The organism is Bacillus sp. ISL-77, from assembly GCF_018613105.1.
Genome location: NZ_JAGGQY010000023.1, coordinates 1 through 57,671, shown reverse-complemented (window position 1 = coordinate 57,671; position 57,671 = coordinate 1). Strand labels below are relative to the sequence as shown.

Sequence of the window (57,671 nt, the reverse complement as noted above, 5' to 3'; positions counted from 1 at the left end):
TTTCCGTTTTTGCCCATATTCGCCACAAGCAGGTGATTCAGGGCCGACAATACTTGGGAGGCACGGTCGTTTTGGTTCGATTGAATAAGCCACCCGAGCGTGTTAAGCGTATTATAAAGAAAGTGGGGGTGAACCCGGTGAGTGACAGCCCTTAATTCCGCATGAAACTTCTGATTCTGCTCTTCTTGTACCTGATGTATCAATTGTTCGATCTGGTCTAGCATTCTGTTAAATTGGTTGCTCAGTATTCCGATTTCATCAGATGAGCAGACATCAGTTCTTACTGTCATATCTCCCTGCTGAATACGCTGCATGTCACGGGATAGCTGATTTACAGGCTTGACAACCCGTCTTGCGATGAGTAGTCCTATGCAGATGGCAAGTACCGAGAACACGGCGGATGAGATTAAAATCCGGGTTTTGAGCCGATCCAGCTGCCCGGTGATTTCTTGAAGCGGAACAGTACCGACAATCAGCCAGCCATTGCTCAGCAGTTGCTTGACCCCGTAATACCGTACTCCATTCAGGCTATACTCAAATTCTGTCCGGTCGTTACCCACAATGTTTTCGTATAATTCAGGAGCCGCTACTTGCTTGTTAATTAATCGTAGATTACTGTCGATCATGATACTGCCTTTTTTATCCGCAACAAAAAACTTTCCTGTTTTTCCAATCTTCAGCTTGTCGATCGTGCCAAGAATGGAACGGCCGTCCAAATGAACCTGAACCAGTCCGATATTATCGAGCGTGTCAAAATTTTTCAGAACTCGGCCGACGGGCACAATTAGGTCCGTATTGACGCCGCCTCCGCTGAAACGGTCATATTGAAGCCCCTGCCAAACAAGTTCTCCGTCTCTACGCTTGGCCTCCTTTACCCATTCCAGATCAGAGAGCCGGACACTCTTCAATTTTTTTTCTGAGAATGTGCCGCTGCCCCAACCCCTGCCATCCTCTTTTAACACATAAACAATTTTGACAAAGGAATTGGAATAGACAAGATTGTTCAGTAAGCTATTGATGAATTGATAATTCCAGCTCTCTTCGTATGAGGGACTATTGTTCAAGTGCATCGTTGCTCGCTGAATGTTTGGATCGCTGGCAATTAAATCGGAAGTATTTATCCCGGCATTTAATATGGAAGATAGTGAATCCGCCGTTTGCTTGCTGATTTGTACAATAGACTCCCGGGTGTTTTTCTTTAAAATAGAATTGGATTCCAGATAGTAAGATAAGCTTGTAAAACAGGCCGGGATCAGGACAACAAGAACAAGAGCAAGTATGATTTTGGATGAAAAACTATTTGCTAAAATTCGGGTCATGGTGTTATCACCTTATTAAATTTTTATTTCCTATTGTAAAGGTAAGGAGTTTACTAGGCAAATGAAGGATATGGAAAGTCGAATAGTGTAGTATGTTTGTAAAACTGCAAAAGAAAGTACACTCTAAAATGGCAGAAAAAAGAAAGATCATATTACCTAATATAAGGAAATTTATCGTGAAGAAGTGTCATTTTTTTGGGGATATATAAAATAAAAAAGGTTGACTGTTTGATCGAAAGGAATTGTTAATCGAGTCAATCATACCTTGGAACTGTTTTATTTTTATTAAAAATGGTATTTTACAGTTTATTTATTGCTTTAAAGCAGTGTCCTGCATCTGTTTTAAAATTTTCCGACATACCCTTGTTAAATCTAGTTATTATTCATCATTGTACCTGTCGACTTTTGTTGTTAGATTTTTTAGTAGACCCGGGTCAAACGTTTGTTTGAAATAAACAATTTAGGAGTTGGACGATGATGATTAAAAAGAAATGGATGACGATACCCTTATGTTGCAGTCTGTTATCGGGATCAATCTTGACAAGCACGATAACGGCATCCGCTCAGATGAAAGATCAGACGGAAACATCGAAAGTATTTGTTTCGAATACCGAATTGGATAAACATGTCATCTTTCAAAGTTTCAGCCTTTATCAGCCGTATGAAAGCAATATGTATACGAATTTGATGAAAAAAAGCGCCTTATTAAAACAATGGGGACTAACTGATGTGTGGATGCCGCCCGCATACAGAGCTTTTGCCCAATCCTACTATGGAGAAGGTTACGCCATAAATGATAGATATGATTTGGGGGAATTCCCTCAAGGGAAAAATGGGGAAAAGGCAACTAAATATGGGACAAGCGATCAACTAAAACTGTTGATAACCAATCTTCATGATAATGGACTTAAAGTTCAGGAAGATCTTGTGCCTAACCAGATGATGGGTCTTCCAACGCCTGAAATATCGAGTATCACTTCAGTGGATGTTTATGGCAATGAAAATGATCCAAATGTAAAAGACAAACTTGCTGTCGCTTATACCAAAGGCGGTGGAGAGGGACAGAAAAAATACGGATTAATTAAGCAATGGACTCAAGAGTATTACAATGGAACCGGTCCACAGCAGCAAGGAATGTACCGCGTAATGGTCGATGAAAACATGAAACCATACAGATATTATGGTCCCAATGACCCTAAAAATTATCTTCCTAGTTGGTTGGCAAATACTGATGCCCAAAATTACGGGAAAATCAATACCGTTGACAATTATTTAACAGTTGATTCCTATTTTGCAGTGAAAGGGGCTAGTACGGAGTTGGATGCCGTATGGCGACCACTTTTACTGTATTATGTGGATCCTCAAAATGGAGCGACAACACAAACCTATCTTGATTATCTGAGAGCGAATGGCTTCAGTGGGGGGAATGATGATGACGTACGGAATAAAATAATTGCGGCCGATACAAAGACCGTCTCAAACCTGACGGATAAATATCTTGCTTCCCAGCCAGGGTATTCTGCTGCAACTGATCCTAAAGGCATTATGCGGTTTAACCATGGCACTGATGGAAATGTAAACAAAGATGTATTACAGTATGAATTCTTGCTTGGTAATGATATTGATAATTCGAACCCAACTGTGCAACAGGAACAATTGAATTGGCAAAGATTTCTGATCGATCAATATGGATTTGATGGATTCCGTATTGATGCGGCTTCACATTTCAATACAAAGATTCTTACAGACTCAAGGGATTTAATGACCACGCGTTATGGCAATAACTTAAATGATCATTTAAGTTATATTGAATCCTACACCGACGACCAATTAAGCTTTGAAAACAACAACAACAATGGGCAATTGGTCTATGATCACAAACTATTCGGTGCCTTGCGAAATAGTTTAGGAAGAGCATCAGGCAACAATCCTTTAAGTGACCTAGTCAACGCTTCATATGTTGACCGGACAAATCCGAATGCAGATAGGGTTCCAAACTGGTCATTTGCGAATAATCATGACCAAGAACACAATGTACTGCATGACATTCCGTTGACAGCTGAAGAAGCCAATGGAACTAAACCTGACACACCTGAATATGAGGCTATCCAGTATCAAAAATACGCTGATGACTTGATGAAGGCGGACAAACAGTATGCCCCTCATAATATTCCGAGCCAATATGCGTATATTTTAACAAATAAAGACACAGTTCCTACTGTTTATTATGGGGATATGTTTGTATCAAATAAACCTTACATGTCAACGAAGTCGATCTATCATGACACAATCGTTAATCTGCTTCAGGCAAGAAATCAATTTGCTTCAGGTGACCAGAAAATTAACTATTACACATCGAATACATCTCAAACGCCAGGATACGATTTAATCGCCAGTGTTCGGTACGGAACAAATAGAAATACAGGTGTAGCAACTGTCATTGGTAACAACCCAAATACAAAAACCACAATCAATGTTGATTTGGGGAAAAATCATGCAAACCAAACATTTGAAGATGCTACAGGATTTAACACTGAGCTATTAAAAACTGATAAAAATGGAGCATTAGCGGTCCCAGTTAATGGAGTTAAAAATTCACAAGTTCATGGTTATTTAGGGGTATGGGTACCTTCCAAAAAAGACGGAGGTCGTCAAATTGTTGTCAATAATGGTACCAACGGGGTTGCAGCCAACTACAATAAATATGAAAAATTAAATATCCCAAAATTAACTGGCCACAATTGGCAACAAGAAAATGAATCGAAAAGAATAAACCAAGAGAACGCAAGTCTAGAAGCCGATCGGTTACGAAATCAAGTTAAATAACCTTTGGACCCGTTACAATTAAGTTGTTAATATAGAGCAACTAGATGTCAGGAACTAAACATTATAAAAAGGTCTGCCCATTCAAAGCTATTTTTTATTTCAATCATTGTATTTGTTATAACATCTATTATTTGAAATGCCGCCCATAGGGTTTCGGGTCCTTAGAGTTTAATAAGGTATGCTGTTTCTACCGTTTTTGACCTTCGTAAGGAAAACGAGCAAATTATTATCTCATATGACCGAGAGAAATTCCTACACCTGAGGACAAGCTGCGAAATGATGTAGAAAAAAGTCATTTAGTGTCAACCTTCTTTTTTACAATGTAACATTAACGATATCCATAGGACTTGCCAAGGATATCAAATATATAAAAAGAAAATTAATTCGCTATTAAATATTGGGGATTAGAGGAGTGAAGGAAATTGTGGATAAACTCAGCACAGAAGAATTGCTAGAAATATATAAAAAAGCTATTAGGTTTAATGTAAGTAAAGACTTTATTATGTTATTATCCGAGGAATTAAATAAGCGGTTTATATTTGAATCTTTCCAAAAGGTTATACAAAAAGCTAGAAAATATAATTATATCCAGGCAAAATAGCATAAATAAAGATAATAAAGCCGCTAACAAGTTTACATTTGCAACATGTGTCATACTTGGTTGTAAGAGTGTAGAACAAGTTGAAGTTAATGCCAGAGCAGCCAATCTGGTTTTGTAAAAAGGAGATCATCCTAGTGCGGAATTAAATAATAAAAAGATTTGTTAAGTTACCAAGGACATGTTTGTGAAAGCAAGCATGTCCTTTTTTGTTACTGGCATGATGCGTCAAACAATTTTTTCAAAAATATTCACCTTTGGATGTTATCATTGAAAGAGCATGTGGATTAGATGTCCATAAGGACAATATCACTGCTTGTATTATGACTTCACAAGGAAAGGAGATTCAAACATTTTCTACTAAAACGGTTTTCTAAGGCTGTATTGAATTCTTTATTGAATGAGAACAAGTTATTTTGAAGAAATATAGTCCAAATATGGTTTGAACCGTGACTGGTGAGGTTACTTATCAAATTAAGGCATTTGAAGAGTTTGAGGGATTATCTGAAAGAAAAGAAATTTAATATATAAAGTTGTACGAAGAGTGTGTTTCAGAACAGGTAAGTTGGAAAGCATTAAAAACAGACTGCAACTGCTTAACTCCAGGATAAAATACCTGGAGTTTTGATGTTCTTCCTCATCTTCCCTTAGGGGGATCATCAGCAATATGCAAAAAAACCACGTTAAGGTTTAAATTAATTCAGAAAAGTCATTTCAAAATGTGCTTTAAAGGAATGACATATGTCAAAAAGAGAAAACTCGCCCTTTTGACATACAGATTAGAACTTCTTTCTAATGTGTTATAAAGTATGCTTTTTGACAGTAGCCATCCTTTTATTACTGTTTTAAAAACGTTAGTCATGGTATTCCATTAAAGAGCCATTATATTGAATAATAGGTAGCATAAAACCGATCGGACTGAACCAACCAAGCAGATTATCATCCTCATCAATTGGTTGAACGGCAATCATGCAGTTACCCCCTGGAGAAACAAAAAGCAGATGGTAATGAGAATCTATAAAAGATTCCCGCTATACCGTCTGCTTTTTCATTGTTTTAGTTCTTCACTTGGATTATTGCGAATCCATAAGGCGAAAGTTCAACTTTTGACGTTTCTCTAAGAGGTTTATTATTCCATAAATCAATGGGGCTTTTACCAGTAAAATCATATGGAATCGTCACATCCAGCGTAGAGTTATTAATCGCAATAATAATCGTTTCATCACCGGACTGCTTGGAATAAATGATATGGTTTGTGCTATTATTCGTTTCTAAAACCGTAAATTTGCCTTCATTTCCAAATGCAGCATGCTCTTTTCGAAGTGAAATTAATTTTTGGACAGTGTAAAAGAGTTCGAGGTTTTGTTCCTCTTCATCCCAAATCATGCATTTCCGACAGCCTGGGTCATTTTCTCCCATTAATCCGATTTCGTCCCCGTAATAAATACAAGGTGTGCCGATAAATGATAGCTGGAATAGGAAAAGCAACTTCAGCTTGTCGATATTTTCGTCACAAACCGTTAAAACTCTTGGGGTATCATGACTCCCTAATAAATTAAATGCCACTTCGTTTACATTCTTCGGATAAGAGGTTAAAACTTTTGTCAGCTGCTGGGCAAATTCCTCTGCATTAATCTTATCCTTTGCAAAAAAGTCTAAAGACGTATTTGTAAAAGGATAGTTCATCACTGCATCAAATTGATCGCCTTGAAGCCAAGGCATAGAATCATGCCAAATTTCGCCCAGAATGTAGGCATCTGATTTGATCGCTTTTACCGTTTTTCTAAACGCTCTCCAAAACTCGTGATCAACTTCATTGGCAACATCGAGGCGCCATCCATCAATATCAAATTCTTCAATCCAGTATTTTGCGACATGAAGAAGATATTCTTGCACTTCAGGATGCTCAGTATTTAACTTTGGCATCATATGTGTAAATGCAAAGGTATCATAGTTTGGTTCAGGAAAGGCCTGCACTGGAAATTCTCTTAAATGAAACCAATCTTTATAGTTGGATTTCTCTTGTTTTTCTAGCACATCCTGAAAAGCATTAAAATAAAAACCACTGTGATTGAATACGGCATCAAGCATGACACGAATCCCATTCTCGTGGCATACTTCCACAAGCTGTTTAAAAGTTGCTTTGTCTCCAAAATGCGGATCAATTTCCATATAATCAATCGTGTCATATTTATGATTCGTTACTGCTTTAAAAATGGGCGTGAAGTAAATGCCTGTAACCCCAAGTTTTACTAAATGATTAATATTTTCAATAATTCCTTCAAAGTCGCCGCCGAAGAATGTATCTGGTTCAGGATTTTGGCTTCCCCACGGAAGTGTGCCTTCAGGGTTTAACTTAGGATTGCCATTCGCAAACCGTTCTGGGAAGATTTGATACCATACCGTATTCTTAACCCATTCCGGCGCTTTGAATACATCAATCCGATTTAAAAACGGAAAACAAAAATAAAAGCTGGAATCACGGGGATCTTTTTCTACAAAACCTCTCTCGCCATATACAGCGGCTTCAGTATCCGAATAGAGTTCAAATCCGTAGCGTAATCGCCGGAATTCAGGTTTCACTTCCGTAAACCAGTAATCAAATAACTCATCTGAGCCTTCAAGTGTCATTGGTTTAGTAAGGTTTGTCCACCCATCTTTGGTCCATTGATAGGGATCCCCATATATTAGAAACACTTTTGTTAAGTCACCTTTTTTAGCACGAAGGCGAATGTGTAATGTTTTGTTATCATAGGCATAGGCAAAATTGTTTTTTGGTCGGTGATAAATAGCTTCTTTTAACATCAGAATTCCTCATTTCTGGATAATTTGATAAATAATTCTTATTAGTAATTTCGAAAAGGGACTTTCAAGAAAAAAATAAGTGAATGGCAGAGGTTATATGAAATAGTAAAAAAAATCACAAAATATATTGACAATTTAGAATCAGGATGATTTAATAGATTACAAGTTAGGTTAAACGTTTACGTTTATTATTATATATTTTTTTAATAGTTAAGTAAACGTTTTCGTATTAAATTGTTTATTTTTTTTAATAGTTAAGTAAACGTTTACTGAAAACAATTTTTTGAAATATTTTTCGTTAATTGCTGTTTAAAATGGAATATATACCAGAGAAAAGAAAGGAAAAAAGTAAAACCTTTATTCTTACAATTAGCTTTTTTATAGCAAAGAGAGAGTGAATGAAGTTAAAAAAATTTACAAAATCAGCAAGTGCGACTTTTTTAGCAACAAGCATACTTGTGACAGGATGTTCAAATGAAACAACTAGTATAAATCCCGAAAAAACCAAACTATTAAGCTCTGAACCTCATGGTGTCTATTATGAAATTTTAGTTCGTTCCTTTGCCGGATTCGGATGGAGATGGAATAGGAGATCTTAAAGGGGCTGCCAAGAAGCTGGACTATTTAAAAGATTTAGGAATTGAAGGAATTTGGCTTATGCCGATAAATCTATCACCAAGCTATCACTGTTATGATGTTACAAACTATCAGGAGATTAATCCAGAGTATGGCACATTGGAAGAAATGAGAGCGCTTGTAAAAGAAGCGCATTAAAGAGGAATCAATGTCATTATCGATCTTGTTGTCAATCACACAGGTAAAGAACATCCATGGTTCCAAAAAGCATTATCAGGTGATCCAAAATATAAAGATTACTATGTCTAGTTAATAAAGACACAGATACAACGGCAATGGGTGAATGTGGCCAGCAAGTTTGGCATCAAGCAGGAAGCAATAAATATTACGAAGGTGTCTTTTGGGAAGGAATGCCTGATTTGAATTATAAAAATCCTTAGGTAAGGAAAGAAATAATTGACATAAGTAGAAGGATTTCTTTCATTTAAACGAGTGACCGATAGCGAACAAATGCTGGTTATCCACAATTTAATAGGTAAAGCAAAAGAGTTCACTTTATCAGAAAAGGAAAGTGACTTTACCAATCATACTATATGACAAAGCAAGAATCAGAAGTAGACAATGAGGGAGAAAAGGAACAAATTAAAATGCCTTCCTATTTTCCATTATTTTAAAAAAGAATTCGAAGTATAGTTACACTTTAGCCAATTGTGCAAACGATTGCACTAACTTAAATTTTCAACTGTTTATTTTGGTAGAAACTTTACCAAATAAGCATTGAGATAAATATTAATAAATCAAAAGGTGGGAATTATTTTGAAAAAGCTATTAAATCTATCTTTAATCGCACTGTTACTATTTGCATTAGCAGCATGCAGTAAGCCAGGGGCCCAAACGGGAGGAGAAGCTTCTAAAGAAACCGCTAAAAGCAGTTCAGCAAAAGAAACAGCAAAAGAAGAAATTACCCCGGAAGAAGGAGCAAAGCTGGTTTTATGGGATAACAAGGATGAAGAAGGTGAATGGGCAAAATATGTCGCAAAAGAATTCACAAAAAAATATGGAATCCCGGTTAAATATGCAAATGTAAATCATACTGATGCTCCTGGAAAGCTTGAAACAGATGGTCCTGCCGGATTAGGAGCAGACGTATTTAATGCGGCCAACGATCATTTAGGAGAGATGAGCAAGGCTGGATTAGTTTACGATAACTATTATGCAGATGAATATAAGAAACGCTTTATGGATAGTGCCATTACAGCCGTATCTGCAAAAGATGAAGAGGGCAAGCTTAAAACATTTGGTTTCCCGTTAAACATTGAAGGAGTTGCCCTTTTCTATAACAAAACTTTATTGGATGAAATGGGCTTTAAACCAGCCGAAACAATGGAAGAATTAATCAAGCAATCGAAAGAGTTTCAGAAAAAACACCAAGGTTCATATGGTTTCATGATTGAACCAGGTAATTTCTACTTAATCCATGGATTTGTTGGAGGATATGGCGGTTATATTTTCGGGGACAAAAATACAGATCCAAATGAAATTGGTTTAAACAATGAAGGTTCGCTAAAAGCAGCGAAATTAATGCAACGTATCCGTGATGAATTATTGCCGCTGAAAAAAGAAGACCTTACCAGTGATGTCATCAATTCTTACTTTACTGAAGGAAAACTTTTATATAATATCACTGGCCCTTGGATGGTGAAAGGCTATTCAGATGCTAAAGTCAATTTTGGAATTACAACTCTACCGAAACTTGACAATGGGGAAGTTCCAACCACTTTTTCAGGAACAAAGGCCTACTATGTTAATGCTTATAGTAAATATCCACAAGCAGCGACATTGTTGGCAAAATTCGCGACAAGTGATGAAATGCTGTTAAAACGTTATGAATTAACAGGACAGCTGCCACCTTCTAAAGCATTATTAGAAAATGAAACCATTAAGCAAGACAAATTAAATCATGCTTTCTTAGAACAAGCACAATATTCCATTTCAATGCCTAATATCCCTGAAATGCAAAATGTATGGGGTGCAGAAGAAGTGGCATATACAGCGATTTGGAATAAGGCTGCTGAACCTCAAACAGCACTGGATAAAGGGGTTCAACAAATTAAAGATGCCATCAAGTCCCAGACTAAATAATTACATTTAAAAATGAGGCTGACTCATTGGTAAGTCTCCCGAAAGCAAAATAAATAGTATGCTTTTCCTGAGAGAAATCTATCTATTTTGTTGGTTTAAGGGGTTAATGCCTGGAGAGTCCAGCCTCTCATTTCAAAAGGAGGGTGAAAAATGAATACGACAGCTCGAAAATATGTAGATGATCAACTGCCTATCTCGCAAAAGTATGAATCAAAGAATAGAAAAAAATCTTCTAAATCACCGCAACCAGCTAAAAAATCATTCCTGACAAAGCCTAGAATGGCTGCTATACTTTCCGGATTATTTATGGGACTTGGACAGCTGTATAATCGACAAATCGTAAAAGGATTGAGTTTTTTAGCACTGGAATTGTATCTGCTTATATTTTGGACGGTCCCTTTCCAATGGGCTATGTGGGGGATTACAACATTAGGGGAAACACCTCAGCATCGGGTCGGGTTTAAAATTGTTCAGGGTGACCATTCCATTTTCTTATTAATTAACGGAATCATATTTTTAATTTCATCCCTACTTTTCCTATGGTTCTATTATTTAAATATTCGGGATGCCTATAAGGTTGCCGTTAGAAATGAAAAGGGAATTAAACCTAATAACGCAAAAGAGATGTTTAAAAACATATGGGAAAATGGCTTTCCTTATATTTTGTTAACACCCTCTGTTCTATTTACAGCTTTTCTAACCATTCTTCCATTATTATTTGGTATTTTAATTGCATTTACAAATTATTCAGCACCCAATCACCTGCCGCCAAAGCACTTAGTGGATTGGGTAGGATTTGATACCTTTATTCAGCTGTTTCAAATGAAAACATGGAGTGCCACTTTTTATGGTGTGTTTTCATGGACCGTTGTTTGGGCCATTATTTCAACTGCTACCACTTTTTTCTTAGGACTTTTTTTCGCTGTATTACTTAACCAGCAAGGAATTAAATTGAAAAAGTTTTGGCGAAGCATTTTTATCCTGCCATGGGCGATTCCACAGTTTGTTTCGATTTTAATCATGAGAAACATTTTTAATGGTGAATTTGGTCCTTTAAATCGTTATTTAATGGACTTGGGTGTGATTCAGCATGCAATCCCTTGGTTATCCGATCCATTATGGGCGAAAATGACACTTATTGTTGTCAATATGTGGTTTGGCTTTCCCTTCTGGATGGTATTAATGAGCGGAGTATTAACAAGTATAGATAAAGAAATATACGAAGCAGCAGATGTGGATGGTGCATCACCAATACAAAAATTTTGGAAAATTACCATGCCGTTGATGATGTTTGCGACTGCACCACTTGCGATCATGTCTTTTGCAGGAAATTTTAACAACTTTAACATTATTTATTTAATGACAGAAGGCGGACCTGTCAATGTGGATTATAGCTATGCCGGATCGACAGACATTTTGATAAGCTGGATTTATAAACTGACACTGGACAATAATCAATTTGCAATGGCTTCTGTCGTCTCCATATTGATTTTCGTTGTGATTGCTACATTCTCCATTTGGAACTTTAGAAGAACAAAAGCCTTTAAAGAGGAGGATATGATGTCATGATGGGATTAAGCTTAAAAAAGAAAATTAGCCATACCGTTATTTATACTATTTTAATCATAACAACGGTATTTATTTTATACCCTGTCATTTGGATTCTAACTGGTTCTATGAACCCAGGAAACTCTTTATTCTCTACTCGTTTAATTCCTGATTCTATATCATTTGTACATTATCAATATCTATTTAAAGAAACGGATTATCTATTATGGTATAAAAATACGTTGAAAATTGCATTCGCGAATACGATATTGTCTACGCTTCTAGTTGTAACAGCAGCTTATGCTTTTTCCAGATTTCGTTTTCCCGGAAGAAAACAAGGTTTAATGACCATGCTTGTTTTGCAAATGTTTCCTAGCTTTATGGGCATGATTGCTATCTATATCCTATTATTGCAAATGAATTTACTCGACAACCATTGGGGACTCGTTCTCGTTTATGCCGGAGGATCGATTCCATTTGGTGCGTGGCTTGTGAAAGGGTACTTTGACGGTTTCCCAAAAAGTCTTGAAGAAGCAGCAAAAATTGACGGTGCCAGCCATATGACGATTTTCTATAAAATCATGATGCCACTTTCAAAACCTATTCTAGTCTTTGTGGCGGTTACAAACTTTATTGGACCGTGGATGGACTTTATTTTTGCAAAGCTTGTTCTACGTTCTGATCAAAAGAAAACATTGGCTGTTGGGCTGTTCGAGATGGTAACCGGCCGCGGGAATACAGAGTTCACTAACTTTGCTGCCGGTGCTGTGTTAGTAGCTGTACCAATTACGATTTTATTCTTTATATTCCAGGATCATCTTACAGAAGGACTGAAAGCAGGGGCAAATAAAGGTTAATGATGATTGATCTCCCTTAATCGTTGTTGTTATTAGTAAAAGAGAAGGAATGAAAAATGATCGCTTCAATTACTAGCAGGTGATGCGTCAGAATCTCGCTTCTTCTCTTTTCGAATAGTTAGGTAGTTCTTTAGTTTATCATAATTCAGAACATACAAATAATAGGGGGGTGTAAAGCTGTTGAAGAAGTTTTACACATGTGGTAATGTTTATTAGTAAAACGTTTACGTGAAAGTTGGTGATAGATAATGGTTACTATTAAAGATGTAGCAAAACAAGCAGGTGTATCTGTCGCGACTGTTTCTCGTATTTTGAATAACCTACCAGGCTACTCTGAAAAAACGAAACAGCGGGTAGAACAAGTGATTGAATCGATTGGCTATCAGCCTAACGCTGTTGCCCGGGGTTTGATTAATCGTGAAACAAAAACAATTGGCGTCCTTGTCCCCGATGTATCACAGCTATTTGCAAATGAGGTTCTGGCAGGGGTTGAGGAACGTGCTCATGAGCTTGGTTATACTGTGATGATCTGTAAAACAAACTATCGTACAAGGGATTATTTACAAACTTTGTATGAAAAACGTGTAGATGGAATTATTATGGTGAGTGGCACGATTACGCCTGATGAATATAAACAGATAGAAATGATGAAGGTACCGGTAGTATTAGTCGCAACCCAAACAAACTATCCTATACGATTTTTAAAAGTGGATGATTATCAAGCTTCATATGATGCTGCAGCCTATCTAATTAAAAAGGGTCATTCTCGTATTGGGATGATTGCAGGAACAAAAGAAGATGCTGTCGCGACCATTCCACGTGTAAAAGGATTTACGGATGCGTTAAATGACGCTGGTATAAAAGTAACCAATGAAATGGTTACGCACGGCGATTATCATTTTAAAAGTGGAATAGAATGTATGGATCAATTATTAAGCAATGATCCGTCCATTACAGGTGTATTTTGTGCAAGTGATGAAATGGCTGCAGGTGCATTATCTTTTTTATATAAACAAGGAATCAGAGTTCCAGAAAAACTATCGGTTATTGGGTTTGATAACACTCCAACGGCTGAAAAGGCGATTCCTCCACTTACGACGGTAGCGCAGCCATTATACGAAATGGGAAGGTCCTCCGTTCAGCTATTATTGGATCCATATGTAATTGTGAATCAGATTTTTCCCCATCGAATAGTTGAACGTGACACGGTCCGTTCCTTAAAATAAGATTCAGTATTTTGTAACGTTGAGTGAAAATGATGGATTTATTACTTTCACTCAACGTTATAAAATCGCTTAACCGTAAACGTTTACGTTGAAATATGAATATAAGAAATGAAAGGAAGATCAATATGGAGAAAAAATGGTGGAAAGAGAGTGTCGTATATCAAATATATCCTCGCAGCTTTATGGATAGTAACGGTGATGGAATTGGTGATTTAAAAGGTATTATAAGCAGATTAGAGTATTTAGAAAAACTGGGGATTACTGCCATTTGGCTTAGCCCAGTCTACCAATCACCAAATGATGATAATGGCTATGATATTAGTGATTATCAAGATATAATGACAGAATTTGGCACGATGGATGACATGGATGAGTTGATTAAGAAGGGTGAACAACGAAACATTAAAATCATAATGGATTTAGTTGTTAACCACACATCAGATGAGCACAAGTGGTTTATCGAATCTCGTAAAGGTAAAGACAATCCTTATCGTGATTATTATGTCTGGAGAGACCCCGTACACGGTGAAGCACCTAATTCACTCAGATCAACGTTTAGTGGTTCAGCCTGGGAGTATGATGAAGAGACTGGTCAATATTATTTACATCTATTCAGCAAAAAACAACCAGACTTAAACTGGGAAAACGAAAAAGTCAGACAAGAAGTATGGGATATGATGAATTTTTGGCTAGAAAAAGGTGTTGGTGGATTTCGGATGGATGTGATTGATTTAATCGGTAAAATTCCAGATGAAGAAGTAACAGGAAATGGGCCAAGATTACACGATTACTTGCAAGAAATGAATCGGGAAACCTTTGGAAAACACGATGTGTTAACAGTTGGAGAAACCTGGGGGGCAACGCCAGAAATTGCCAAGCTTTATTCTGATCCAAAACGTAATGAGTTATCCATGGTCTTCCAATTTGAACATGTTTGCCTGGACCAACAACCCGGTAAAGAAAAATGGGACCTTAATCGGTTAGAGGTAGAGGAATTAAAACAGGTCCTTAGTAAATGGCAAACATCCTTAGGGAATGAGGGTTGGAATAGTTTGTTTTGGAACAACCACGATTTACCTCGAATTGTGTCCCGGTGGGGAAATGATACAACGTATCGAGTGGAAAGTGCAAAAATGTTTGCAATTTTGCTTCACCTAATGAAGGGAACACCTTACATCTATCAAGGTGAAGAGATTGGCATGACGAATTGTCCTGTAAAAGATATAAGTGAAGTCGATGATATTGAAAGCATGAATATGTACCATGAGCGTTTGGCAAACGGTTATGAAAAAGAAGATATAATTGCGTCAATCAACGCAATGGGACGCGATAACGCTAGGACACCAATGCAATGGGATGATTCACAAAACGCTGGATTTACATCTGGTACCCCTTGGTTACATGTAAATCCAAATTTTGATGAGATTAATGTAAAAGCAAACCTAGAAGATTCCAAATCTATTTTTTACTGCTACCAAAAATTAATTCAATTAAGAAAAGAAAATTCAATTGTTGTCTGGGGAGACTTTGAATTAGTAATGGATGTACCTGAGCAAGTCTTTATGTATTTACGCCATTATGAAGGCCAAACCTGGGCTGTTGTTGCAAACTTTAATGAAGAGGTAACAACAGTAGAACTATCGGATTTTGGACAAAGTGATTATGTAATTATCAGTAATTATGAAAGATCAGTGATTGACTTTAAGCAACTTGATTTAAAACCGTACGAAGCATTTGCTGTGAAATTATGACTTTGGCTGAATTTATATTTATTAAAAATGTTCCTGTGACTTGGGACGATACTATCGTACCAAATGGTGAAATTGGGGAATATATATTACGGTGACCCTCATAGTTCCATCAGCTGGGAAGAACACTCGAACTACACGGATGATAAGTGTGTATAGATTGTACAGAAAACCAATCAACATTCCTGAAGATTAGCAAGGAAAATCATTAAAAGTAACATAAGGTAAGATTGATAATGTCGAAGAAACTTACTGTCTGGGGAACATTTAACTAAAAAAGGACAGCTAAAATAGCTAGAATGCTAGTGTTACATAAAAGTTTAAAAGGGGTGAAGAAAGTGGAAAAGATTGTAGTACATCTTCAAGATGGAATTCAGGCAAGAAAAGCCACCGAATTTGTACAAATAGCATCTTCATTCGTAAGTGAGATTAGCCTAATTAAAGACGAAAAATCTGTAGACGCTAAAAGTATTATGGGAGTAATGAGCCTAGCAATTAGAAAAGGTGAAGAAGTAGCCATCATTACAAATGGAAACGATGAACAAAAAGCCGTTGTAGTCTTAGGAGATTTCCTGCTAAGCGAAAACTATTGAGTTTAATAGATAAATTATTAGTTATTTTCATATCTATAATGTTCCAAAAGACGATGAAAGGTTTGAATAGGTTGATGATTTATCAGTTATAAGGATATTATGGACGAGTTTGGCACAATATCGGACTTTTAACAACTGCTTGAAAAAGTTCATTAGCGCGATATGTAATTGATTTTAGACTTAGTCATAAATCATCTGATTTATGACATCCTTGCTTTATTGAGTCCCGTTCATCCAAAGATAATCCGAACGAGATTGTGTATATTTGGGGAGATGGTAAAAACGGCAGGGAACCAAACAATGCGGGAGTTTATTTTCAGCTATCCAGCCTGGAAGTAGGATAAAGAATCAGACCAATATTTTATGCATTTTTATTCTTCCGCTAGACTGATTTAAAATTAGGAAATCCAGAGGTAAGAAACTCCCTGTATCCATGATTATTCGTGGTCTGTAAAGGTATGGATGATTTCCGAATTGACGGGATTTCGTATAAAAATAAGAGACTGATATTTCCTCTTTTCTGTAAATTAGGCAGTAATAAGCGATTGTCATTAATATTATTCGTGAAAAATCATTAGTAAAGATAAATTGAGGCAAAAAAAGTAGGTAATTATTGAAAATTATATAACTGAAAAAGAGTGATTGTTGATGGATGAAAAATGGTTAGTTGGTGTAGATGTAGGCGGTACCACAATTAAATTGGCATTCATAAGTCTGCATGGTGATATCAAATATAGCTGGGAAATAGCTACCGACAAAAGAGTAAAAGGGCGTTATATTCCCGCTTTGATTGCAAGTTCGATTGACCAAAAGTTAAACGAATTAAATCAAACCAAAAATCGTCTTATTGGAATTGGAATCGGAGCCCCGGGTCCCGTTAATGTCGAAGATGGTTCAATTGAAGTGGCTGTTAACTTAGGATGGGAGAACTTCCCGCTACAAAATATTCTAGAGATAGAAGCATCCTTGCCAGTTGTTGTAGATAATGATGCCAATATTGCTGCAATCGGCGAAATGTGGAAGGGTGCTGGTAAAGGGGCTAAGAACTTAATTTGTGTAACATTAGGAACGGGTGTAGGTGGTGGGATTATTGTGAATGGTGAGATTGTGCACGGGGTGAATGGAGCGGGTGGTGAAATTGGTCATATTACATCTGTTCCGAAAGGAGGTTCAGCTTGTAATTGTGGGAAATCGGGATGTTTAGAAACTGTTGCGTCAGCAACAGGAATTGTCCGTTTAGCACAAAAGGAACTATCTTTTACTGATTGTACTAGTAAATTAAGGGACTTTTATGAGGAAAAGCAAACCCTAACAGCCAAGAAAGTTTTTGATACTGCAAACGAAGGGGATGAAATTGCTAAGCAAATCATTCAACAGGTTGTATATCACTTAGGACTGGCTCTTGCCAATTTAGCTAATAGCTTAAATCCAGAAAAAATTGTACTAGGAGGCGGAGTTTCAAAAGCAGGTGGCACACTTTTGGGACCTTTGAAAGAGGAATTTATTTCTTTTGCTTTTCCAAGAGTGGCTCAAGGTGTTGAGATTGTTACTGCAACACTAGGAAATAATGCAGGCGTAATTGGAGGAGCGTGGCTGGTAAAAGAGAAACTGTTGATAAATTTAAATAAATGAAATGTGCATTCCTTTGAAAAAATTAGGGGGGCGGTTTTGTTGAAATCAAATCAAGAAACCCTTGAAGATTTAAAAAAAGAATTGCTTCGAATCGGTTCAACGAATCAAAGGGATTATGATTTAATGAAGAGGAAAAACCAAGTATTTAGTACAACTATTTGTCGAAGATTAAAATTATGTTGGCCAAGGGTTGTCGAGAAAACAGGGCTAATATCTTTAAAGAGATAATAGTACCAATTTTTATCATTCAAAACCTCGTCATATTTTTTCTATATTTTGTTCAATTAAGTAATCTTAATAAAAATTGGTAAATCATATTCCATTCGTTCAAATACATTCATGATTTTGTAATGTGCCGTGAGTTACATAAAATAATTAATGAAAAGTTTTCGTGTGTAGTAAAAATATTAAGATTACTTTTTACAAAGTGCCTTATATTTAGATGGATTAAATAGCATCCCCAGTGGCATGCTTTTGGCATCCAACTTAAAATAATCAGCGATAATTTTTGATTATTAGAAAATACAATAGGTAGCAAACCACTTGATAAATAAACATTTATAGAAACTGTCGGTAACACTAAATAACTAGAAAGAATACAAGACTCGTCCTTGACAGGGTTGAGGTCATATACAATAACGCAGATTAATGGTCAATTTCGTAATATGCTAAACAGTAAAAATTTAATAAAGTAAATAAAATAATCTGCAGACCACTTAAAACAGGATCTGCAGATGATGTCGGTAACAAGGGTTTGGTGCCGAATAGAAATAAAGTGGTAACATTTTGGTCACGAACTCAAAATAACTAACGATAATAATTAATAACAAAATTAATAAAATTGACGTAAAACCCTTTAAGAATAAGGATTGCTAATAACTATTGATACTTAAAAATAACTTTAAATAACACTTTTCCTCTAACTTCAAAACTGTCTATGTCAATAACAAATTTACTCATTTATAATAAATCAAAAAGTCTCGAAAAGTATTTACGAGACTTTTTGTATTTGTGAAGAAATTTTACTCCCTGCAAGTGCTAGGGGACGATAGGAATATTAATTTCTCACAAAATAAATATTATATATCGACATATATGTTATAAATTTCATATATTATATAATTGTTGTTATTTCCGATTATATAGTATATTGCATTATTACTATTAAATATAAATCATATTAATATGATTATTTAAACTCAGAGATAAAAGGTAAGCGGATATTGTATCTTTAACAATAAATGATCTTTTTAAAAGAGGAGACAAATATTTGTATATACAATCTTTTTTCTTTAATTCTCAAACAATTAACCTACAACGAATTTACATGTAGGATTGTACATAAAAGAAAAGATAAATGCGCTAGAGAGTAAATCTCCAGCTCCAAAATTAATAAGGGATCTTTTGTTATTTAATTTAAAACATCTAGATAATATTAAATATTAGACTTTCAATATTGGTTTAACATGTTTGGTGATTTACAGCTATTGCAAATAAAAATTAAAGGAATAGAGAGAGAGTTTTCCCATAAGCAATCTTGCAAAAGGGCACTCAAAAAAGAAGTAACCTGAATTCCCATTTGATATTCATCACCATGCGGTATAATTGTAACCCCCCCTTGATTCAAATTCCTGAATTCACATGTTTGTGTGCATCTTTGTGACGAGTTCCTTCTATTAATTCGTGATCTATTTTTATTTTCATTATAGTCTCGACTAATTATTAAAGTGATTATTAGATGTTACCGTTTTTGAATTATCACTGCTAATATTTGAATTCAAATCATGGATTTTACTCTATTTTGTTTACGAAAATGCTAAGTTCCGATAATATATAGTTATCGGAACTTAAAACCGGAAAAACCAGCCGCTAAGGAGGTTCGATATTATGTTAACTGACAGTGGAAAATTTCTTCAGATTGACAAAGAAAAACTGGAAAAAATTAAATTCTTCATACAAAGCTCTAAAAGTAAGAACACCCAGAGAAGTTACGCCTCGGACTGGAATCATTTCACAGAGTGGTGTGAATTGAATGGACGAGATCCTCTTCCGGCATCTGCTGGCACGCTTTGCCTTTATTTATCTGAAATGGCTGTGACACATAAATATTCGACCATACGAAGACGAGTTTCTTCTATTAATATGGCGCATAAATTCAAACATTATCTTCCACCTTCCAAGGAAGTTGAAGTTCAAGCATTAATGGAAGGAATTAAAAGAGAGATTGGTACTCGGCAGGAACCGAAAAAGGCATTGATGCTACAGGTCCTTCCGGCCTTAATCGATAAGATTGACACATCGACTCTTATTGGATTACGAGATAAAACTATTCTTTTATTAGGTTTTGCCCTGGCAAGCCGACGTTCAGAATTGGTATCTCTTAATATAGAAGATTTAGAAATCAACGACTTTGGGATGGATGCAAACGACTTTGCAGCACATAGTTTGAGAAGCGGACTGTCGACAAGTGCAGCCATGATGGGGATGACAGAAATAGCAATTATGAAACAAACGGGTCATAAAACCAGGGAGATGGTTGATCGCTACGTTCAAGCAGGATTACGATATAAAAACAATGCGAGCAGTATTTTAAAGAATTTATAATTTACAATTTTTAGTGTGTTGGAAATTTGCATTTAAACGAAATTATCTTTTCACTGATGCACTACTCCTCACTTAATTTCGCTCTACAACAGTTATCAGAAAATTCAATCCTAAAAATTAAAGGGGACAGAGCGAAGTTACATGGGATTCTCTCCAACTACTACAGTCCATATAGCGAACGATGGACTATTGCAGGGCGTGACATTGCTCGTCTTAAAGAATCAATCTTCTTATTTTGTATAGCTTATATAATGCCTAAAATATACTTTAAAAATCATCCTAATATTGTATCATTTATTAGATTTTTTTATTTTCTGGATAGTTTCTATCTTTTTAATTTAATCATTCATGATGAAAAAATTCTCAATGATCAACTACAAATAATTAATGCAACATATTTATGGATCGTCGCAATTGTAATTGTAATCATTGATTTCCTCATGAGATTATTACGAAATGGATTTTTTACTGGAATGAGGAAATACATAATTAATTATGCAAAATTCATAAAAATCATTTTGTTCATTTTATCATTTTTTATATTTCTAACTTGTTTTATCTTTCGTACATGGGAGGGGAAGGAAACTTACCTCTTCACAGCACATGATGGCACACAATGGTCACATAGAGAGGAACCCTCGTTAATTGGTTTCATATATCCTATATTAGAATCAATTTTCTTATTTCCTATGGCTTTTAATATGCCTAGATATTACTTTAAAAATCATCCTTATGTTATGTCATTTTTGAGATATTTTTATTTTATATTTAGTATCAGTCTTGTGATTTTTGTCTTAATCAGACAACAAGTATCAATAGAAAATGCACTTAATCTATCTTACGAAACATTGATTGCTTTATTAATATTTTTTTTGATCGTCGCATTTGCAATTGTAATGATTGATTTTCTCATTATATTATCAAGAAGTGTTCAAGATCCTAGAACAGTAAATGGATTTTTTTCTAAATTTATAGCTTATGTGAGTTTAATTTTACCTTTACTAACAGCTTTGCTTTTTCCCAATTGTATATTCGGATTTAGTTATTGGATACGTTTGGAGGGTTTACCAAATCAAGATACTTTTATAAATCCGTTTGATGCATACTACTTATCTTTTGTAATTAATTATGCTTTACCTATAGATAGTAGTGCGCCTGCTATTATTCGAGAGAGTATTAAAAATATCAACTCAGATGCTTTATTAGCAATTATAGAAATTATCCATATTACAGTATGTAGAATTATTGATCTTTCCATAATTGCTGTTGTTATAAACTCTATAAATGATCTAATAGTGAAAACAAATGTAAAAGAAAAACGATTTAAATTAATAAATTCGGTTAGAAAATAAAATTGTTAGGGATACTCACTATTTTTAGCTTCTGATTAGACGAAAAAAATCATGAATATCTGTTAAAAGGACAAGTTATCCTTTAGATGTCTAAATAGGGCATTCATGCTATAATGAACCGGATGGTAGGTTCTCCCATTTGTCATTTTAGATATCTTCTTAAAAAGCGGCTCTCGGTAACGACCTCCTTTTGACGTTTACTCTCACAATATACAAAATTCATAGATTGGGCTTTTTTTCGTCGGGTCAGAGCATTTATTTACCCGATTCCTTGAGCAGAATTTCTCGACCACTTTCCAGTGGCGACCAAACAGTTGGGCATGGCGTTTGGTAAAAAACCAATTTTAGTATGGTGGATAACGGTCCGTTGATGGCTCCAGCATTTTAACAAGGAAAGCAAGCTGCCTTCTCGCTCCAAAATTCAGGATGTTGATTGCGTGAAAACTTGGGATAATTAGAGCCTCTTCTACGGTAAAATTCGGGTCCAACTCTGCTTTTTTTATCTCAAATACTTTACGATAATCGTTCGCGAATAAAAACCAATTTACTCCTCCTGCTTGCAGATCCTCAACTAAATGATCCGGTAATAGTCTAATGTGATGAAAAGTAAATAAGCTTCACTGTTGCCTTTAAGCAACGAATTACTTCTTAAGGCATTTTTATATTATATATGGTGAAATTCAGTATGAAAGGAGGTTATTATGAAAAAGAATGCGTTACCTTTTTTTATATTACTTCTTGGTGTGATAATTGGAACAATTGGTTATTATTTTTTCACGAATGTATTTATACCAAATATGATGTAATCGTCCTCAGAAGTTCTGAGGTTTTTATTTATTTACTAGGTGCTTCTCTTTTATGTCTTTAAACTGCCTTTATAACGCTGGGATTATTCCATTGGATCATTAATACAGTCCATTGCTGAGAAAAAACGCGCAAAATACGCTGCCAATCTTGAAGCGTATAAAAAACAGTTAGAAAAAGATGTTTTATCTATTCCAAAAGAAAACCTCGTTGAACCACCGTTAAACATTATAGGACCGCGCAAATGTATGGTCGACATTGGAAAGACGTTGAAAAAATAACTTCTGAAGAAATTGGGTAAATACAACACCTTAATGAGATACCGTCAGGAAAAAGAGTACGACCATTAGGGTAAGCATTCGATTTTTCGGATCGCCAAATTTCAATCCACATGAAGAGTGCAACGCTGTTAAAACTAATGCCTGAAATTCCAAATGAAACTTTTCATAATGGAGGATAAATAGATATTTCAATCCACGCACTCATGAACGCCTTGGATAATAAACCTAAGGCGTGTTTTTCTATAGTGCATGGTGTCAATAACTTTTTGTAAAATGCTATAGCTTATGATATAATATATCATGGTTAGTTATACAATAACGAGGTGATGCTAAATGGAGTTAAGCGAAGCGATTAAAAAAGTGCGTTTGGAGCTGTGTTTGTCTCAAGAGGGGCTTGCCCGTGAGCTTCATGTTGGCTTTACCTCTGTGAACCGATGGGAGAACAATCATACAAAGCCGAATCAAATTGCTAGACATGCCTTAATCGAGTTTTGTAAAAATAAAAATGTAAGTTCTGAATTGATTGAGTTTCTTGTGAAAGCAAAATAGATATTATGTAGTTGTGGAAAAGGGCTTTGGGAATTACTATTCATATAATATGAGGAGATAAGATATGAAAGCTGAAAAGCAAATAGAAGCCGCTTTTATAGAAAAGCTTAGGGACTTAAAATACACATATCGTGAGGATATTAGAGATAAAGCTTCGCTTGAAGCTAATTTTAAAGAACATTTTGAAAGATTGAATCGGGTGAAATTAAGCCCGTCTGAATTTGCACGCCTCAGAGATAGCGTTGTCACTGCAGATGTATTCACTGCAGCTAAGACTCTACGAGAAATCAACACTTTTAAACGTGATGACGACACGCCGCTGCAATATACCCTTGTTAATATTAAAGACTGGTGTAAAAATGAATTTGAAGTTATAAACCAACTACGCATAAACACAGATAATAGCAATCACCGTTATGATGTTATGATACTCATTAATGGAGTTCCTGTTGTTCAGGTGGAACTGAAATCACTTCAAATCACGCCTAAAAAAGCAATGGAACAAATCGTAGACTATAAAAACGACCCAGGCAACGGTTATACAAACTCACTGCTTTGCTTTATACAACTTTTTATCGTGAGCAATGAGAGGAACACATATTATTTTGCCAATAATCACAAGGAACACTTTTGTTTTAATGCAGACGAGCGATTTTTGCCAATCTATCAGCTTGCAGATGAAGACAATAATAAAATCAGCCATCTTCACTATTTTTCTGACAAATTTCTGCCAAAATGCACTCTCGGGCAGCTAATAAGCCGATACATGGTACTTGTTGCAAGTGAACAGAGATTGATGATTATGCGTCCTTATCAGATTTACGCTGTTAAGGCAATAATGGATTGCATTGATCAAAACCGTGGCAATGGATATATTTGGCATACTACCGGAAGTGGAAAAACACTTACATCATTTAAAGCATCAACACTTTTGAAGGACAATCCTGAAATTGAAAAGTGTCTATTTGTTGTTGACAGAAAAGATCTTGATAGACAAACTCGATTGGAATTTAATAAATTTCAAGAAGGCTGCGTTGAAGAAAACACCAACACAGATAGTTTAGTTAAGCGTCTTACTTCGGATGATTATCGTGACAAAGTTATTGTTACGACAATTCAAAAGCTTGGACTCGCCCTTGATGAAGATAGCAAACGCAACCAAGAAAAAAAGAAAAAGGGCGAACCCACTTACAAAGAACGCTTAGCAAAACTTAGCGATAAACGTATTGCTATTATTTTTGATGAATGTCATCGCTCGCAGTTTGGAAATAACCATGAAGCAATTAAAAACTTTTTCCCTAAAGCACAGCTTTTTGGATTTACCGGAACGCCAATATTTGAAGAAAATGCAACGTATAAACAAGTTGATGGTACAGTTGGTTCTTATATCACTACAAAAGATGTTTTTGAAAAAGAGTTGCATGCCTATACAATAACTAATGCCATTGATGACCGCAATGTGCTGCGGTTTCATATCGATTATTTCAAACCAGATGATGCTAAAAAAGCTGCAAAAGTCGCTGATGTTGTTAGTAAAAAAGCGGTTGCCGAAGCAATATTATCAAAGCACGATGCAGCAACAAACGGAAGACGATATAATGCTATTTTTGCAACAGCTTCAATAAATGATGCAATAGAATATTTCGAACTCTTCAAGTCGTTGCAAGAAGAACGTAAAAACAATGAGAATGAGAATTTCAAGCCATTGAATATTGTCTGTGTTTTCTCTCCTCCAGCTGAGGGAAATAAAGATGTTAAGCAGCTCCAAGAAGACCTACAGCAAGAAAAAGCTGACAATGAGCAAGAGCCGGACAAGAAAAAGGCTGCACTTAAAAACATCATTGATGACTATAATATGCAGTACGGTACAAATCACAGCATAAACGAATTCGATTTATATTATCAAGATGTGCAAAAACGCATCAAAGATCAAAAGTATCCTAATTCCGACTATCCACATGAAAACAAAATTGATGTAACAATTGTTGTAGATATGCTTCTAACAGGATTTGATTCTAAGTATCTAAACACGTTGTACGTTGATAAAAACTTAAAGCAACACGGCTTAATTCAAGCATTTTCAAGAACAAACCGTGTTTTAAACGACACAAAGCCTTACGGAAATATTCTTGACTTTAGAGGGCAAGAAAAAGATGTAGATGAAGCTATTGCACTGTTCTCCGGAAAAGAAAATAGTAGCAAAGCAAAAGAGATTTGGCTTGTTGATCCGGCTCCTGTTGTGGTAGAAAAGCTGGATAAGGCAGTTGCTGAGCTAGAAAAATTCATGGAATCACAGGGGTTAGAGTGCAAACCGGAACAAGTAAGTAACCTAAAAGGTGATGCCGCACGAGGTGAATTTATCAATAAATTTAAAGAAGTGCAGCGACTTAAAGCACAACTTGACCAATATACAGATATCAAAGAAGAGCAAGCGACCAAAATTGAGGAATTGTTGCCGGAGGATACTTTGCGTGCGTTCCGTGGTGCCTATATTGAAACAGCTCAAATGTTAAAAGCACAACAAGGCAAAGATATTAAGGATAAAGATCCCACGGTCGAACAGCTCGATTTTGAGTTTGTTCTATTTTCATCTGCCATAATTGATTATGACTATATCATGTCACTTATTTCAAGGTATACGCAACCGGATGTGCCTAAAAAAGAAAAAGTGAGCCGTGAGCAGCTCATTAGTTTGCTTTGTTCAAATTCAAATATGATGGAAGAGCGTGAGGATATTATTGCTTATATCAGCACTCTTGAAGCCGGAAAAGGTTTGAACGAAAAAGCAATAAAAGCCGGATACCAAAAATTTAGAGAAGAAAAAGCAGCCAAAGAAATGGCGGCAATTGCAAACAAACACAGCATTGAGCCTGTATCATTGCAGGCATTTGCAGATGAAATAATGGGGCGTATGATATTTGACGGTGAAAAGCTGAGTGATTTGTTAGAGCCGCTGGGGCTTGGCTGGAGAGACCGAACAAAGAAAGAACTGGAACTGATGGATGATTTAATTCCGCTACTAAAAAAGCTTGCAAGCGGACGTGTGATTGTGGGGTTGAATGCGTATGAATAAGAAAGAGAAAATGGCTTTAGTGCCGAAACTAAGATTTCCAGAGTTTACTTCAACTGGTGAATGGAAAATAACAGCGCTTAATGTTTTAGCTGATAAAGTAACCATCAGAAACAAAGATAATTCTATAAATCGTGTGCTTACAAATTCTGCTGTCGAAGGCGTTGTAGATCAAAGCGATTATTTCGACAGAGAAGTTGCAAATCAAAATAATCTTGAGAATTACTTTATCATAGATAAAAATGATTATGTTTATAACCCACGCATATCCGTAACTGCGCCTGTTGGTCCAATATCAAAAAACAAAGTTGGACAAGGTGTTATGTCACCATTATATACAGTGTTTAGATTCAAAAAACATAATAATGATTTTTATGAGCAATATTTCAAAACGTCCCTTTGGCATAATTATTTAAAAAGCGTCTCAAACACCGGTGCGAGGTATGACCGTATAAGTATTTCAAATGAAAATTTTATGAAGATGCCTTTGCCTTACCATTTAGAGGCTGAACAACAAAAAATAGCCGACTGCCTTTCTTCGCTTGATGATCTTATTGCCGTTGAAGATGAAAAGCTTACGGCTCTTAAAGCACATAAAAAAGGTTTGATGCAAAAGATGTTTCCCGCTGAAGACAAGACCGTACCCGAAAGGAGATTCTCGGATTTTAAGGACAGCGGCGAATGGGTAAAAAAGACTCTTGGTCAATTAGGTGAGCTTGTCTCAGGGTTAACATACAGTCCAGATGATATCAGAGAAAACGGTTTGCTTGTTTTAAGATCGTCAAATATCAAGAACAATGTCATCACATTAGATGACACCGTTTATGTTAGAACAGATATAAGCGGTGCCAATCTTTCTTTTGAAAATGATATATTAATTTGTGTCCGAAATGGTTCGAAAGCTTTGATAGGTAAAAATGCGATTATTCCAAAGGACATGCCTTTATGTACTCATGGCGCGTTTATGACAGTCTTTAGAACGAAGTTCTCCAAATTTGTGTTTCAACTACTCCAATCAAAGGCTTATGATAAACAAGTGAAAGCTGATTTGGGTGCAACCATAAATTCAATTAATGGAACCCAATTGAAAAAATATGTCTTCTATATTCCAAAAGATATTAAAGAACAAGAAAAAATAGCTAACTGCCTTTCTGCTTTAGACACCCTCATAACCGCACAGGCAGAAAAAATTGAATTTTTGAAAGTTCATAAAAAAGGCTTAATGCAAGGGTTGTTCCCTTTTATTGAGAAGGTGGGCAAATGAGTCCTCAACCGACATCTTCTTTTACTGATTTAAATGCATTAGCAACCCATTTTAGAACTCTTCTCGAAAACAAGAAATATGTTCTCCTTTTTGCCTACAATGGCACAGGCAAAACAAGGCTTTCAGGCGCGTTTAAGGATTTAGGGAAACAACCTATTCCAGAAAGTGAAGAAAAAACGTCAGATACATTATATTACAATGCTTTTACAGAAGATTTATTCACTTGGGATAACGATTTAAGGGGTGACACCAATAGACGGTTGAATATTAATAAATATTCTCGCTTTTTTATCGGTTTAAGAGAGCTTGAAATGGAAAGCCGAATTCGTCCGTTTTTAAGAAGATATGCTAACTTTGATTTTAATATTAATTATGATGATTGGTTTATTCATTTTTCACGGGAAATACGAAAAGATAATATGACTGAAAAAATAGATAATATCAAAGTTTCCCGTGGCGAAGAAAACATCTTTGTTTGGTGTTTTTTTCTTGCGGTTGTTCAATTAGTCGTTGACCAAGAACCAGCTTACAGTTGGATTAAGTACATCTATATCGATGATCCCATTTCATCACTGGATGATAATAACACCATTGCAGTTGCAAGCCATTTAGCACAGTTGCTAAAGAGCCAAGAGGATATTAAAGTAGTCATATCATCACATCATTCGTTGTTTTTCAATGTAATGTATAATGAGTTTAAAAGAGCAAAAGGAAAGGACTATTTCTTATCCAAGAATAAGGAAACAGGTGAATACCTCATTCAAGAAACCGGAGATTCTCCATTTTTCAACCATGTTGCATTAATAAAAGAGCTAAGCAAAGCAGCGGACACAGGTCAACTCTACACTTATCACTTCAATATTTTGCGAAACATTCTTGAAAAAGCAGCATCTTTCCATGGATTCAAAGACTTCACCGAATGTATTAAGCGTGATGAAGATGATGAAGATGGCGTTACCTATGCAAGGTATGTGAACATATTAAGCCACGGAAACTACTCGCTGTTTGAGCCTTTAGAAATGGTTGAAGATAACAAAGAGGTTTTTAGAAAAATTTTAAGGGGTTACATGGAATCATATCGATTTAACCCTGAACTATTTATCGAAGAATAGAGGATAAAACAATGAACGATACACAACAAAAACAATTAGGTGTAACTCTTTGGGGCATTGCTGACAAATTACGTGGAGCCATGAATGCCGATGACTTCCGTGATTACATGCTGTCTTTCCTTTTCTTGCGCTATCTTTCAGATAATTATGAGGAGGCAGCGAAAAAAGAACTTGGCAGCGATTATTTGCAATGTGAAGAAGACATAAAAAATGTCGTTATTGCTGATAGGCAAGATGATACTATTAGCACACTGAAAAAACAGATAACAGATTATTTCAGCAATCAACCAGAAGAAAATGCAAAAAAGTTGTTAATAGAAGAACATCAGGCGTTGCTGGAAAGCAAAAAATTAACTCCCCTTGTTGTTTGGTACATTAAAAATTTAGATCAGGTGGCTACATTTGAAAAACAGATGCGGCGTAAAGTTCATTTTGTAATTAAGCCGCACTATCTCTGGAGTAATATATATGAATTAGCCCGCACACAAAGCAAGTATCTTTTGAAAAACTTGCAAGCAGGCTTTAAGTTTATAGAAAATGAATCCTTTGATAGCACATTTCGTGGATTATTCTCAGAGGTTAACCTTGACTCTGATAAACTTGGAAAAAATTATGAATTGCGCAATGCAACGTTGTGTTCAATTATAACTGAAATTGCCGAAGGATTATCGGAGTTCCCTAATGAAAGTGACATTTTGGGCGATGCCTATGAATACTTAATAGGGCAATTTGCAGCGGGCTCAGGCAAAAAAGCCGGAGAGTTCTATACTCCCCAGCAGCTTTCAACCATCCTTTCTCGCATAGTCACACTTGACAGCCAAGACCCAAGCACAGGCAAAAAGAAGCATCTTAAAAACGTGCTTGACTTTGCATGTGGCTCCGGCTCGCTTCTTATTAACGTTAGAAAGCAGCTTGGTGCTAAGGGTATCGGGCAGATATACGGACAGGAAAAGAACATCACAACTTACAACCTTGCTCGCATGAATATGCTGCTTCATGGGCTTAAAGATTCCGAGTTTCAAATATTTCACGGCGATTCACTGCTAAACGACTGGGATATTTTAAACGAAATGAACCCAGCAAAAAAGTTGGAATTTGATGCCGTAGTAGCCAATCCCCCATTTAGCTACCGCTGGGAGCCAAACGATACATTGGCAGAAGATTTTCGTTTTAAAAGCTATGGACTTGCACCAAAATCAGCAGCAGACTTTGCCTTTTTACTACACGGATTCCACTTTTTAAGCGATGAGGGCACTATGGCAATCATCTTGCCTCATGGTGTTTTGTTCCGTGGTGGTGCAGAAGAGAAAATCAGAACAAAGCTGCTCAAAGATGGAAATATAGACACTGTTATTGGATTGCCAGCTAACCTTTTTTTCTCCACCGGCATTCCAGTCTGTATTCTTGTGCTCAAAAAGTGTAAGAAATTTGATGATGTGTTGTTCATTAATGCAAGCGAGTATTTCGACAGAGGGAAACGTCAAAATGTTCTTTTGCCGGAGCATATCGATAAAATAGTGGAAACATATCAATACCGCAAAGAAGATGATAAAAAGTACTCTCGTCGTGTCTCGATGGAGGAGATTAAGAAAAACGACTATAACCTAAATATATCACGATATGTGAGCACGGCTGCGGAAGAAGAAATTGTTGACCTTGCAGATGTGAAAAAGAATCTGGATGAAATCGAAGATGCTATTAGCAAGGCAAAGGCTAAGCATAATCAGTTCTTGAAAGAGCTTGGATTGCCTGAGTTACCTTGAAGCGAGATAATTATGCTATATAAGTTTGGGTTAGGTTGAATTACTTAGTGGTTGTGATCTTATACTGGATTTATAAAAAAGTGATTATTCCTTATCTTATGTGGTATTGTGTTGACTCAAAGGAGGTAGATACGATGCCACAAATCACCCAGCGGTTATACCGCAACTTTTATCAAAAGCCTGCTACCCCTGAAGGAAAAAGGCGGTTGCAATCCAACATCAGTCTGCTAAAACGCAATTTCTCCAACTGGCAGAAAAAGATACTGCTACGAATCATTGATGACAATGACTTAATCTGTGCTATCATTGCACAGGACAGCTTTGAGCAGGGCTTCCGGCTCGGCATTAAATTATTAACTGAAGTATATAACCCCAAAGGCGGCATATCCGATGAAGATTCGGGTATGCCGCCTTGGCTATGAAAAAATCATTATTATCTCTTCTGGTGATTGGTATGCTGGTAGCATTTTTAGCACCGCTGACCCCACAGGAATCCGCATCACAGCTGCCTAAAATTCACCCCGTGACATGTAGTTTTATTTGTTATGAAAGTATTGGAAACAATTTATCAATCTAAACCTGACTATCCAATTAACTTATTAAAAAAGGAAGAAAAATAATTGATTTTCAAATAAAAATCTTAGAGCAGCCATACTTTGCAAGCTGTTCAACTTGGAGAGAATAATCCTGGTCCAATGTACTTACCCTTGCATATCCAATAAGTTCACCCATTACTCTCACTCCCGTCTAAAAGACACATCTATTATATACTAACTTTTAGACGTTTAATACAACTAAAAAATTGCAGTCTTAGGCTGTTATATAAATATGATTCATCCTGATCCGGACCAAAGGAGAAGAGAATTGGATCGGTTCAAGGAGCATATTCGGTTTGCACGGGATTTTGGCTGCAGTATCGTTGGGACGGCAACAGGGAATGTCAACGCAGAGATTGCCTATACGGAGGAAAACTTCGAAGAAAAACCGTTTATTGAAGTGGTTGAAAGTGTGAAGGAGCTTGTTGAAGAGGCTGAAAAATTTGGGGTCATTGTAGGGATTGAAGGCGGCATCAATCATCCGATCAATACACCCAAACGAATGAAAAGCCTTCTCGATTGTATAAATTCAAACAATCTTCAAGTTAGATTTGATCCGGTAAATTATTTATCTATCTATAATTATAAATCTTAATATATTAATGGAAGAAACAAGGGAACCGTTTATTGACGAAGGCATCAAATATATAACTAGGAAGTTTCTGGAGGCGTAATATTACAGATAGCAGGAAGCTTGTAGGAAGAAGAAATCTAGCAGGAGATTTAACTGTTATTAGCATCCAAATACTAAAGATTGAGCAAGAGCAAAAACTCATAGATAGCAGCCTTCATATCATTAAAGCGTTTCGTATAAATGAAATAGTAACAGACGTGGAAGAGAAAATACATTTGGACAGAATATTTTTTGAAGTATGCCTAGAATTGAATAAAGAGCGTGGAAAAAGAAAATAAAAAGGATTGTCTATTGAAGAGGAAAAGCCCTAATCAATTGAGAAGGGCTTAATATATACATTAGTAGTCCTCTTTTGTCCTCCTACAGCAGTCCAGACACATGTGGACTGTAGGAACAATGGTGGCAAATTGATGGTAAAACCACTCATGCTGCCACCATTGTGGCTTAGTGACAGGGTTCCTGCTGTAGACCGCAAAGTAAATTTGAAGAAATAATAAATAAAACGCACCCTATTTTTTTATTTCTTCAAGCTTTCTTCCGTTGACTGCTCTATATAAGGAACCTTGAGATATTCCAGTTGCTGAGACTATCTCCTTTATAGAATATTCTTCACTATCATACATCCTTAGCGCAACAGCAAGCTTTTCTTTATCCAACTTGGGTCTACCTAATGTTTTCCCACGTCTTTTACTTGCTTCAAGTCCTTCCTTTACTCTCTCAGCAATAAGGTTTCTTTCTAATTCTGCAATGACACACATCATTTGGAACATGGCTTTGCCCGTAGAGGTTCTTGTATCCATATTTTCTTTTAAAGAAATGAATTGCACCCCTATCTCTTCTAACTGTTGAATAATGTTGAGGATATCCAATGTTTTACGTCCTAAACGGGAGATGCTTTCCACTACAACTGTATCGCCTTTCCGAATGACATCAAAAAGTTGATGAAGTCCTTTTCGATCTTTAACCGTACCAGTAAATTTCTCCTTAACAATTTTTTCACAACCATATTCATTAAGCATACCAATTTGCCGATCTAAGTTTTGGTCAATAGTAGACACCCGAGCATACCCGATTATCATTTGTAACCTCCAATAAACTTGTATATTTTTATTTTACTAGAGGGGTACTTATTGTAAAGGTATTTGGTAATACTTTTGGTAATTATTTTTGGTAACTGCTAATCGTTGAGTAATTATTTTCTACCAACAATAAGAGAAACTGAACCATCTGCAGGGCTGAATGACGCAGCCACTTTTCTTCCACTAGCAGTAAATTTCTCTGGAATGGTATTCTTATATTCGAAGTGTTTGCCCATGTGCCTCTTCATGTACTTTTTGATAGTTAAATAAAAAAATCCACTATCTTTTGAGATAGCGGATTTCTAAATAGGTCTAATTGAGGTTAGGTTTCTTTAATTTTACACTTGAAATAACAAACGCGATGACAAGAACAATTGTGGCAAATATATACGGCATATCGATATTGATATCAAATAAAATACCGCCAATAATTGGTCCGAGTATGATGCCTAAGCTTGTGTAAGCCGAGTTCATACCAGCAATATACCCCTGATTTTCCCCAGCGATTTTCGATAGAAATGATGTAACAGCGGGGCGTAAAATATCACAAGAGAAAAACGCAATGCTAGTAATAACGATCATCATCCAATAACCATCTACTAAAATGGTAATAAATATAAAAATGGCAGTAGACAGTAAGGATAAATTAATAAGCATTCGTTCTCCGATTAAATTGACCAACTTATCAAAGAATAAAATTTGGGCTACAACCCCAGCAATTGAGCCAACGGTGATAATGATTGAGATATCACGTACAGTAAATCCAAACTTTTCATCGACGAATAAACTAAACATCATTTCATAAACAGCAAGTCCAAATGCTAGTACGAATACAATGAGTAGCGGGGTGAAATACTGTGGATGAAATGATTTTTTAAATTCTTGAATGAATTGTGGTCGTACAGCTGATGCACGATTTTTTTGTAATTGCTCTTTTGAAATAGACTCATCTAATAAAGAGAAAATAACAATTGCAGCAATCAATGAAATGGCAGCAGCAAAGAAGAATGGAGCACGTATGCCGAACTCTGCAATAAACCCGCCAATTGCTGGTCCAATAATAAACCCTGAACTAATCGCAGCAGATTGGTAGCCTAATACTTTTGCGCGATTCGCCAGCGTTGTTTTATCTGCAATATACGTAATAACAGCTGGCATAATAAAGGCGTTACTTACACCACCGAGTAGTCGGCTGACAAATAGGAGCCAAGTTTCATTAGCAAAGCCAAATAGTACCTCTGAAAATGAAAATAACAAAAGACCGATGACTATTATTTTTTTGCGGCCGATTGAATCGACCCAAACACCTGTAAAAGGGGAAACAAGTAACTGAGCAAATGCCATTGCAGCGTACAAGTAACCAACAACGGCACCACTCAAGCTTAGTTCCTCCGCAATAGAGGGTATAACTGGTACGGCAAGTCCGATCCCTACATAAGCAATAAATAAACTAGATAATGCAAGTGCGATTGACACTTTTTCTTTTCGATTCATGATATGATTGATTTCCTCTAATTGATTGTAAGACAAATCGCAATCCTATTGTTGGATTTCGAAATGGATGCATTCACTTTCTTCATTGTTTCTAAAACGTTGCGCAGGCTATCTAAATCGATCAGTGCATAATGTTTCTCCGCAAACTCTTCGTCCGCTTCTTCGATTAATGGTCTGATAAGTGAGACCTTGCTCTGCCAACACGATGAAAAATTCACGATGATTGTTTGGATTGCTCTCACGCGTAATGAAATTTTGAGCTTCAAGCTTGGCGAGTACCTGGCTTACTGCACTTTTGAAAATGGCAAATTGCGTCGCGATTTCATTGTAATACGTGGGTGTTCCATCACATAAAACAAAATGGTTTCTTGTTGTGCTGTTAAATTGTAATCATTAAACTTTTGAGCGTTTTTGTTGTACATGACGTAGTTCCATACTAAAAGCATAACGATTGGAATTTAAATAGCACTCAGGACACCTACAAAATACGTCACTTAGCTTTAAATACATAGGAAAGCTATATATAAACTTTAGCTTTTTACTTGATTCCCTTTAAAATACCAAACAACTACAGGAATAAGTAACAATGATAAAACGGCTCCAGAAATTGATAGTATCGTATAACTAGAATGTGCGACAACCATTCCTGACAAGGCTCCCCCTGCTGCTCCTGATAGTGCTACAAAGACATCGAATGTTCCTTGTGTTTTCGCACGTATAGATGGATGTGTTGAATCTATAATGAGAGCAGTTCCCGTTAATAAACCAATGTTCCAACCTACACCTAGTAATACTAGTGCTAGGATTAGCAATAATAATGAGTCTGCCGGTGCAAAAGCTGCCACCAATCCAGCAGCAAGGAGTGTAGCACCTGAAGCAATAGCCATAGTAGTGCGACCAAACTTATCTACTAATAAACCAGTCAATGGTGAAGGAAGATACATCGCTGCTATATGGAACCCTATAACTAATCCCACTTCGCTCAAACCATGACCGTGATGTCCCATGTGAACTGGTGTCATTGTCATAATAGCTGTCATGATTAGTTGAGCTAAAATCATTATTACAGCTCCAACCATAATTCCTTTTTTGTTTATGGTAGGACTTTTTAGACTTCCTCCTGTCTGAACTTTATGGTCTTTTTTCTCAGCATTCGCAATTGCTGTAGATACAAACAGTGGATCTGGACGAAGAAAAATTAAGAGAATTAATCCAGCAATAATAAAAGCTGCTCCTGACATGATAAACGGACCAGCTAAATTTGGAACACCAATTGATTCTGCAAATTCTCCCATTGGAGTAACTAAGTTAGGACCTACTACAGCTCCTAAAGTAGTAGAAACCAAGGCCATACTTGCAGCAGTTGCTCGTTGTTTCTCATTTGCAAGGTCTGTCCCTGCATACCGAGCTTGAAGATTAGAAGCCATACCTGCTCCATAAATAAGAAGGGCAACAAATAAAAAGGCAATGCTGTTGATTAAAGCCGCAATTACAACACCTATAGCACCTAATCCACCTATAAGGAAACCACCTGCAAGTCCAGCTCTACGACCAAAACGTTGTGAGGATGCTCCTATAAGTAGGGCAGCTACGGCAGATCCAAAAGTAAAGAGGGCAATTGGAATTCCTGCTGCATTTTCTGAACCTAACATTTCTTGTGCAAGAAGCGCCCCAACTGTTATCCCAGCACCAAGTCCTGCTCCCCCAAAGATTTGTGAAAGAATCAAGATTTTTAATGTTTTTTTATAAAGTTGGTTTTGTTTTTCTGGTAAATCAATATATTCTTGTAACCATAAAGGATGCTGTGTTGATGTATTTTTACTTTTTCTTGCCATGAACTCTACCTCCTAACAAAATATCTTTATGGTTTTCGTGTTTATTTGTCAGCCTTTGAACAATTTATTTATGTTATTTCATATGTTCGTATCTCTTTATATTTATAATTAGAAGAAGCCCACAATTCAATGGTAGATAATTATGAGCTTCTTCCGTTCACTAATTTTCCAATGAATACAACTATATTTTTATAGTATTCATATTACATTTTATAAGCTTCACCATCTTCTGGTACTAAAATATTACTTGAGAATCCTTTTTCTTTACTAAAGTTTTTTAATTCTTCTCTAGATAATGTCCAATGGTTAACAGCTTCCATATGAACAGAAATAATCTGAGCATTAGGAGCAGCCTTGTGAACTTCATAGATGTCTTCTTTTCCCATGATGAGCGAACCTAATTCTAATCTTTGATTGTCTCCACCATTAACCACAATGATTTCTGGTTGATGTGTATGAATCTCGTCTTTGATAGCATCTTGCCAAACTGTATCACCAGCTACATATAAGACTTTCTCACTTGGGTGCTTGAATACTACTCCACAAACTTCACCCATTAATTTTAATAACTCTTCGCCTCTACCATGTTCACCTTTTGTTTTTAATAATTGGATACCTTCAAAAACAGTGTCTTGTTGTAGTACTTCTACATTTTTGAAACCACTTGCCTTTACTTCTTTTGCATCTGCTTCATTTTGAACAAACATTTTGATATCTTTAGGCAATAGGTTTTTTGCCACATCATCAAAGTGATCAAGATGTAAATGAGTAACAATTACTGCATCTACGCCATCCAGAATGTTATCAATTGATGTTGGCAAACTCACCACAGGATTAAACAGATCTTGTCTGATCGTAGCAGGGAAAGCAGGGTACGTACCTTTCTCTGCTAACATAGGATCTATTAAAAATTTTTTATTTGCATATTTTACAACAATTGTTGCATTTCGAATTTGTGTAATATTCATATTTACAACTCACTTTTCTTTTTATTTGTCTTAGTTTGACAGAGTTAAGTGTATAATATCAGCAGTGTTCAAATACATAGATAAAATAAAGTGTTTTAACTCTTTGACTTTATTTTCGAAAGGAATTAACGTTCAAATAGATCAAACAGATAAAAAAATATAGTGAAATTATGTAACAAAAGCCGATTACAATGAAAGAACTGGGAGAGAGTACATTTAACATGGCCAGCAGCTGCAGCCTAGTAGAGAAGCTAGAAGATAACGGAATTATTGAGGGGGATAGCGTTAAAGTAAATCAAGAAAAAATAGGGTACTTTATGTATACCTTCATCAATATCTATATTTATGGCAAAAACAATTCCTGTACATGGTCTTACATGGACCAAAAACAGGCTATCTTGATTTTTATCAGATGGAAATATTTATATCGAACAACAAGATAAAGTATAATGATTAAAGGGTGTCCAGAAATTATTTTTTCTGGACACCCTTTTTTAAGTTGTTGAAACATCTTTCTTGTGAAAGTAAAGATGTTATGTTCCCAAAGGAAGTTCTTTTATCTTAAAAATGTCTCTGTTGTTTTCACTGTTGCATAGATGCCATTTAATGCGGCCATAAATGCGTAGTGAACATGCTCAGCAGGAACGAGTTTATCTTCAATTTGTAATGTTGTTGTTGCACAAGCATCTTCTACCACTTGGCATGCATAACCATGTTCAACTGCAGAACGAACTGTTGCATCAATACACATATGGGACATCATACCGCAAACGATTAATTCTTTAACCCCTTGTTCTTGTAGCTTTCCATGTAAATCTGTATTGAAAAAGCTATTCGGCATATGTTTGACAATGACTGTCTCTCCCTCTAATGGACGTACTGACTCATGAATTTCGACACCTTCTGTATTTGGATGGAAAAAATGAGCCATGTTACCTTCTGTGATATGCTGTACGTGAAAGATTGGTGCGCCTGTTTGTCTGAAGTGCGTTAGCAGTTTAGCCGCATTTTGTGCTGCTTGTTCAGGGTTTGTTAAAGCCATCTTTCCATTTGGAAAATAATCATTTTGAATATCAATCACTAATAAAGCTGTTGTCATTTTCTTCACCTCTTAAAATTTTATATAGTATAAGGATATACAAAATTCATTCAATTTTCGATGGTCTCATGAAATACTATCATTCAAAACTATTTCACTATGAAAGGAGTTACTATGCAAATTGATTCAATTGATTTTCAAATTCTACAATTATTAAATAACAACGCTCGGATACAATGGAAAGAAATCGGTGAAAAGATTCATATGACAGGACAAGCGGTAGGCAATCGCATCAAAAAAATGGAGGATAATGGCATCATACAAGCATATTCGATTGTGATTGATGAATTGAAGGTGGGGCTTCCTTTTACAGCCTTTGTCATCTTTTTCATGAATGCATATAGGCATGATGATTTATTGGGATTTATTGCTATTCGTAATGAAATTAGCGAAGCACATCGTGTTTCAGGAGATGCATGTTATCTTCTGAAGATAACAGTTCGTTCACAAGAAGCTTTAAATCACTTTTTGAATGATTTATTGAAATATGGAAACTATCAACTTTATTTGTCTATTAAGGAAGTGAAAAAGTGTTATAATGCGTCATTAATGTCTGCTGAATAACATTTTTGTTATCATCATGTATCAATGTAAAGACCGTTACTAAGTTATGTATAAAAAAGCCCTAGCTTGGTAAATTTTCATGTCCGAGCTAGGGCTTTTTTAGAGAAGACATACATCATGTTATATGACCAAGCATCTCCGTTTTATAAAGTAAACTATTTACTAATAACAATCGACACTTTATAGTTTACATATTTGTTTAAGTCATTTAAAAATTGATCTAATACTTCGTTTGAGGGGAATTTACATTCAAGCAAATAGCAACCGTCTCCGCTAATTTTATAATTGTTTATTACATAGTTATCTTGTGTTTCTATAAAAGCCAAATAGGGTTGATGATGGATATTTTTAGTATAAATATTTAGAAATGCATGTATAGCAAAGCCTAATTTCACATGATTCACTTCGATACTACATCCTCTTATTATGCCATTGTCTAATAACTTTGTTACCCTTGAAGTGGTTGCTGGTGCAGTAAGATGTATTTTTTCCCCTAATTCTTTCATTGTCAGGCGGCTATTTTTAGACAATTCGTCTAGTATTTTTTTATCTGTTTCATCAATCATACTCTTGTGTCCTTTCTGAATAATAGGATGTGTTTTACATAATTTGTTCGATGTTCACTTTTTTATGCTTGCTTAAAAACTTTAAAAATAAAGTGAAAACGTGAAATAACTTTATTTTCTCTATGTAATTATCGATTGAGAAAATATATGCTTATTACCATACAAAATCAAAAGAGGAATGTACAGCATTTAATAAGGGACGCCAAAGCTTATTTATTGATTTTGTATAAGTTTTAAAAGAAAATTCATTTTTTTAGAGGTGACATGATGAAAAAATTTGATATATCTGTTTTATCAGTTGCTCCATTAAGACAAGGAGAAACAATGAAACAAGGGATTGATTCTGCAGTGTCATTGGCCAAAGCTGTAGATAAAATGGGCTATAAACGGATTTGGTTTGCAGAGCATCATAATCACGACGCTTATGCAAGTGCAGCTACCGTATTAATGGTGCAGCATATATTAGCAAATACAAAGGACATTCGCGTAGGTTCAGGGGGTATTATGCTGCCAAATCATTCTCCATTGGTCGTAGCAGAGCAATTTGGAACGCTTGAAACATTATATCCAAATCGTGTAGATTTGGCATTAGGGCGCGCACCAGGAACGGATCAAAAAACTGCCGATGTGATTCGTCGTTCAAATCATAATGGGGTGTTTTTCTTTGAACGAGAAGTAAAAGATATTTTGCGTTATGTAGGAAATGAGAGCGTGCAAGGAGAGGTTCGCGCTTATCCCGGTATTGGAACAAATGTACCAGTTTTTGTGTTAGGCTCTTCAACGGGTTCAGCTAAAATCGCTGCAAATCTGGGTCTACCTTATGCATTTGGTGCTCAATTTTCACCTCATGCAATGGAAGAAGCGCTCGCTATTTATCGAGAAAATTTCCAACCGTCTGCTTATTTACAAGAGCCTTATGTGATGGCTTGTATTAATGTGATTGCAGCAGATTCAATGGAAGAGGCAACATTGATTTCTGCAAGTCATTTGCAGGTGTATATCGATATATATACAAATAATTTAAGTCAGCTTATTCCACCAACTAAAAACTTCCTTGAATCGTTATCACAAGTTGAATTAGAAATTCTTCATCATCGACTAGGGTATACAATCATGGGTGATGCAGAAACAATTCGTCGTGATATAATTGAATTCCAACAGACTTATCAAGTAGATGAAATCATTGTGATATCTAATATTTACGAATTGAGCAAGGAAATTCATTCTTATGAGATTTTAAAACATGTTGTGGATGAGTTATTTGAATAAAGAATGGAGCTCCTTTAGAAGTGCGAGTCAGTTGCAACAGCCTATGATCTTCAACAATCGGGCGCTATCCTGGAACAAGGATAAGCGCTCATTTTCCATTTTAGGGCGCGATTCTGCAGCGAGAATTGTGCTCTTTATGTATGTTTAGGGCCATTTAATGAAATAAGGCTTATGAGCTAACTGCAGTTAAGTTGTAGAAGGATTTTTGTAATTAAAACAGAATAATTATATTTACCTCCAGAATTTGTAAGCAAGTTATTTATCATAAGGTATCAATTGAAAAATACAAGATAATGTAAAAAAGGAGGGAATTTAAAATGACGCATCCCGCATTAAAAATGTACGACTACCATATATGGGCAAATGGAGTTATAACTGATCGTTTAAAAGAACTTCCACAAGACATTTATCATAAGGAAATTCAGACTGGTTTTTCTTCGGTATCAAAGTTGTTGTCTCACATTTATCTCACTGATTATGCATGGTTTGACATTATCTCAGGTAAAAGTATGAATGAAGCAATCGCAACCACGAATCAATTAAGAGAACAGATCGAAATGAAAAGTATTGAAGAAATGAAAAAGATCTTTTTAGACTTATCTAAACGTTACAAAGAACTTCTGAACAGCCAAGGAAATATTGAAAAGGTGATAGTGGTTGATAACCCCTATGCTGGATTACTTGAAACTTCTGTTTCTGAAACGGTGCTACATGTTGTCACACACGGATCTTATCATCGTGGCAATATAGCTACCATGTTACGGCAAATGGGACACACCTCCGTGATGCAAGATTATGGACTTTACCTATTCATGCCCCAAACTTCATGATTACTCGTCTGGGGGTCTTGTATATTTTTATAAAAATTCTTCAATTAAAAGAGTGCAAATGTAATAAGGTGTGAACATGTTTCAACGACCTGAGTAATTCCAGAATAGGGCAATTCCAGTATAAGGAATTGCGTCTTTTTCCATCTTAAATAAGGTATTTCTTATTTGATAAGATAGATAAAGCGACATAAGGAGGTAAGTATTTTGGTTAGGATTGATAAAACTTTATCTGAGCTTTGGGATTAAAAAAATAACCCTGCTGATTTTACAATTGACCAACTAAAAGAAGTCGCAACAATGGCTATTAACGCTTTACACAAGCAAGAAATTGAACACGAAAAGTTTGTCAATGCATCTTATGAAGCCGTTAAAAAAGAGGAAGAAAAGGTTACCCACAATATGAAAAAGCAATTGAAGAATTTCAAAAAGAATATGCTTTAAGAGGTTTCGAGCATATAAAAGAGATATTCGATAAGAACTTTAATTAACGTCACACTCTTCATAAAAGCGCCAAAAATGACGCTTTTATGAAGAGTGAAATTTAACATGCATCCTAATCAAACTAATTTTTTAAAGAGTGGAGTAATCCACATGTACCAAATAAACAACGTACCAATAAATATGACATTGATCAGCACTAGATGCCATTTGAGCTTCATTGAATTGCCCCACTTAAAGTTTAATATTAGCATTTGCTAAAAGATATTGTATATTCAACAACAAATTATTGAAGTACAGATGATGATTAATGTCGCCCTACGAACATACAATGACCTGCTTGATTTATCCTATTGGTTGTTTCTATTTCGATTCCCTTGTTGACCATTATTTTGATTATCACCAGTAACTGTGTCAACAACATTTTCAAGAGATTGACCAATTTTGTTCATAATTCCACCATTATTATCATTTTGGCGATTATTATCTCCTTGACGGTTATTTTGCTTTTCCATATTTATCACCTCCGAATAATAGAGTTTGTAAATTTTAAAAAAATTAACCCGATTAGTCTAAAAAACAATTGTATTACACAATACGAAAATTTTATGCAATTGGAGAGAAGATACTTATTCCATAATCGGGCGCTTTTATGGAGTAACGAAAAAGCCCAATTTCTCTATTTTAATGCTGAGAAATTGGGCTTTTCATTTTGGACTTTCCTTAACATTATAAATTCGCGTTTTGCTGGTGGTACCCCCGTAAGTATTTGTTCGACCTCAGCGAACGGTTTCGTTGCCCTGACATAGTGTAGCGTATATTCTTTAGCGCCTGCAAGGGTATGCCCCCGGAGGCTAGTTTTTCCAGCACTTCCATTCGGTCATCGCTCCACTCGTCGCGAAGTGAACCGCCATTAGAGGTCCCGGGTAAAAAGCCGCCACCGAAGCCACATTCAGCACGCCCCCTTGGCGTCGTTTGGCTATATCCGGCAAGAACAACTTCGTCATAACCGTCAGAGCCGTGATACTGACGTCAATCACATTCGTTTCTTGTTCTAACTGCGTCTCCAAGAATGCGTACTGTTGGAATCTCGGGTGGTCGGCACTCATCAACATGTTAGCCTTTTCTTTTGTACGCTTGCATCAAAAATGGCCGAATGCTTTACTCATTTTCTTTTTCGCATGCACCTTGTTTTTGTTTAAAATCTATTTATTAGAAAGATAATAAATCCTTTGTGGCGTATTAATTAATCGTCCGTCGTTGACCTTTTCCGGTGAAGGAAAACAGGGAACACATCACTAATATTCGAGCAGCGGGAGCTCCACATAATAATAATAAATAAAAATGGAAACTCTAAATGTGCATTCAATCCACCAAGCGAATCAGTTCGAAAGTCGAGGTGTTCAAATCATGACTTTACCGATTACCATCTGGATAATCCTTAGTGCGGGCGGACTTTCTACACTATTTCTTCTTCGGAAAATCTTCCGTACGATTGAAATTATTTCTTATTTCTTGGGCGTATCCATCCCCATTCAACTGGTTTATACTGCGATTACATTTAATGCCGAAATGATTAAAATTACGGAAAAAGCTTCCATTTATTGGTTTCTAAATATGAACACGCTCATTTTTGCACCTTGCGTCACACTATGGCTGTTCTATTCATATTTCTGCCCAAACGCAAATTTTTTCGGAAAAGCGTTTCTGACAATAGGATGGCTAATGAGTATGTTTGGGTTGGAACTGCTGTTTCAGAGCTTCGGTTATTATACGTTTAAGCGCTGGAATATCGGCTACTCGTTCATTGAATGGCTCATCGTGCTTATGGTGTCAGGCTCCTTTATTTTATGGTTCCGGAAGATTCTGAGAAATCAGGCTGTTTTATGATCATCTACCTGCCTAAACGATTCGACCTGAATGAATGGTTCCTCATTTTATCTGTGATGGTAAATATCGTTTTCGCTTTGCCGCTGCCAAAGCGTTTTTCTCCCGCACTGACAACATTAATCTTGCTTCTTAACCTCTATCTTGGGCAAGTGTGCGACATTTTGATTGGGATATTGCCTTACGACCTTTATGATGAAAATGACAGTCCCAAATATGAAATCTTTGACGCGGTGCTTCATTTCTTTTCCTATCCGCCGGTCATGTATATGATGTTGCACTTTTATGACAGATGGAACTTGAAAGGAATTCTCCTTATCCTTTATATTGGGGGCTTTGCACTTTTGATAGTTGGATTGGAATGGCTCGCTGTCTTGGCACATGTGTTTAAGTACAAAAGCTGGCACCTTAGTTATTCGTTTTTCGTGTACACTGGAGTAATAACTTTAAACATTCTCTTTTTTCATCTATCACAATACCTGCTTCGGCGCAAAAAAAGCTCAGAGGATTTAAGCTAATCCACCGAATGTTTTTTCAATTAAACAGAAACGATAGGAACAATGTTGTTATTGTGTCAGGTGCAGTAGTAACTAAAGATGTACCAGACAACGTTGTAATTGGGGGTAATCCTGCAAAAATACTTAAACAAATTGAAGTGAAAATTGCACAATGTTTGTCATGCCGAAAGAATGAATTACAAGTAAAGGTGGCAACGATTATGAGTGATAGCATCATACTGATAGAGGAGTTCAACAATGCCGAAATAGATAAAAATTTAGGATGTTTATCCCCACCTAAAAAGTGGAAACTTAATTACAAAGGCTCAAATTTAATTTATTAAAACTGACAAGCAAATAGATTTTTGGCAAAAACACATTATGGCTTTGCAAGCTGATAATGGACATTTTTTGTACTATGAAGTGAACGGAGACTTTAGATTAACTACTAAGGTAAAATCTAAACCACAGAATAGATACGACCAAGCTGGTTTAATGGTACGACTTTCAAGTGATACTTGGTTAAAGACTTCTGTTGAATATATACCAGATGGCAATAGTAAATTAGGTGTTGTTGTAACAAATATAGAACTTATAATCTAGTACATATCGTTAGATGGAGCGCGGAACGATGGGAAACTATCACATTCCGTGTGGAGCAGGGGAAGATAACTTCAAACGCTTACCTATTGCTAACGATTCTTCAATTACAGGGGATCGCTTATCTTATTCAAGTAACGTAAGCAGTTTATTGCAACAAGAAAAATCAAAATATAATTAATGGATTTGGAAATAATAACCTTTAATGTCAATGACATAGGGGAACGATTTATTTATAATTAATGGTGTGAAGAATGAACTGAAATTGAAAAAAAAGAAAATTACCCAGAAAGTTGTTTGAGTTAATCGGAAGTTATGGTACCAGTAAATGCCGCATAAAGCCTTACTCTTGCTTTAATTACTTTTGTCGAAATATTATTTACCGAAATATGATACATAAAATAAAGTATTGAAAATAAAGCGGACGTTATGAAGAATAAAGTAAAACCCCAATTAATAAAATTTATCTTCTGATTAAAAATTGAACTAAAGGCGAATATACAGCATCCAATTATAAGTGAAGTGAAAAAAGAATAAACTATTATTCCATATAGAAAAGCCCTATGACTAAACTTTTTAAAAAGCTGTTCGGGATTCTCTGTTCCTTGACGTAAAAATTTTGTTGGTGGCTTTATTAAATAATGCTTTAGATTTAAGGCAATAAATGGATAAAACGTTACAATTCCACATAGTCCCAAAATAATATTATTTAGAGCACTAACTCCATTTAAACGTTTTGAGATGTTAATTAATAAAATTATTAAAAGAAACACTGAAAACCATATCCCTTTAGCTATTGGACCCTGTAACCAATCAATGGCTTTCTTGGATTTAGAAAATAATTTTTCAAAATGTTTCTTCATTGAAAACTCCCCATTTATTTTATTGTTTTGAAAGTAGAGATAATTATTTATATTTGAGATTATTATAGTATAGGATAAACTTTAAATAAACATTTTTGGAGAAGGGGTTGGGCAAAATCCCCAAAAGATATACCGTATTAAGCAGCCAAGGAAGAAAATAAACTAATGAAATCCCATCATTAGTGAGTGGAGCATTAGTGTAGTGATTCTAATCAAAAATATTCCAAGAAAAAGATAAAAGAAGGCTATTCCTGAATGACGAGAATAGCCCTTTTTAATGTTTTATTTGTCAGCATTTTGTGTGCGTGTTTGTGTGCGTCTTGTTTTAATGAAATTTAATAAAATTTAAACACAGTTTTTAAAAATATTGATAAATAGCCTTTTTTTAAACCCATTTCCTTCTGTTATATTTGTTCATGAATGGGCGGAATGATGTAAACCATTCTGGTTAATAAATTCCTATTCCGTATGATTGTCATGAAACCAATTATTTAACCTATTCTTTTTCTTTATGTAAAAAGTAGATAGAAGGAACACTTGTCATTTTGACAATATCGTAGACACTCTGACCATTTGATTCCCTTTCAGTATATAGCTTGAAAGCCTTCTCAACGTCCTTCTCAGACTAACTATAAGCCTCATATGTTTACCTTGTGTTTTACACCAACTTCTACACAGAACCTTTTATTGATGAAGAGACATTATACCAATTGTAAAAAAATAAAAAATTTTCCAATTAATAAAAAGGAATATTATTGAATTAAATAGAATAAGTGTAATAAACATTTTAAAAATCGAGGTAATCTATATGCTATTTCCAAATAAAACATTTCTTATTTCTGATCCTTTGCATGGCTCCATCCAAATCAGTGAGTTAGAGAAACACATTATCTCAACAGAGGCATTTAATCGGTTACACCATATTTTACAAAACTCGACTGTTTTTTTAACATATCCATCAAATAAAACAAGTCGTTTTTTGCATTCAATTGGTGTAATGTATTTAGGCGGTGAAATGTTTAAATATGGTATTACAAATGGTACAATTGACAATAACGGAGATGTGGTCAAAACATTCCTAGGAATTATTTCAAAGTATCTTTCGGGATTAAACGAGAATAAAGAGTTTAAATCTGATTTAGAAAATCACGGTATTCAAAATGAGGAATATTTAATCGTTTTTAATAAGTTGAAGGATATTAAAAATTGGAATGAACCGTTTTACAATGGAAATATTCCTCACTCACTTGGATCCGATAGCCTATTATATCCGTACGTTATAACATTGCAAGCTTTACGTTGTGCAGCACTTTTACATGATCTAGGCCATCCTCCATTCAGTCATATCACTGAAAAAGCACTTGAAAATATTTATAAAAATCTAAAGAAAAAACTTGAAGATAATAAAGATCCGTTAACTTCCCGAGAAGAATACTTTATAAATGTTCTAAATCCTTATATGTCGAATGATAAACTTCATGAGCGTATTGGAAAACATCTCTCATTACGTATATTTGACACAGTAATTTCAAACGTGAAACAAGAGGAGAAAAATAAAAAAGTATTCTATCTTCATATAAAGCATCTTACTAACGCAATACTTCTAGATAAAGAATATCAAGGAGAGGTATTTAAAGCTCTTCATGGAATTGTTGATGGTGAAATAGACTGTGATAGATTAGACTATGTTTCAAGAGATACAATGGTATCTGGGATCAAAGATGGGGCAATTGAATACCCAAGGATTTATAAAAGCATGAAGTTACTACATAATAAAGGTGAGTATCTTTTTTGTCCGTCCTCCCATATATTGGGGACAATTGAAGATTATTTACACCGTAGATGGAAAATGTATAAACATATAATTTTTCACCATCGGGTAGTTAAAACTGATACTCTTCTTAGGGAAGTTATTGAACAACTTGCAGATAAATACCTCTCGGATAAAAAGAGTGAGGAACCGTTAATAGGATTTAGTATACCTAATGATATCTCCGGGTTATGGAAGACAATAGAAGTAGATGCTGAGCAGAATGATGCAATCTATCGTATTATTCAGTGGGATGATGCATGGTTATTAGCTTGTCTCAGGACAGAGTATTTTTCCATTTTATCAAGAAAAGAGGTACAGGAGAATTTAGATTTGATACCAAAATTAGAAGAATTGCTTTCAAATAGAAAAAAATACACTTCCCTATATAAACGCTCAGATGGTTTTGAAGAGTTAGATGAAGCAATATTTAAAAATTTCAATTTAACTGTTTTAGATAATTTTAAAGAAATTGAACATTTAAAACAAATTATTGAAAGAATTAAGTTATATACCCAAAATCCAATTGTAAGGAAAACTTATTTATTTTCTCATAGTATAGATGAATTTTTTGAAAAAAATCCAAAATTAGGGTTGTCAAAATTAGATACTTTGATAAAATCATCAATTAAACAGGTGATGGATCAACACCAGAATATTGAAGCATATATTTTCCAGAGGAATAAGATAAAAATTGGAGTGGGGGATTCAGATCAACCGGCTAAGATTCATACAGATCAGGTTGTGGATTTGCTTGAGTCTTACTCAAATATAAAAGCTTTATTACTTACTCAAAAAGTAGTATTCGCTCCATATTATATTTACTTATACGCACAATCGGAATTCAATTTATCAGATTTTAGACAAATTCTTGGGAAAGTTATAGCAGAAAATATTGAGAAATGCCTTTTGGAGGTAGGAGTTAATGTGTAAATTATTTGAAAATTATCGTGAAGAACTTATTAGTTTAGTTTATAAATTGGAAGAGTTTAGTGAAAAAGGTATCACTCAGGAGTTTTTACGGGGTAAAAGAAGTGATGTTATTATAGGTGAAATGCTAACTGTAAAAGAATATTTGTTATCGTTATGTGAATTGGGCGTTTTGTCCTATGATGGTATTACTTTTAAAGTTGTACCAGAGGATCAACAAATAAATCATCAATTATTCGTTTGTGCTTTATCTTAAATAAATCCTTATAATTAAAAGATTTTCATTTTTAGATTTTTGTTTGTTGAATAGGTAAAGTCAATAAATAATGTAATCTGATTAAACATATTTTGAAAAAATAGAACTTTTCAAAATGTTGTTATAATCCTAAATACATTGACAAGGTCGGAGTCATTCCGTTAAATTATGGTCATTCTCCCTTCGGGTGACAAATGGAAGAAGAGGAAGGTTTGATTACCTCCTTAATTACTTAATTAATCCCATTAATAAAACAAAAAAACTGATTACACCTTTGGTCACAACTGGGTCACAGATTAGATGTTGTTATATTTAATTAATTAAAATTAGATGATATATGACTTGTAAAAAGTGCATTAAATCAAGACATTAAGGCATTATATAAAACTGAATGGAATCAAAAAAGATACCTTCCCTCTAACTTCAAAACTGTTTTAGAACCTTGTGATTTGTGAGCTGTATATAAATACAGTAACAAAAAGTCTCGAAATAGTAATTTTCGAGACTTTTTTTGAGGGTTAGAATTACTGCTATTATTGGTTTTACCCAAAATCAATAGAGACAAGAGTTAAAATTTTACAATTAATAGTATATGTTAATAATAATATTAAATAACATGTTAACATATATGATAAAACATATAATAAAGAATGTATAATATATGTTTTAATATTGTTTATATAATATACATTATATAACTGTCCCCAATAGAGTTAAACAGTAAAGAAAAGAAATTTTACATGTAAGCGAACACTATAAATTATTTGTTAAAAAGTTGTTCAATTAAATTAATTGAATATTAAAACATCTTATATACTACAAAATTAAATGAAAGGCTATACATAAAAAGTAGATAAATGCGTTATACGGCAAATCTCCACATATCGAATTAAAGAACCAAAGTTTCAATAAATTACTTATCATAGAAAAATGAATAATAGTCTATTTACAATTTCTCATTACCAGTCCGTTATTAATCGAAGATCATCATAGGGTTTCCTACCAAAATTTTGAAGGTATAAACGTGTCCAAATATTATGAAAATGGGCCTATAAGGAACACCATACTATATCAAATAAATACAGAAATAAAACAAATAATCAATAAGAGGTTTGCTCCGATTATTAATTAATATCTTTAAAACAAATTAACTTTATTTAAATGAAGGTAAGAGTTATCTTGGTTGATGCGTTCTAAGTATATGTTGGTTGTGGAAACATCCGAATGGCCAGCCCAATCCTTTACGACAGCAAGAGGAACGTCGTTCTCTAGCAGAAGAGTGACAAATGTATGACGGAACCAGTGAGGCGTTACGCTTAAATTTTTACCAGCAAGTTGTACAGCTTCCTTCACAATTTTATACAGCGCAGGGTAGGTTAACCGTTTTTTATTAACTAAGGGCTCATTTTTATTGTATAAAGCGAAAAAGAGCGGGCTGGTATCCTGCATATTTATTTCAACGGTTTCGCCCATACTTTTTCGATAACTAAATAGAATATCTTTGGTTTCCTCTCTTATTGGAATTGATCGAGGTTTATTCCCTTTACCAATGACATCTACAAATAAAAATCCTTTACGGTTATATCGAAAACTTCCCCAATTTAAGCTTAAAAGCTCACTTGCACGAAGCCCCGTGGTATAGAGTAGGTAGCCAATCAGCAAATTCCTCTTCTCCAATTGTTCTCGATTTCGTGTTGCCCTTACTATTTTAGGAAAGAAGGTAATTAGAAATTCAGCTTCTCTTTGATTCAATTCCCTGATTTGCACACGGGTTTGTGCTTCTTCGTGACGAGTTTCTTCTATTATATAGTGTCCTTTTTTAGACACCGGCTTCGAGATCCAAGTGGAAAGATGGGCTTTGTAAAATTGTGTTTCATAACCAAAGTCCAATAATCTTCTGAAAAACTCCAATTTTCGTATTGAAGATTTAGCTGCATACTTTTCATTAATAAATTGGTTATAAGCCTTTACTTCCGGGAATCCAATATCCCGAAAGGAAAGGGAGTGGTCTGTTAAAAATGTGAGCAGCGTTTTGGCATCTGAACGATATGCTTTAACCGTATGAGCAGAAAGCCGCTTACCTTGTGGAAAGAGTTTCTCTAGAAAAAACAATTCAAGAAAATCCTGTTCGGAACTATTTTCAAGAGTGAGGTTCCGATTTCCGTCAAGTAGTTGGCGAGCTTTTAGATTCTCCTGTAAATGGGATAAGTACTGTTCACCATTCATATTTTGAAGAAGAGTCAAGTAATTCATAATTGACCTCCTAAGGATTAGTTTTAAATAATAATTATATTATGTAAAGTAAAGATAATACCTAATTATCTTTACTTATATTTTAACACAGAATGTTTGTTCTATCTATAATTCTGTCTTCCTTATTTTATTTAAATATATTCAAAAATTGAAGTTGGGGTCCTGTCTGAGATTCGCTCTCAGGCCAAATTACTTTTTATTTTTAATATAATAGCCCATTCATTTCAATACAAAGCATATATAGAATTCAATTCATTTGTAAGTAGAAATGATATAGTAAGATGTTATTTGCATAATGATTTAATAATGGGTGCATTCCTGGAAAAATGGTAATGCTATTTTCTTCTTCAAGTAACGGGCAGCATGATTGACATCCACCTTATGGAAAGGTTGGACGAAGGAATTTGGAGCAAAGACTCTGTTAGATATGGGAGGGTTGACCTCCATTAGAAATTTGGGGATCCGCCAGTGCAACCATACTTTAACTAGTTATCCACCTTTTGGATAAGTGAGGTTTGGTAACTATCAGTAGCTTTTTCACCTTGTACAGAAAATTATCCTTGAATACATCATTATTCCAATCCTCAAATGAAAATAAACAGACTACCACGTAATTTGGAGAAAATGAGAGATTTTCCTTTCTATATAAAAGGAAGGACGACGTAAATTATGCATACTCCGTGAACACTAAGGACACAATAATTACAAGAGCAAGGCTTTAAATATACATCAAACCTCACTGTGAAATGGCTACCGTATAAGAAAAATTTCAAGCCTTGCTCCAAATTACACAATCACCTAGCGCTTTTAAATTCATAAAATATATAGGGTGTATGTATTAGTCACAAATCTAAGCCAGTATAATTCTCATGTTCAAAAGTTATTTCCATACGTCATTTTATTCCCATTGACTGCTCAATTAATTGAGCAGTCTTTTTACTTTTCATTAGTAAGGAGATTACATATTTTACATATAAATATGTTTGTCCTTTAATTTATAGAATTTTTCAATTTGTAGTCTTGTTAATATACGTTTTGTTGGTAAGAATCCTAATAACACGATTGTTGCATTTTAATAAAACAACATTTGTTGTATAATGGATTTAATAAAACAATTGTTGTCTTAAAGGAGCAGTATTTATGAAAATGTATAGCGTTGATGAAGCGTTTGACCTATTAAAAATAAATAAAATTACGACCAACAAAGAGAGTGTCCGCAGGTGGCTAAGACAAGGTGCGATAAAAGGAATTGCTCCAGCTTCAAGAAAGGAAGGGTGGAAAATCCCTGAAAACATATTGCAAGAATTTATTCAACAGCGTTTGCCCGAAATATATATAACAAATGTTGTAAAAGAAACAAATGAAATAAACACAAAAAATGTTGTAAATGTTGAAATCAAAGAACAAATTCGAACGGAAATGTGGCAAGAATTGGCTAAAAAGTACATTTGGGAAGGATATATAGATGTAAAAAAGTCATTAATTCGAAAATGTATCCAGCACAGACGTTATTCAAAAGACCTTGAAGAAAAGGTTTGGAAAGCGTGCGAAGCCAATAGTAAAGCTTATAGAAAGCCAAGAATCAGCTATTTACTTGAAGCATTTGCATTTGAAGGTAAACGCTTATTGATGGATAAAAATTTTGAGAGTTTAGAAGAACAGATCATTTTCCCCGTAATTGAATACATCCGAAAAAAATAGAAAAAATAATACAACAAAAGTGTTATTAAAGTGTTCGAGTTACTGAAACAGAGAGAATAGAACCTGTTTCTATACAAGGTTGCCCAAATCCAAAATGTAAACGTCAAACTCCTTTTCAAACAGATTTTCAAGTATTTGCGATAGATACTGTTGATTGGATTAACTACAGTGAAAGTCATAAAGATTTCATAGAAAAAATTAAATGGAGTTCTCCAAAACATGCCCCTGTATTTGCTAATCTAAAAGTGTACCACTTTTGATAAAACGCTAGCCTAAAAATTGACCACCTCGAAATACTTTCCTGTATTCTAATAATTGTCGAGATTATTAGCATCAGGAGGAAAGGTATGTACGAGATGGCTGATTATGAGTTTATCAGAAATTTGCATTATAAACTAGGGTGGTCAATTAGAAAGATAAGTAAGGAACAAAAGGTTTCTAGACAAACTATTCGTAAAGCATTAGAGTCCACGGAGAAGCCAAAATACAACTGAAAAGTGGAAAAATCAAACCCCGTAATGGACCCCTATATCCCTCTTATTACTGAGTGGTTGCGTAATGATTTGGATTCCCTCCAAAACAACGGCATACTGCAGTAAAGATATTTAATAGGTTACAGGATGAATATGATTTTACAGGTGGAGAATCTACTGTTCGTGGACACGTCCAAAAGATAAAATTAATGCTTGAACAAGACAAACCGAAAGGTTTCATTCCTCAAGAGTTTCCACCTGGTTTATACGGACAATTTGACTGGGGCGATGCAGACGTAATTCTTGATGGTAAACAAGTTACCATACAATTGTTTTGCATGAGACTTTGTTTTAGCAGGAAGATCTTTTTAAAAGCATTTTATCACCAGAAACAAGAAGCGTTATTACAGGGTCATGTTGATGCATTTGAGTATTTCGGATTTGTTCCTAAAACTATTACATATGACAACTTAAGAACAGCTGTAAAAACAATTTTAAAAGGTAGAGAAAGAATAGAACAAGATAAATTTATTCAATTGCGGACTCATTACTTGTTTGATAGCCGATTTAATGAACCGGCAAAAGGAAACCAAAAAGGCCAGATTGAAGGTTTAGTGAAGTATGCAAGGCAAAACTTCCTTGTACCAATTCCATATTGCACATCGTTAGATGAATTAAATGATTTTCTACGTAAGAAATGTGATGAATACGAGAATCGGCAAGTTCCACAATCCTCACTAACTGTTAAGGAAGCTTTTCGAATTGAAAGTAATGAACTTTTGCCTCTTCCTAAAATAGCACTTCAGTGCTGCAGGGAATTCTATGTATCGAGTAATACTATTTCACAGGTAGCGTTTGATACTAACAAATACTCTGTACCTACCAATTATGAAGGAAGAAAAAATTTACTTTTAAAGGCATATGTAAATAAGATTGAGATTTATGATGGTAACATCTCGTTGCTACTCATCAAAGGTGCTATCAGCGAAATGAAGAGATTTTTAATTATGATCATTACCTGGATTTACTTGCACACAGGCCAGGGTCTGTACCATTTGCTCGGCCGCTAATCTATACAAAACTAGAACCTATCTTCAGAGAATTTGAAAAACAATTAACTAGAACTACACAAGGGTGTAAAGAATTTATTCAGATCCTAAAGTTATTAAGGAAGTATCCTAAGGAAAAAGTAGTAGATGCGTTAAATGAAGCTTCCACCAACAAAATGTACTGCTTCGATACAATACAACAAATTCTATATCGTAAGAATGAAGAGATTCCAATTTTAGTTCCATTTAATGAGAAGGAGTATAATCATCTCCCTTCAGTTAAAGTGCAATCACCCGATATGGGCAAATTTGATCAGTTATTGTATGCAGATAAGAAGGTGATCTTACATTGAGTACAACATTACTTGTTGAAGAATATTTAAAAAGGCTACGATTGCCAGCTATCCTCCGAGAGTATAAAGAGGTTATGAGAGATGCAGAATCAAGAGGTATGAATTATGAAGAATTTCTCAGAGTTTTATTGGAGAATGAAGTAAATCAAAGAAATGATAATATGTTAAACCTAAGAATAAGACAAGCAAAGTTCCCATTTCCAAAAACTATTGATTCGTTTGACTTCACTGCTGTCCCATATATTAATAAACCGAAGGTTTTAGGACTTCATAGAAGTGAATTCATTGATAAGAAAGAAAATATTATTCTTATAGGGAATTCAGGAACGGGTAAATCTCATTTGAGTATCTCATTAGGCTATGCAGCTTGTCACAACGGCTATAGTGTTCAATTTTGGTCAGCAGCACAGCTATGTAATGAACTTCTTGAGGCACAATCTGAAAAGAAACTATTAGCTCTAGAAAAGCGCTGGCTAAAGGCCGATTTAATTATTCTAGACGATGTCGGATATATCCCCTTTAGTAAAGCTGGTGCTCAACTGTTGTTTCAGTTTTGTGCTTCTCGTTACGAAAAAGGAAGCATGATTATAACTAGTAATCTTGAATTCTCTAATTGGACCCAAGTTTTTGGTGACGAACAAATGACTGCTGCACTAGTCGATCGCTTAACTCACCGTTCTCACATTCTAGTCATGAATGGTGATAGCTACAGGTTTAAAGAATCATTAAAATCCCAAATACAATAGTATCATCCCCCCAACTTCGCTAACCAAAAACTTTACCACTAAAGTTGGGGGTACTTTATGACTGTGGGTGGTCAATTTTTTCATTAGCGAGGTGGTCAACTTTTTGATTGACAAAAACATGCCCCCGAATTTGCTATAAAAATATACGAAAAACAAGGTATTAGAATTGAAACCTAATGCAAAGTTTCATATTATTGGAATTTGAGATAATGGGAATCTTCCACGAACGGGTGCTTTACTCAAATAAAGGGTAAAGCTTTTTTGTTGTACTGCCGAAGCAGGTTTGTTAAAGAAGCGAGAGGAGAAAATAAGCTCCCTTTATGTCGTATTTGACCGAAACTGTGCATTAATTAGGGTTTGTTAAATTAAAGTAAATAGCTAGTAAGTAAATAATTATATGACCCACAGCCCAAATTCTACTCAAAAACATTAAGCTGTATTTGGCAAGTAAAAAATGATGTAAATGGCAATTAAAAATGTGTCACTTGCCAATTCCTCTTTTATTAATTATTCATTAACCAAACCGGACACTGCCAAATAATAATTGGCAACTAAAAATGTCCCATTTGGCGATTATTCTAACTTAACTCTGTAATAATGATTCCTTCATACGATTACTTGGTCCTTTGAAGACCACCAGGTGTGAGTGGTGGATCAGCCGATCTATAACGGCCTCGGTTAAAATCGGATCTCCAAATACATGGTTCCATTCCCCAAACCGGAGGTTTGTTGTAATGATTAAACTTTTCCTTTCGTAACACATACTAATCACTTGGAAAAGGAGTTCTGCTCCTTGTTTATGAAGTGGGATATAACCCAGTTCATCTAAAATCAATAAATCTAGCTTTTCAATCTGTTTAAAGAATCTACTTAATGTACCTTTTTCATTCGCGTCTAATAATCGATTTACTAATCCTGCGACAGTATAGAACCTTATTTGATTGCCATTTTTCTGTATGGCATTAAGTCCAATTAAAGTCGATAAAAAGGTTTTTCCTGTACCAACCCCACCATAGAAGATTAAATTCTCTTGTTTTTTAATAAACTGACCCTCTAATAGATAGTTTTTGGTTAAGCCCTGATTATACTCAATTTCATCCCACTTAAACGGAATGCTTGGTATCTTCGGCAATGCTGCTTGACTCAACAGTAAATTGATTCTTCGTTCTTCCCGTTGCTGTACTTCAAGTTCTAGTAATCTTAATAAATATTCCTCATTCGAGGCTGCTTGAATATCCTGATAGTGTTGTCTAATCCAACTTAATTTCAACCGTTTTGCATAATCTTGGATGGTCAATTCCATTAAGAAACACCACCATTCTTAAAGAATTGATCGTAGTGACCAAGACCACGTGTAGCGGGTGGCATTGAGGGAATATCTCTTTTTACTTGTATTTCTTTTCTATGTCCACGGCCATTAATTAACTGGTAGAAAACTTGTTTGATTGATTCTACTGACGGATGGCCACTTTCAGAAGCCCTGTTAAGGGCTTGGTTAGCGTATGTAAAGTCATGTTCCTTTAGTAAAACAGACAATAATCTCAGTGCTTCCTGTTTTTCATAAACGGTACAATTCTCTAGGTATTTTTGCCACTCTTCAGGCATCTGTTCATAAAAACTTGTATACTTAATAGCTGTTGGTCTCTTCGCCATCAAATTTAGGTATGGCTGCCACTCCATTGATTTCTTTTGCTTTCCGTAAAGTCGAGAATGTACAACAATGAGCTCATGCTGCTGTGTTAAAATCTCTACTTTATTGAATGATATTCTTGCCAAAACTAAGCATTTGGCAAAGCGAGGGGATGTAGAGTAAAGTCTATTGTCTACTTTAATATAACCGTATTTATCAGCCTTTACCTCTTCATACCGAACACATTGGTATTCCTTTTCTGGTAACTGGAATAACGCTTGTTTATCTTTCTCGAATAATTCTGAAATGAATCTTTCTTTTTGATAATGTTTTCTTTGCCGGTCCTTTTCGGCAACTAGCCAAAAGGTCTTATTTAGATCTTCTAGATTAGAGACCGATAATTCCGGTAAGAGAAAGTTATTCCGAATGTATTTCACCATTGCTTCAACGTGACCTTTCTCATTGCCACTGGCCGGGTTACAAAATTCCGGTTCAAATCCATAGTGAAATACGAAATTCTGAAATTCATCTGTTAGTTCTCTTTCTCCATTAGGTAGTACTTGGATAGGTTACAGTTAACTG

At 35.2% G+C, this 57,671-nt stretch carries 52 protein-coding genes and 4 pseudogenes (1 of these 56 running past the window's edge); 39 read left to right on the top strand and 17 right to left on the bottom strand.

The window, feature by feature from the left end:
• On the bottom strand, positions 1–1,319 hold the 5' portion of the coding sequence (locus J7E77_RS08880) for a cache domain-containing sensor histidine kinase (protein ID WP_214713559.1). Its footprint begins 466 nt before the window's first position; 1,319 of the gene's 1,785 nt are visible here — the first part of the coding sequence; its start codon is at positions 1,317–1,319; the stop codon falls past the left edge of the window.
• Positions 1,320–1,793: 474 nt separating this feature from the next.
• On the opposite strand from J7E77_RS08880, the gene J7E77_RS08875 reads away from it, so the two are divergent.
• Both J7E77_RS08875 and sda read left to right on the top strand, forming a co-directional pair.
• Positions 1,794–4,145, top strand: coding sequence for a glycoside hydrolase family 70 protein (locus J7E77_RS08875; RefSeq protein ID WP_214713558.1), 2,352 nt, complete (start codon positions 1,794–1,796; stop codon positions 4,143–4,145).
• A gap of 412 nt (positions 4,146–4,557) precedes the next feature.
• A complete protein-coding gene (sda, locus tag J7E77_RS08870) occupies positions 4,558–4,746 on the top strand; it encodes a sporulation histidine kinase inhibitor Sda (RefSeq protein ID WP_214713557.1) in 189 nt (62 codons plus the stop codon).
• A gap of 1,053 nt (positions 4,747–5,799) precedes the next feature.
• On the opposite strand, the gene J7E77_RS08865 is transcribed toward sda, so the two are convergent.
• Positions 5,800–7,548: an alpha-glycosidase gene (locus J7E77_RS08865; protein ID WP_214713556.1), complete on the bottom strand. Its 1,749-nt coding sequence runs from the start codon at positions 7,546–7,548 to the stop codon at positions 5,800–5,802.
• A 398-nt stretch (positions 7,549–7,946) separates the two neighbouring features.
• Between J7E77_RS08865 and J7E77_RS30525 the strand changes: the two genes are divergently transcribed.
• The 20 genes and pseudogenes from J7E77_RS30525 (at position 7,947) to J7E77_RS31135 (ending at position 31,182) form a co-directional block, all read left to right on the top strand.
• Positions 7,947–8,147, top strand: coding sequence for a hypothetical protein (locus tag J7E77_RS30525; protein WP_215018227.1), 201 nt, complete (start codon positions 7,947–7,949; stop codon positions 8,145–8,147).
• Positions 8,110–8,433: pseudogene (locus J7E77_RS30520) on the top strand (alpha-amylase family glycosyl hydrolase). Before J7E77_RS30525 ends, J7E77_RS30520 begins: the two are co-directional and overlap by 38 nt.
• Before the next feature lie 183 nt (positions 8,434–8,616).
• Positions 8,617–8,721, top strand: coding sequence for a hypothetical protein (locus J7E77_RS31935; RefSeq protein WP_483861471.1), 105 nt, complete (start codon positions 8,617–8,619; stop codon positions 8,719–8,721).
• Positions 8,722–8,940: 219 nt separating this feature from the next.
• The gene (locus tag J7E77_RS08855) at positions 8,941–10,266 is read left to right on the top strand and encodes a sugar ABC transporter substrate-binding protein (RefSeq protein WP_214713555.1); all 1,326 of its coding nucleotides are present in this window, start codon (positions 8,941–8,943) and stop codon (positions 10,264–10,266) included.
• 150 nt (positions 10,267–10,416) lie between these two features.
• Complete coding sequence (locus J7E77_RS08850; RefSeq protein ID WP_308160481.1) at positions 10,417–11,835, top strand: carbohydrate ABC transporter permease; 1,419 nt, start codon at positions 10,417–10,419, stop codon at positions 11,833–11,835.
• The gene (locus J7E77_RS08845; protein WP_214713632.1) at positions 11,835–12,671 is read left to right on the top strand and encodes a sugar ABC transporter permease; all 837 of its coding nucleotides are present in this window, start codon (positions 11,835–11,837) and stop codon (positions 12,669–12,671) included. The genes J7E77_RS08850 and J7E77_RS08845 overlap by 1 nt, the downstream gene beginning before the upstream one ends.
• A 248-nt stretch (positions 12,672–12,919) precedes the next feature.
• Positions 12,920–13,897, top strand: coding sequence for a LacI family DNA-binding transcriptional regulator (locus J7E77_RS08840; RefSeq protein ID WP_251026771.1), 978 nt, complete (start codon positions 12,920–12,922; stop codon positions 13,895–13,897).
• A gap of 125 nt (positions 13,898–14,022) precedes the next feature.
• The gene (locus J7E77_RS08835) at positions 14,023–15,648 is read left to right on the top strand and encodes a glycoside hydrolase family 13 protein (RefSeq protein WP_214713554.1); all 1,626 of its coding nucleotides are present in this window, start codon (positions 14,023–14,025) and stop codon (positions 15,646–15,648) included.
• Between the two features lie 335 nt (positions 15,649–15,983).
• Positions 15,984–16,238 (top strand): HPr family phosphocarrier protein, encoded by a 255-nt coding sequence (locus tag J7E77_RS08830; RefSeq protein WP_374102958.1) that lies wholly within the window; start codon positions 15,984–15,986, stop codon positions 16,236–16,238.
• A 648-nt stretch (positions 16,239–16,886) separates the two neighbouring features.
• A complete protein-coding gene (locus J7E77_RS08825; protein ID WP_214713552.1) occupies positions 16,887–17,870 on the top strand; it encodes an ROK family glucokinase in 984 nt (327 codons plus the stop codon).
• 39 nt (positions 17,871–17,909) lie between these two features.
• Complete coding sequence (locus tag J7E77_RS08820) at positions 17,910–18,098, top strand: hypothetical protein (RefSeq protein ID WP_214713551.1); 189 nt, start codon at positions 17,910–17,912, stop codon at positions 18,096–18,098.
• A gap of 1,659 nt (positions 18,099–19,757) precedes the next feature.
• On the top strand, positions 19,758–20,474 hold the full coding sequence (locus J7E77_RS08815) for a site-specific integrase (RefSeq protein ID WP_214713550.1): 717 nt from the start codon (positions 19,758–19,760) through the stop codon (positions 20,472–20,474).
• Positions 20,475–20,500: 26 nt separating this feature from the next.
• Complete coding sequence (locus tag J7E77_RS08810) at positions 20,501–21,826, top strand: hypothetical protein (RefSeq protein WP_214713549.1); 1,326 nt, start codon at positions 20,501–20,503, stop codon at positions 21,824–21,826.
• Positions 21,827–23,244: 1,418 nt separating this feature from the next.
• Positions 23,245–23,460, top strand: coding sequence for a helix-turn-helix domain-containing protein (locus tag J7E77_RS08805; RefSeq protein WP_214713548.1), 216 nt, complete (start codon positions 23,245–23,247; stop codon positions 23,458–23,460).
• A 64-nt stretch (positions 23,461–23,524) separates the two neighbouring features.
• The gene (locus J7E77_RS08800; RefSeq protein WP_214713547.1) at positions 23,525–26,533 is read left to right on the top strand and encodes a type I restriction endonuclease subunit R; all 3,009 of its coding nucleotides are present in this window, start codon (positions 23,525–23,527) and stop codon (positions 26,531–26,533) included.
• Positions 26,526–27,794, top strand: a complete 1,269-nt coding sequence (locus J7E77_RS08795; protein ID WP_214713546.1) for a restriction endonuclease subunit S — start codon at positions 26,526–26,528, stop codon at positions 27,792–27,794. The genes J7E77_RS08800 and J7E77_RS08795 overlap by 8 nt, the downstream gene beginning before the upstream one ends.
• Complete coding sequence (locus J7E77_RS08790; protein ID WP_214713545.1) at positions 27,791–28,906, top strand: AAA family ATPase; 1,116 nt, start codon at positions 27,791–27,793, stop codon at positions 28,904–28,906. The genes J7E77_RS08795 and J7E77_RS08790 overlap by 4 nt, the downstream gene beginning before the upstream one ends.
• Before the next feature lie 11 nt (positions 28,907–28,917).
• Entirely contained in the window at positions 28,918–30,669 is a 1,752-nt protein-coding gene (locus J7E77_RS08785; RefSeq protein ID WP_214713544.1) for a type I restriction-modification system subunit M, read from the top strand.
• A 134-nt stretch (positions 30,670–30,803) separates the two neighbouring features.
• Positions 30,804–31,091 (top strand): DUF6809 family protein, encoded by a 288-nt coding sequence (locus tag J7E77_RS08780; protein ID WP_214713543.1) that lies wholly within the window; start codon positions 30,804–30,806, stop codon positions 31,089–31,091.
• On the top strand, positions 31,060–31,182 hold the full coding sequence (locus J7E77_RS31135; RefSeq protein WP_285290512.1) for a hypothetical protein: 123 nt from the start codon (positions 31,060–31,062) through the stop codon (positions 31,180–31,182). Before J7E77_RS08780 ends, J7E77_RS31135 begins: the two co-directional genes overlap by 32 nt.
• Before the next feature lie 114 nt (positions 31,183–31,296).
• On the opposite strand, the gene J7E77_RS08775 is transcribed toward J7E77_RS31135, so the two are convergent.
• Positions 31,297–31,401: a recombinase family protein gene (locus J7E77_RS08775; protein ID WP_214713542.1), complete on the bottom strand. Its 105-nt coding sequence runs from the start codon at positions 31,399–31,401 to the stop codon at positions 31,297–31,299.
• Positions 31,402–31,467: 66 nt separating this feature from the next.
• On the opposite strand from J7E77_RS08775, the pseudogene J7E77_RS08770 reads away from it, so the two are divergent.
• Positions 31,468–31,854 (top strand): annotated as a pseudogene (locus J7E77_RS08770) (sugar phosphate isomerase/epimerase family protein); the annotation flags it as partial.
• Positions 31,855–32,408: 554 nt separating this feature from the next.
• Here the strand turns inward: J7E77_RS08770 and J7E77_RS08765 are convergent.
• From J7E77_RS08765 to J7E77_RS08740, 7 genes are all read right to left on the bottom strand, one after another.
• Positions 32,409–32,978: a recombinase family protein gene (locus tag J7E77_RS08765; protein WP_214713541.1), complete on the bottom strand. Its 570-nt coding sequence runs from the start codon at positions 32,976–32,978 to the stop codon at positions 32,409–32,411.
• Between the two features lie 113 nt (positions 32,979–33,091).
• Positions 33,092–33,214 carry a hypothetical protein gene (locus J7E77_RS31130; protein ID WP_285290511.1) on the bottom strand — a complete coding sequence of 41 codons (123 nt, stop codon included), beginning with the start codon at positions 33,212–33,214 and terminating at the stop codon, positions 33,092–33,094.
• A 76-nt stretch (positions 33,215–33,290) separates the two neighbouring features.
• The gene (locus J7E77_RS08760) at positions 33,291–34,472 is read right to left on the bottom strand and encodes an MFS transporter (RefSeq protein ID WP_214713630.1); all 1,182 of its coding nucleotides are present in this window, start codon (positions 34,470–34,472) and stop codon (positions 33,291–33,293) included.
• Positions 34,473–34,489: 17 nt separating this feature from the next.
• The gene (locus J7E77_RS30515; RefSeq protein WP_251028016.1) at positions 34,490–34,738 is read right to left on the bottom strand and encodes a hypothetical protein; all 249 of its coding nucleotides are present in this window, start codon (positions 34,736–34,738) and stop codon (positions 34,490–34,492) included.
• A gap of 264 nt (positions 34,739–35,002) precedes the next feature.
• Positions 35,003–36,307 (bottom strand): MFS transporter, encoded by a 1,305-nt coding sequence (locus tag J7E77_RS08750; protein WP_214713540.1) that lies wholly within the window; start codon positions 36,305–36,307, stop codon positions 35,003–35,005.
• 203 nt (positions 36,308–36,510) lie between these two features.
• Positions 36,511–37,275, bottom strand: a complete 765-nt coding sequence (locus J7E77_RS08745; protein WP_214713539.1) for an MBL fold metallo-hydrolase — start codon at positions 37,273–37,275, stop codon at positions 36,511–36,513.
• A 556-nt stretch (positions 37,276–37,831) separates the two neighbouring features.
• Positions 37,832–38,374, bottom strand: a complete 543-nt coding sequence (locus J7E77_RS08740) for a cysteine hydrolase family protein (RefSeq protein WP_214713538.1) — start codon at positions 38,372–38,374, stop codon at positions 37,832–37,834.
• Positions 38,375–38,488: 114 nt separating this feature from the next.
• Between J7E77_RS08740 and J7E77_RS08735 the strand changes: the two genes are divergently transcribed.
• Positions 38,489–38,938: an Lrp/AsnC family transcriptional regulator gene (locus tag J7E77_RS08735; RefSeq protein WP_214713537.1), complete on the top strand. Its 450-nt coding sequence runs from the start codon at positions 38,489–38,491 to the stop codon at positions 38,936–38,938.
• Between the two features lie 155 nt (positions 38,939–39,093).
• On the opposite strand, the gene J7E77_RS08730 is transcribed toward J7E77_RS08735, so the two are convergent.
• Positions 39,094–39,504 (bottom strand): Lrp/AsnC family transcriptional regulator, encoded by a 411-nt coding sequence (locus tag J7E77_RS08730; protein ID WP_214713536.1) that lies wholly within the window; start codon positions 39,502–39,504, stop codon positions 39,094–39,096.
• Positions 39,505–39,771: 267 nt separating this feature from the next.
• On the opposite strand from J7E77_RS08730, the gene J7E77_RS08725 reads away from it, so the two are divergent.
• From J7E77_RS08725 to J7E77_RS08715, 3 genes are all read left to right on the top strand, one after another.
• Positions 39,772–40,773, top strand: coding sequence for an LLM class flavin-dependent oxidoreductase (locus J7E77_RS08725; protein WP_214713535.1), 1,002 nt, complete (start codon positions 39,772–39,774; stop codon positions 40,771–40,773).
• 317 nt (positions 40,774–41,090) lie between these two features.
• The gene (locus tag J7E77_RS08720; protein ID WP_214713534.1) at positions 41,091–41,603 is read left to right on the top strand and encodes a DinB family protein; all 513 of its coding nucleotides are present in this window, start codon (positions 41,091–41,093) and stop codon (positions 41,601–41,603) included.
• 297 nt (positions 41,604–41,900) lie between these two features.
• Positions 41,901–42,044, top strand: coding sequence for a hypothetical protein (locus J7E77_RS08715; RefSeq protein WP_214713533.1), 144 nt, complete (start codon positions 41,901–41,903; stop codon positions 42,042–42,044).
• Positions 42,045–42,391: 347 nt separating this feature from the next.
• Here J7E77_RS08715 and J7E77_RS08710 read toward each other — a convergent pair whose 3' ends face one another.
• On the bottom strand, positions 42,392–42,556 hold the full coding sequence (locus tag J7E77_RS08710; protein ID WP_214713532.1) for a hypothetical protein: 165 nt from the start codon (positions 42,554–42,556) through the stop codon (positions 42,392–42,394).
• Between the two features lie 339 nt (positions 42,557–42,895).
• A complete protein-coding gene (locus tag J7E77_RS08705) occupies positions 42,896–43,150 on the bottom strand; it encodes an SDR family NAD(P)-dependent oxidoreductase (protein ID WP_251028024.1) in 255 nt (84 codons plus the stop codon).
• Between the two features lie 301 nt (positions 43,151–43,451).
• Between J7E77_RS08705 and J7E77_RS08700 the strand changes: the two genes are divergently transcribed.
• From J7E77_RS08700 to J7E77_RS08680, 5 genes and pseudogenes are all read left to right on the top strand, one after another.
• A complete protein-coding gene (locus J7E77_RS08700; protein WP_214713530.1) occupies positions 43,452–43,931 on the top strand; it encodes a hypothetical protein in 480 nt (159 codons plus the stop codon).
• Positions 43,928–44,446 carry a hypothetical protein gene (locus J7E77_RS08695; protein ID WP_214713529.1) on the top strand — a complete coding sequence of 173 codons (519 nt, stop codon included), beginning with the start codon at positions 43,928–43,930 and terminating at the stop codon, positions 44,444–44,446. The genes J7E77_RS08700 and J7E77_RS08695 overlap by 4 nt, the downstream gene beginning before the upstream one ends.
• Positions 44,447–44,484: 38 nt before the next feature.
• A pseudogene (locus tag J7E77_RS08690) lies at positions 44,485–44,586 on the top strand (acetyltransferase); the annotation flags it as partial.
• Positions 44,587–44,806: 220 nt separating this feature from the next.
• Positions 44,807–45,028, top strand: coding sequence for a DUF1349 domain-containing protein (locus J7E77_RS30510; RefSeq protein ID WP_251028015.1), 222 nt, complete (start codon positions 44,807–44,809; stop codon positions 45,026–45,028).
• 28 nt (positions 45,029–45,056) lie between these two features.
• Positions 45,057–45,206, top strand: a complete 150-nt coding sequence (locus J7E77_RS08680) for a hypothetical protein (RefSeq protein ID WP_214713528.1) — start codon at positions 45,057–45,059, stop codon at positions 45,204–45,206.
• Positions 45,207–45,327: 121 nt separating this feature from the next.
• Here J7E77_RS08680 and J7E77_RS08675 read toward each other — a convergent pair whose 3' ends face one another.
• Entirely contained in the window at positions 45,328–45,888 is a 561-nt protein-coding gene (locus tag J7E77_RS08675) for a hypothetical protein (protein ID WP_214713527.1), read from the bottom strand.
• Positions 45,889–46,696: 808 nt separating this feature from the next.
• Between J7E77_RS08675 and J7E77_RS08670 the strand changes: the two genes are divergently transcribed.
• Positions 46,697–48,631, top strand: a complete 1,935-nt coding sequence (locus tag J7E77_RS08670) for an HD domain-containing protein (protein WP_214713526.1) — start codon at positions 46,697–46,699, stop codon at positions 48,629–48,631.
• Entirely contained in the window at positions 48,624–48,884 is a 261-nt protein-coding gene (locus J7E77_RS08665; RefSeq protein ID WP_214713525.1) for a hypothetical protein, read from the top strand. The genes J7E77_RS08670 and J7E77_RS08665 overlap by 8 nt, the downstream gene beginning before the upstream one ends.
• Positions 48,885–50,021: 1,137 nt before the next feature.
• Here J7E77_RS08665 and J7E77_RS08660 read toward each other — a convergent pair.
• A complete protein-coding gene (locus J7E77_RS08660) occupies positions 50,022–51,137 on the bottom strand; it encodes a tyrosine-type recombinase/integrase (protein WP_214713524.1) in 1,116 nt (371 codons plus the stop codon).
• Between the two features lie 1,140 nt (positions 51,138–52,277).
• Here J7E77_RS08660 and J7E77_RS08655 point away from each other — a divergent pair.
• The 5 genes and pseudogenes from J7E77_RS08655 (at position 52,278) to istB (J7E77_RS08640) (ending at position 55,459) form a co-directional block, all read left to right on the top strand.
• Positions 52,278–52,838, top strand: a complete 561-nt coding sequence (locus tag J7E77_RS08655) for a helix-turn-helix domain-containing protein (RefSeq protein WP_214713523.1) — start codon at positions 52,278–52,280, stop codon at positions 52,836–52,838.
• 347 nt (positions 52,839–53,185) lie between these two features.
• The gene (locus J7E77_RS08650; RefSeq protein WP_214713522.1) at positions 53,186–53,332 is read left to right on the top strand and encodes a hypothetical protein; all 147 of its coding nucleotides are present in this window, start codon (positions 53,186–53,188) and stop codon (positions 53,330–53,332) included.
• 95 nt (positions 53,333–53,427) lie between these two features.
• A pseudogene (istA, locus tag J7E77_RS08645) lies at positions 53,428–54,093 on the top strand (IS21 family transposase); the annotation flags it as partial.
• The gene (locus J7E77_RS31690; RefSeq protein WP_374102961.1) at positions 54,091–54,381 is read left to right on the top strand and encodes a Mu transposase domain-containing protein; all 291 of its coding nucleotides are present in this window, start codon (positions 54,091–54,093) and stop codon (positions 54,379–54,381) included. The pseudogene istA and the gene J7E77_RS31690, both read left to right, overlap by 3 nt.
• Positions 54,382–54,709: 328 nt before the next feature.
• Positions 54,710–55,459, top strand: coding sequence for an IS21-like element helper ATPase IstB (gene istB, locus J7E77_RS08640; RefSeq protein WP_214713521.1), 750 nt, complete (start codon positions 54,710–54,712; stop codon positions 55,457–55,459).
• Positions 55,460–56,042: 583 nt separating this feature from the next.
• On the opposite strand, the gene istB (J7E77_RS08635) is transcribed toward istB (J7E77_RS08640), so the two are convergent.
• Positions 56,043–56,762, bottom strand: a complete 720-nt coding sequence (istB, locus tag J7E77_RS08635) for an IS21-like element helper ATPase IstB (protein ID WP_214713520.1) — start codon at positions 56,760–56,762, stop codon at positions 56,043–56,045.
• The gene (locus J7E77_RS08630; protein WP_214713519.1) at positions 56,762–57,529 is read right to left on the bottom strand and encodes a Mu transposase domain-containing protein; all 768 of its coding nucleotides are present in this window, start codon (positions 57,527–57,529) and stop codon (positions 56,762–56,764) included. The genes istB (J7E77_RS08635) and J7E77_RS08630 overlap by 1 nt, the downstream gene beginning before the upstream one ends.
• Positions 57,530–57,671: the final 142 nt, after the last annotated feature.

Bases quoted from the DNA above. Each gene is read 5' to 3' on its own strand.
- J7E77_RS08875 (WP_214713558.1), top strand. From the start codon at position 1,794: ATGATGATTAAAAAGAAATGGATGACGATACCCTTATGTTGCAGTCTG.
- J7E77_RS08865 (WP_214713556.1), bottom strand. From the start codon at position 7,548: ATGTTAAAAGAAGCTATTTATCACCGACCAAAAAACAATTTTGCCTAT.
- J7E77_RS30525 (WP_215018227.1), top strand. From the start codon at position 7,947: ATGAAGTTAAAAAAATTTACAAAATCAGCAAGTGCGACTTTTTTAGCA.
- J7E77_RS08850 (WP_308160481.1), top strand. From the start codon at position 10,417: ATGAATACGACAGCTCGAAAATATGTAGATGATCAACTGCCTATCTCG.
- J7E77_RS08845 (WP_214713632.1), top strand. From the start codon at position 11,835: ATGGGATTAAGCTTAAAAAAGAAAATTAGCCATACCGTTATTTATACT.
- J7E77_RS08840 (WP_251026771.1), top strand. From the start codon at position 12,920: ATGGTTACTATTAAAGATGTAGCAAAACAAGCAGGTGTATCTGTCGCG.
- J7E77_RS08835 (WP_214713554.1), top strand. From the start codon at position 14,023: ATGGAGAAAAAATGGTGGAAAGAGAGTGTCGTATATCAAATATATCCT.
- J7E77_RS08825 (WP_214713552.1), top strand. From the start codon at position 16,887: ATGGATGAAAAATGGTTAGTTGGTGTAGATGTAGGCGGTACCACAATT.
- J7E77_RS08815 (WP_214713550.1), top strand. From the start codon at position 19,758: ATGTTAACTGACAGTGGAAAATTTCTTCAGATTGACAAAGAAAAACTG.
- J7E77_RS08805 (WP_214713548.1), top strand. From the start codon at position 23,245: ATGGAGTTAAGCGAAGCGATTAAAAAAGTGCGTTTGGAGCTGTGTTTG.
- J7E77_RS08800 (WP_214713547.1), top strand. From the start codon at position 23,525: ATGAAAGCTGAAAAGCAAATAGAAGCCGCTTTTATAGAAAAGCTTAGG.
- J7E77_RS08795 (WP_214713546.1), top strand. From the start codon at position 26,526: ATGAATAAGAAAGAGAAAATGGCTTTAGTGCCGAAACTAAGATTTCCA.
- J7E77_RS08790 (WP_214713545.1), top strand. From the start codon at position 27,791: ATGAGTCCTCAACCGACATCTTCTTTTACTGATTTAAATGCATTAGCA.
- J7E77_RS08785 (WP_214713544.1), top strand. From the start codon at position 28,918: ATGAACGATACACAACAAAAACAATTAGGTGTAACTCTTTGGGGCATT.
- J7E77_RS08780 (WP_214713543.1), top strand. From the start codon at position 30,804: ATGCCACAAATCACCCAGCGGTTATACCGCAACTTTTATCAAAAGCCT.
- J7E77_RS31135 (WP_285290512.1), top strand. From the start codon at position 31,060: ATGAAGATTCGGGTATGCCGCCTTGGCTATGAAAAAATCATTATTATC.
- J7E77_RS08775 (WP_214713542.1), bottom strand. From the start codon at position 31,401: ATGGGTGAACTTATTGGATATGCAAGGGTAAGTACATTGGACCAGGAT.
- J7E77_RS08765 (WP_214713541.1), bottom strand. From the start codon at position 32,978: ATGATAATCGGGTATGCTCGGGTGTCTACTATTGACCAAAACTTAGAT.
- J7E77_RS31130 (WP_285290511.1), bottom strand. From the start codon at position 33,214: ATGGGCAAACACTTCGAATATAAGAATACCATTCCAGAGAAATTTACT.
- J7E77_RS08760 (WP_214713630.1), bottom strand. From the start codon at position 34,472: ATGAATCGAAAAGAAAAAGTGTCAATCGCACTTGCATTATCTAGTTTA.
- J7E77_RS08750 (WP_214713540.1), bottom strand. From the start codon at position 36,307: ATGGCAAGAAAAAGTAAAAATACATCAACACAGCATCCTTTATGGTTA.
- J7E77_RS08745 (WP_214713539.1), bottom strand. From the start codon at position 37,275: ATGAATATTACACAAATTCGAAATGCAACAATTGTTGTAAAATATGCA.
- J7E77_RS08740 (WP_214713538.1), bottom strand. From the start codon at position 38,374: ATGACAACAGCTTTATTAGTGATTGATATTCAAAATGATTATTTTCCA.
- J7E77_RS08735 (WP_214713537.1), top strand. From the start codon at position 38,489: ATGCAAATTGATTCAATTGATTTTCAAATTCTACAATTATTAAATAAC.
- J7E77_RS08730 (WP_214713536.1), bottom strand. From the start codon at position 39,504: ATGATTGATGAAACAGATAAAAAAATACTAGACGAATTGTCTAAAAAT.
- J7E77_RS08725 (WP_214713535.1), top strand. From the start codon at position 39,772: ATGAAAAAATTTGATATATCTGTTTTATCAGTTGCTCCATTAAGACAA.
- J7E77_RS08720 (WP_214713534.1), top strand. From the start codon at position 41,091: ATGACGCATCCCGCATTAAAAATGTACGACTACCATATATGGGCAAAT.
- J7E77_RS08715 (WP_214713533.1), top strand. From the start codon at position 41,901: ATGGCTATTAACGCTTTACACAAGCAAGAAATTGAACACGAAAAGTTT.
- J7E77_RS08710 (WP_214713532.1), bottom strand. From the start codon at position 42,556: ATGGAAAAGCAAAATAACCGTCAAGGAGATAATAATCGCCAAAATGAT.
- J7E77_RS08705 (WP_251028024.1), bottom strand. From the start codon at position 43,150: ATGAGTGCCGACCACCCGAGATTCCAACAGTACGCATTCTTGGAGACG.
- J7E77_RS08700 (WP_214713530.1), top strand. From the start codon at position 43,452: ATGACTTTACCGATTACCATCTGGATAATCCTTAGTGCGGGCGGACTT.
- J7E77_RS08695 (WP_214713529.1), top strand. From the start codon at position 43,928: ATGATCATCTACCTGCCTAAACGATTCGACCTGAATGAATGGTTCCTC.
- J7E77_RS30510 (WP_251028015.1), top strand. From the start codon at position 44,807: ATGGCTTTGCAAGCTGATAATGGACATTTTTTGTACTATGAAGTGAAC.
- J7E77_RS08680 (WP_214713528.1), top strand. From the start codon at position 45,057: ATGGGAAACTATCACATTCCGTGTGGAGCAGGGGAAGATAACTTCAAA.
- J7E77_RS08675 (WP_214713527.1), bottom strand. From the start codon at position 45,888: ATGAAGAAACATTTTGAAAAATTATTTTCTAAATCCAAGAAAGCCATT.
- J7E77_RS08670 (WP_214713526.1), top strand. From the start codon at position 46,697: ATGCTATTTCCAAATAAAACATTTCTTATTTCTGATCCTTTGCATGGC.
- J7E77_RS08665 (WP_214713525.1), top strand. From the start codon at position 48,624: ATGTGTAAATTATTTGAAAATTATCGTGAAGAACTTATTAGTTTAGTT.
- J7E77_RS08660 (WP_214713524.1), bottom strand. From the start codon at position 51,137: ATGAATTACTTGACTCTTCTTCAAAATATGAATGGTGAACAGTACTTA.
- J7E77_RS08655 (WP_214713523.1), top strand. From the start codon at position 52,278: ATGAAAATGTATAGCGTTGATGAAGCGTTTGACCTATTAAAAATAAAT.
- J7E77_RS08650 (WP_214713522.1), top strand. From the start codon at position 53,186: ATGTACGAGATGGCTGATTATGAGTTTATCAGAAATTTGCATTATAAA.
- istB (WP_214713520.1), bottom strand. From the start codon at position 56,762: ATGGAATTGACCATCCAAGATTATGCAAAACGGTTGAAATTAAGTTGG.
- J7E77_RS08630 (WP_214713519.1), bottom strand. From the start codon at position 57,529: ATGGTGAAATACATTCGGAATAACTTTCTCTTACCGGAATTATCGGTC.